Source organism: Alistipes sp. UBA6068, assembly GCF_949428155.1.
GTDB lineage: Bacteria > Bacteroidota > Bacteroidia > Bacteroidales > Rikenellaceae > Alistipes > Alistipes muris.
The window spans coordinates 1-57671 of sequence record NZ_CASQFS010000006.1 but is presented as its reverse complement, the minus strand read 5'-3'; the positions used below and the strand labels follow the sequence as shown (position 1 = coordinate 57671).

Below are 57671 nucleotides of genomic sequence, written 5' to 3'. Positions count from 1 at the left end.
GCGAGAGGGCCTGTTCGATGGTTTCCAGCTCGGGGTGCGCCATCGAAAGTTCGCTGCGATAGAACGAGGGACGGCCGAAGACGAGGTATTCGCGCCCGACCTCGATTCGTTTTTCGATCCACTTGATGCCCTGGAACCACACCAGCTCGGCCGCTCCCGAGGGGTCTTTGACGTAGACCGTGAAGCGGCGTTTGCGCCCCTCGCCCGCGTAGGCCACCCCCGTCACACGGGCCCGGAACTGGACCAGCGCCGGGGCGCCCTCGGTGATTTCGGCGATGCGGTAGATTTTGGTGCGGTCGATGTAGCGCGTCGGAAAATGACGCAGCATGTCGCCCACGGTGCGCACATGCAGCTCCTGGTCGAGCAGCTTCGCCCGCGCTTCGCCCACGCCCGGCACAAATTGGATATTGCTCTCCAGCATGTTCACAGGGCAAAGATAATTAAAAAATCACGGCTTCCGCATTGCGGAGAAGCGGAAAAACCGTTTCCTCCGGTTTGCGCTCCGGCAGCGATGTCCGGCGGCGGATTTCGGGTGTTTCCGTTGTTCGTTTCCTTTTTGTATCTTCGCAGTAGTTTTTCCGACACGAAAAAAATGGAGCTGACAAAATTTTCCCGGCGGCCGTCGTGCGAAGTCGCGTTCGGTCCCGTGACCATCGGCGGGTCGCATCCTGTTGCCGTGCAGTCGATGACCAATACCGACACCAACGACACCGAAGCGTGCGTGGCCCAGATAGGGCGGATTGCTGCGGCGGGCGGGCGCATCGTCCGGCTCACGGCACAGGGACGGCGCGAAGCCGAAAACCTGCAAAACATAGCCCGCCGTGTGCGCGAGGAGGGGTTGGACGTGGCGCTGGTCGCCGACATCCATTTTCTGCCCGAAGCCGCCGCCGTGGCGGCGCAGTATGTCGACAAGGTGCGGATCAACCCCGGAAACTATCGCACGGAACACGGTGAGCTGGAAGCGCTTATCGAACAATGCCGCGAGCGGGGCGTCGCTCTGCGCATCGGCGTCAACCACGGTTCGCTGGCCAAGCGCGTGTTCGACGAGTGGGGCGACACGCCGCAGGGGATGGTCGTTTCGGCCATGGAGTTTCTGCGGGTTTGCCAACGCGTCGGATTCGACAGGGCGGTCGTTTCGATGAAGTCGAGCAATACGCGGGTCATGGTGGCCGCTTACCGGCTGCTGGCCGAGGCGATGGAGGCCGAGGGGATGCGCTATCCCATCCATCTGGGAGTGACCGAAGCCGGAAACGGGCTGGAGGGGCGCATCAAGAGCGCCGTGGGCATCGGGGCCCTGCTGGCCGACGGCATCGGCGACACCATCCGGGTTTCGCTGACCGAAGCGCCCGAACACGAAATTCCCGTAGCGCAGCTGCTGGCCGACTATTTCGCCGAACGGCCGGGCGAATTCGCGGTGCGCCACCCCGAACGCTATTCGCCTACGGAGTTCCGGCGGCGCAGCCGGGTGGCGGTGCCCGTTGTCCACGACGAACCGCTGGACGGATTCCGTATCCTCGAAGCCGTTTCGGGCAATCCGACGGCCGAACTGCGGGCCGCCATCCTCGGTTTGGAGCAGCCCGACGAACCTGTGGTCGTGAAACGCCGCTACGACGATGCGTCGCTCGAAACGGTGGCGGTCAAGGCCGCGGCCGACCTGGGCGTGCTGCTGCTCGACGGGCTGGCCGACGGCATCTGGGTCGACGCTCCGCAGCATGCCGCATCCGCCATCCGGGAGGTGGAACTGATGATTTTGCAGGCCGCCCGCGCCCGCTTCTCCCACACGGAATACATCGCCTGCCCCTCTTGCGGGCGAACCCTCTACGACATCGAAAAGACCCTTGCCGAAATCAAGTCCCGCACGTCGCACCTCAAAAATCTGAAAATCGGCGTCATGGGCTGCATCGTCAACGGCCCGGGCGAGATGGCCGACGCCGACTACGGCTATGTGGGTGCCGGGCCGGGGCGGATAACCTTGTACAAGGGCCGCGATGTCATCGCCCGCAATATTCCGCAGGAGGAGGCCCTCGACCGCCTGATAGCACTTATCAAGGAGCACGGCGAGTGGGAAGAAACCGAAAATTCAGAATTCAGAATTCAGAATTCATAATTGTTTTTTCCGGTTTTGTTCGCAGCGTTTTTCGGTATTCGGCCGGAGCCTGCGATGCACGCAAGCATTGCGGGCCTTCGCCGGGCGAGGCTCCGGCCCGCTATGGAAAGCCAGTCCGGATTTCGTTTTTTCTACTTCTGAATTGTGAATTGTAAATTATGAATTGACCATGCTTCTCCTCCCTCTTGCCTATCTGCCTTCGGTCCGCTACTTCGCCTGCCTGATGCAGGGCGGGTGCGTCGTCGACCTGGGCGAGCATTTCATCAAGCGCTCGGAGCGCAACCGGGCCCGGATTCTTGCGGCCGACGGGACGATGGAACTGACGGTCCACGTGGCGCATGCCAACCGTCCCCGGCAGCCCGTGCGCGATGTGCGGCTCGATTATTCCAAACGCTGGCAGCACCAGCATTGGGGGGCGCTGGTCGCTTCCTACAAAGGGTCGCCCTATTTCGATTTCTATGCCGACAGGCTGGCCCCCTTTTACGAGCGGCGTTTCGATTTTCTCGCCGATTTCAACCTTGGGCTGCTCGAATGCCTTTGCGGCGCGGCGCGGATTCCCATGCCCGCGGTGAGCGAAACCTATGTCGAGGCCCGGCCCGGCGACTGCGATCTGCGGCCCAAAAACGCCGAAGGCCCGGCCTTTGCGGCCGAGCCTTACGTGCAGGTCTTCGCCGACCGTCAGCCGTTCGTCCCTAATTTGTCTTTTGCGGATTTGCTGTTTGCGGAAGGACCGGAGAGCTCTTCGGTGCTGGGGCGCTGTCTATCAGCACGGTAGTGCTGTCGCGCAGCTTTCCGGCCCGGACTTTCACCTCGGCCCGGCCCGTCAGCGTCACCGTGTCCGAACGATATTGGCAGTCGGCGTATCGGGTCAGTCTTACGGTGTCGCCGCCGATGGTCATCAGCGGTTCGCCTGCCGAGCTGTAGACGCGGAACGTCTGTTGCGGCGAGGTGCGGTGACTGCTGTGTTTCCCGGCGATGTGCAGTGTCGGTTCCTCCTTGTTCCACATGGCTTTGTAGAGGTAGTAGGCGTCCTTGCGGCGCCGGCGGTCGATGGTCATCAGCCCCATGGCGTTGGTGCCGTTGTGTCCCCGCACCGAACCGAAGTCGAACATGTTCTCGACCCAGACGCCCCACAGCAGCGAGTCGTTTTGCAGGCAGCGGGCGTATTCTTCGTGGAAAAGGGTCTGGCGTTCTTCGGGCATCCGGTGCGTCGTGGGCTTGTTGTGCAGTGGCGCCGACGCATGGCCTATGACGCCCGGGGCGCCGTACTGGATGGCCGAGCGGAGGTGCGACCAGCTTTTGCCTAATTGTTCGAGCCAGATGTGCAGGTCGTGCGGATGGCCCTTGGCCCAGCCTACGGCCTGCCGCCAGACGATCATTTCGGTGATGAAGTTGATGTCGCCGTTCTTGTCGCTCACGGCCACCGTCGGGCGCGAGGGGTCGAGCGTGCGGGCCGCGTCGTGGAGCTTGCGGATGTAGGGGCGCACGTCGTCGCCCGTGTTGCGCAGGCGCGAGAAGATGCCCCACATCACCACCGAGGGGTGGTTGAGATTCTGGGCGACGATTTCTTGGAGCTGCTGCAGCCCGTTCTGCTCGAAAGCGGCCGTGGCGTAGTAGGCCGCATCGCTCAGAAACTGGGCCCGCTGCAGGGGCGTGTCGATCCACACCAGCATGCCCGTTTCGTCGCAGCGGTCGTAGAGGTGCTGGGCGTGGGGCATCACTGCTGAACGCAGGGCGTTGGCTCCCAAGGTGCGGATTTCTTCAAGGTCGAGGTCATAGTCGGCGGCGGTCAGCGTTCCGGCCGACAGGGCGTTGTCGTGGTAGAGCACTACGCCGCGCACGGGGATGTTCCTGCCGTTGAGCAGCAGCGCGCCCGGCGTGGCCTTTATCTGACGGAAGCCCGTGCGGACCGACACCCGGTCGGAACGGCCGTTTTTGCTCACTTCGACGTTGACTTTGTAGAGGTCCGGGTGTTCGGGCGACCATAGTTGGGGGTTCGGCACCGTGTAGGCGATTTTCAGCGGCCGTCCGTCGAGCTTGGCGTGCATGATGCGGTCGGCGAAGACCTTGCGGCCGTCGGGCGCCGTGATGTCGATCGCCACCGTGCAGGCGGTCTCGTTCTTGGAGGTGAGGTGGATTTCCAGTTCGCCCTCGGCCTTTTCGCGGGTCGCGGTCCGCTGGTGGACCAGCACGCCGTCGGTCCCTAAGTAGAGGGGCGACACGGCCGTGCGTTCGGTGACGATGAGCTCGGCCTCGCGGTAGAGACCGCCGTAGAAATTCATCTCGGCCGAGGTGGGCAGCACGTTGGTCCGTGCGGCGTTGCTCACGATGACCAGCAGCGAATTGTCCATGCCGAAGCGCAGCCTGTCGGTAATCTCGAACGTGAAGGCGGTCGCACCGCCGCGGTGTTCGCCCGCATGGCGGCCGTTGACGAAGAGGTCGGTCACGTTCTGCGCGCCGTAGAAGCGGATGAAGACCCGTTTCGAGGCCCATTCGGCCGGGATGCGCAGGTCGTTCTGGTAGAGCCCCGTGGTTTCGCGCAGCGAGCCTTCGGCCGTCGGGTTGTTGTTCCAGCTATGGGGCAGCGTCACGAACCGGGCGTTGTCGCTGTTGGGTTCCGAGGCGTAGAAGAAGCGCCAGCCCTCGTTGAGCGGATAGATTTCGCGGGCCCCCAGCGGCAGGGCCCAAAGCAGCAGCAGAGCGAGCAGGATATCTCTTTTCATGATGATTCGGGTTTTCCACAAAGGTAGTGCAAACCGGGGGGAATGCCAAATTTGTCGGGGCGTTCTGCGGAAAACAGGGTGGAATTCGCAATAAAATGCCTATCTTTACCCGCAATTTGCCGCTTTGCCGTGAATACGATCGACCTTATCGTTTGTCTGGTGCTGGCGCTGGCCGTGTGGAACGGGTGGCGCAAGGGATTCATCGTGCAGGCCGGGTCGCTCGTGGCGCTCGTCGTCGGGCTGTGGCTCGCCGTGCGCTTCGGCAAGCCGGTGGGCGAGTGGCTGCATTTCGATCCCCTGGTGCGCTCTGCGGGCGGATTCATCGTGCTGCTGCTGGGGTGCATCCTGCTGGTCGCCATCGTCGGGCGGATGTTGAAGCGACTTTCCCGTTTCGCCGGATTCGGGTGGCTGGACACCCTCCTGGGCGTGGGCCTTTCCATTTTGAAATACATGCTGGTCGTCAGCGTATTGTTCGCCGCGTTCGAGAAACTCAACGTCGGCTATTGGCTGGTGGACAGCCGGACCATCGAGACATCGAGAAGCTACCGCCCCGTGCTGCGGCTTTCGGGGCTGATTTTTCCCTATGCGGAACGGCTCGGCGAGCAGCTGCCGCAGGCGGACGAAAAGCAGGACGCATAGCCTATGGAACGGAGTTTTTCGGGAGTGGTGGTCCGCGCGACGGGCAGTTGGTTCGAGGTGCTGGCCGGGCAGGAGACGGTGCGCTGCCGTATCCGGGGACGGATGCGGCTCAAGGGGGTGCGGTCGACCAGCCCCGTGGTGGTCGGCGACCGCGTGGCGTGCGAGCGCGACGCTGCCGGGGACCACGTCATTACGGCCGTCGAGCCGCGCCGCAACTATGTCATCCGCCGCGCGTCGAACCTCTCCAAGGAATCGCATATCATTGCCGCCAACGTCGACCAGGCGCTGCTCATGGCGACGCTCCGCCAGCCCGAGACGGCGCCGGAGTTCATCGACCGTTTCCTGGTCACCTGCGAGGCCTACAAGGTTCCGGCCACCCTCGTGCTCTCGAAAGCCGATTTGCAGGAGCCGCAGGCGCTGGCCGAATTCCGGGCCGTCTATGAATCGGTCGGCTACCGGGTGCTGACGGTTTCGACCGCCACCGGCGAGGGGGTCGGCGAGGTTCGCGAATTGCTGCAGGGGCGGACGACGCTCGTTTCGGGCAATTCGGGCGTGGGCAAATCGACCCTCGTGCGGGCCATCGACCCTGCGCTCGACATCCGCACGGGCGAAATATCCGAAAGCCACGGCAAGGGACGCCACACGACCACTTTTTCGACCATGTATCCGCTTGCCGGAGGAGGGGCGGTCATCGACACCCCGGGCATCAAGGGGTTCGGGCTCATCGACATCGACGAGGGCGAGCTGTGGCACTATTTCCCCGAGATGATGCGCACGGGCCGCGACTGCCGTTTCTACAACTGCACCCATACCCACGAGCCGGGCTGCGCCGTGACTGCGGCGGTGATGCGGGGCGAAATCGCGCCGATGCGCTACGAAAGCTACCTCAAAATGCTGGACGACGATGACAAATACCGCAAATAAGGACACGGCGTGGTACGAGGAGCGGATCGCTTGCCTGGAGGAGTTCATGACCCCCGAGCGTGCCGGTCTGTTCCGCCGGACCCTGGCACAGCGGACGCACTACATGACCGTGCTGGCCGAGAATACGTTCCATCCGCAGAATGCCGCGGCGCTGATACGCCATTGCGAGGCGTTCGGCATCCAGCGGATGCACACCGTCGAGAGCTTCTGCGAGTTCCGCCCGGCCGCGGCCGTGGTGCGCGGCACCGACCGCTGGGTCGACGTCTGCCGCCACGCGTCGAGCGCCGAAGCGCTCCGCGCGCTCAAGGCCGAGGGCTACCGCATCGTGGCCACCACGCCCCATCGCGAAGATACGACCCCTGAGACGTTCGACGTCGCACGCGGACCTTTCGCCTTGGTTTTCGGCACCGAGCACGCCGGGATTTCCGACGAGGCGATCGCCGCGGCCGACGAATTTCTGCGCATCCCCATGTGCGGCATGGTCGAGAGCCTCAACGTGTCGGCTTCGGCCGCCATCCTCATCTATCAGCTTTCGCAGCGCGTGCGGCGGCAGGTCGGGGCGTGGGCCATGACCCCGCAGCAGCAGACCGAAACGCTCTACCGCTGGATGCTGCGCAGCGTTGCCGATGCCCCGCGCATTCTCGAACGGCGGTTCGGCGACGGGCCGGAAGATGGGGTTTCGGAAACGTCGGGTTCCTTGGAGCAATCGTAAAGTGCCAAGGTCTCAGACCTTGCGCCCGGGGCCGGCTCGCGCTTTTGGCGCGACCCCCGCAGCCGGCCCGGGCGAATGCAGCGGGGCTGTCCGGTTCCGCAGTCCATAACACGAAATTTTTCACTTGTATGAATATTCTTCGCAAACGGTTTCTTGCCCACGTGGCGCAGACGTCGCCTTCGCCGATGCTGGTAGAGGTTGCGCGGGCCGAGGGCACGTTTTTCTATACGCCCGAGGGCAAACCCTATTACGACTTGGTGGCCGGAGTGTCGGTCAGCAACGTAGGGCATGCCAATCCTGCCGTCGTCAAGGCCGTGCAGGAGCAGGCCGCGCGCTATATGCACGTCATGGTCTATGGCGAGCTGGTCGAAACGCCGCAGGTGGAGTATGCCGCCAGAATCGCGTCGCTGCTGCCCGGCGGGCTCGAAAGCGTCTACTTCGTCAACTCGGGGGCCGAGGCAGTCGAGGGGGCGCTGAAGCTGGCCAAGCGTTTCACCGGGCGCACGGAGCTGATTTCGATGCGCCGGGCCTATCATGGCTCGACCCACGGAGCTATGAGCATGATGGGGGCGCCCGAGGGCGAGGAGTGGAAGAATGCGTTCCGCCCGCTGCTGCCCGACGTGCAGGCTATCGAATTCAACGATTTCGGCGAGCTGGAGCGGATTACGGCCCGCACGGCCTGCGTGCTGGCCGAACCCGTGCAGGGCGAAGCCGGGGTGCGGCCGCCTGCGCCCGGTTACCTCGAAGCCCTGCGCAGGCGCTGCGACGAGGTGGGGGCGCTGCTCGTGTTCGACGAAATCCAGACGGGAATGGGGCGCACGGGCGCCATGTTCGCCATGCAGAAATACGGCGTCGTGCCCGACATCGTTTGCCTGGCCAAGGCATTCGGCGGCGGGATGCCCTTGGGGGCGTTCATCGCGCGGCACGAAATCATGGATACGTTGCAGACCGACCCTGTGCTGGGCCATATCACCACGTTCGGCGGCCACCCGGTCTGCTGTGCGGCGGGTCTGGCGGCACTCGATTATTTGCTGGAACACCGCGTTGTGGAGGAGGTCGAGCACAAGGGAGCGCTCTACGAAGAGCTGCTGGCCGACCATCCGGCCGTGCGCGGCATCCGTCGTTCGGGGCTGTTGCTGGCCGTCGAGCTGGGGGCTTCCGAACCGCTTTACCGCCTGATGGAGCTCTTCAAGGAGGCGGGCATCATGAGCGACTGGTTCCTCTATTGCGACACGGCGTTCCGCATTTCGCCGCCGCTGACCATTTCCGAGAGCGAGGTCCGCGACAGCGCTGCGCTGATACGGCAGTGCCTGGATGAATTAAAAATGAAAAATTAAGAATTAAAAATCAGGAAGTTACGCCCGGTTTTACGCTCCCTGTGCCTTTTGTTGCTCCGAGGAGCAAGGCGGATTCGTATTGCTTTTATGAAATTCGCCTTTCAGGCGGGCGGGCCGCAGCCTCTCCCGGCGGAGGCCCGCAAGCATCCGGCTGCCGCCGGGCGTGCTCCGCAGGCTCCGGCCCGAATTCCCGGCATCCCGTCATTGCGAGGGACGCTGCGACGACGGTGCTATTTCTCCGCAAAGGCCTTGAGGGCGGCGATTTCGGCGGCCCAGCGGCTTTCGTCGGGCGTTTCGAGAATCAGCGGAATGCCGTCGAAACGGCTGTCGCGGGCGATGTAGCGGAAGCACTCCCAGCCTATTTCGCCGTCGCCCAGCGGGGCATGGCGGTCGACCCGGCTGCCCAGGGGTTTCATCGCATCGTTGAGGTGCATGCCCCGCAGGTATTGCAGGCCCACTACGCGGTCGAGTTCGGCGAACGTGGCGTCGCACGCCGCGGCCGTGCGCAGGTCGTAACCCGCCGCAAAGGCGTGGCACGTGTCGATGCAGTAGCCCACGCGCGTCTTGTCCTCCACCCGCTCGATCAGATAGGCCAGGTGCTCGAACCGGAATCCTAAGTTGGAACCTTGCCCCGCCGTGTTCTCGATGACGGCCGTCACGCCGTGCGTGCGGTCGAGGGCCCGGTTGATGGATTCGGCGATGCGGTCCAGACTTTCCTGCTCGGAGATTTGTTTGAGGTGGCTCCCCGGGTGGAAGTTGAGCCGGTCGAGCCCCAGCTCCTGGCAGCGGAGCATCTCGTCGTCGAACGCCGCGCGCGACTTTTCGAGCCCCTCGGCTTCGGGATGCCCGAGGTTGATGAGGTAGGAATCGTGCGGCAGTATCTGCGCCGGGGCGTAGCCGTATTCTTCGCAGGCACGGCGGAATGCGGCGGTCTCCGCGTCGGTGAGCGGTTTGGCCATCCACTGGCGCTGGTTCTTGGTGAAAAGGGCCAGCGCCGTGGCTCCGATGGCGCGGGCGTTGGCCGGGGCGTTCCATACGCCGCCCGAGGCGCTTACGTGGGCTCCGAAGAATTTCATTCTTGCGAGGTGAAAGGTTGAACGGTTGAAGGTGCGCAGGTTAGGTCGGGGACCTAACCTTGTTGCAAAAATAAGATTTCTGCAAATATTTTCATAAATTTGCGGTTGAAATTCCATCATCCCCTGTTCTATGAAATTCCATTCGCTGCTTTTGCTTCTGCCGGCGCTCGCCGCGGCGCCCTCCGCTTCGGCCCAGTTTTCCATCGACGAGGTGGATGCCCGCCAGGAGAACGTGACTTTCCGCGACCCGGTCAAGTCCACGCCGGTCGACGTGGCCTATTTCAACCGGGCCCGCTACCGGGCTGAGCGGGCCGCCATCCGCAAGGAGCGCAACAAGCTCGAATTCGGCGGCGGGCTGCAGGGCGCGCTCACCTCTTACAACGACCCTTGGATCAAGGTCTCGGGCGGTGACAACTCCATCGCGCTGATGGCCAATCTGTTTCTGAACCATACATATACCAAGAACCTCTTTTCCGTCGAAACCAAGTTCATCGCCAAGTTCGGCTACAACCGCATGAAGGTCGAGACCGAGGTCAAGAACGAGGACGGTTCGACTTCGACTTCGAGCAACGGTGTGTGGTTCAAGAACCAGGACGAATTCGACCTCTCGGTGGCACCCTCGTTCAAGATGACGAAAAACTGGTCTTACGGAGCCATCTTCAAGTTCCGCAGCCAGTTCGCCAACGGCTACATTTCGCGTACCCAGCAGGAGGATTTCGAGCGCAAGAGCGCTTTCATGGCGCCGGGCTACCTCGACATCTCGCTCGGTATCACCTACAAGTGTCCCAAGCCCAAGTTCCCTATCGTGGTCAACATCTCGCCCATCGCCTTGAGCGCCGTTTTCGTGGAGAGCGCTCAGATTCGCGAGAACAAGTGGGACAAGAAGGAGGGTTGGCAGACCTACGGTCTGGCCGGACCCGACAAGTCGTCGAAGTACGAGGGCGGTTCTTCGGTGCAGATTGACTTCGACCGCACGTTCGGCCGCAAGGGCATCTTCCGTTACCGCACGTCGGTCTTCTCGTTCTACGGTTGGATCACCGACATCGGGCAGCGCAACAAGATTTCGGACTATTCCGACTACATGCACGCGCTCGACGAGTGGAACAACACCGAGAATGCGCCGATTTCGGCCAAGCCCAACCTGCCCATCCACCCGACCGTGCGCTGGACCAACACCATCGACATCAAGGCGACGAAGTACCTTTCCACGACGCTCAACTTCGAGCTTTACTACAACCGGGCACAAAATGTGGACGTGCAGACCAAGACGTTGCTGAGCGTCGGATTGGCCTACACTTTCAAGAATAAATAATGTACAACAATTCCATACGGACCGTTGTTTTCCCGCTGCTGCTGGCGGCCGGGGTGGTCGCCGGCGCGGCGCTGGGGCTCTATGCCGGGCGCCATTCGGGCGTGCCGCAGGCGTTTCTGCCCCAGGAGCGTGCCGACAGCAAACTCTTGCAGACCCTTTCGCTCATCGAGAACAAGTACGTCGACCCGGTGCCGATGGATTCGCTCGCCGAGCATGTCATCCCGCTTCTGGTCGGCGAGCTCGACCCCCATTCGGTCTATATTCCCGCGGCCGAAATGGCGGCCATGAACGAGTCGCTCGAAGGCGAGTTCGACGGCATCGGCGTGGTTTTCAACATGGCGACCGACACGGTTATCGTGCTGAATGTCATTGCGCAGGGGCCCAGCGACAAGGTCGGGGTCCGGGCGGGCGACCGCATCATCGAAATCGACGATTCGCTGGTCGCCGGGCGCAAGATTCCGCAGAACGACATCGTCAGGCGTCTGCGCGGGCCGCGCGGCACGACCGTGCGTCTCGGGTTGGAGCGGCAGCGGATTCCCGAGCTGGTGGAGGTGGAGGTCGTGCGCGGCGCCATCCCCATCAAGAGCATCGAATCGGCGTTCCGCATCGAGGGCAGCATCGGTTACATCAAGCTGGGTCAGTTCGCCCGGACCACCGCGGTGGAGATGCGCCGGGCGCTCGCCCTTTTGCGCGCCGAGGGGGTCGACCGGCTGATTTTCGACCTGCGCGGCAATGCCGGAGGGTTCCTCGACCAGGCGATTGCCGTGGCCAACGAATTTCTCCACAAGGGGCAGCTGATTGTCTACACCGAGGACCGCAACAAGGAGCAGCTGCGCGAGTATGCCGACGGAACGGGCACCGCCCAGGAGATGGAGGTCGCGGTGCTTATCGACGAGGGGAGCGCTTCGTCGAGCGAGATTCTGGCCGGGGCGTTGCAGGACAACGACCGCGGCACCATCGTAGGCCGCCGTTCGTTCGGCAAGGGGCTTGTGCAGCAGCAGGTTCCCTATCCCGACGGTTCGGCCCTGCGTCTGACCACGGCGCGCTACTACACCCCTACGGGCCGTTCGATTCAGAAGCCCTATACCATCGGCCGCGATGCCGATTACGAGGAGGAGCTCTGGAACCGTTACCGCAACAACGAGTTTTTCTCGGCCGACAGCATCCGTTTCGCCGATTCGCTGCGCTTCGTCACTCCGGGCGGCAAGGTGGTCTACGGCGGCGGGGGCATCATGCCCGACTTCTTCGTCCCGGCCGACACGACCGACGTGACGGATTATTTCGTGGAGGTCGCGGGCCGCAACATTCTCTATCGCTATACCATCGAGTATGCCGACCGTCACCGCGACGCGCTTAACGCCGTGGAGACCGTCGCCCAGCTCAAGGAACTGCTTGACAGCGACAAAACGCTGGTCAACAGCTTCATCCGCTATGCGGCCCTCAAGGGCGTCGAACCGCAGTACGCCGAAATCGCCCGGTCGCGGCGGCTTATCGAAGCGCAGCTGAGGGCCTACATCGGGCGCAACACCAAGTTGGAAGATACGGGTTTCTACGCCAACATCTACCCCGTGGACAAGGTGATAGGGCGGGCCATCGAAATCTTAAACGACAAACAGACAGATGATTAAGAAACTTATCGGAATGCTCTTTTCGGCGGCCGTCATCGCCGTCTTGGTCTTCACGGTCCTCGGGCGCGACCGCTACCGTTCGATGATCGGGAACGTGGATTTTTCGCTGCCGTCGTTCATGCGTTCGCAGCCGGAAGCGGAAACGGAGCCGAAAGCCAAGGCCGCACGGAACGCCGTGGCCGCTCCGACCAAGGCTGCGGAGGAGTCCGACGCCGAGGCCGAACCCGATTATCTGGAGGAGGACGAGCTGCTTACACCCGACCTCTTTTCGTCGGACGATTATTGATTCCCGTTTCGTTCGCGGCCGCATATTTTTTTGCCTATTTATTTGATTGCTCGCATGTATTTTTTATTTTTGCGGCTATAATCATTTATCCAGCGGAAAGACGAATGCCCCTGCGGGGAGGGGTTGGTGAATATCAAAGCGATAGAGGGCATGAAACGTATACTCTTGTTGTTGGCGATTGCCGTGACAGGTGTTCCGCAGGAACTCTGTGCGCAAAAGGCCGCGATAAAGACGAACCTGGTTTCCGATGCTTTTCTGAACGTCAATCTTGGGGTCGAGACGGGTCTCGCTCCCAGATGGACTTTTGATCTTAGGGGAGACGTCAATGTCTGGACGCTGTCGAACGACAGGCGCTGGCGGCATTGGGCCGTGCAGCCCGAATTCCGTTATTGGTTCTGCGACCGTTTTTCCGGTCATTTCTTCGGCCTGCACACCCATGGAGGACAATACAGTATCGGAGGATTCGACGGCCGGTTCAACCTGCTGGGCACCGATGCGCGCAAGCTCAAGGACGCCCGGTTCCAGGGTTGGTTCGTGGGCGGCGGGGTAGCGTACGGCTACACGTGGATACTGGGTCTCCATTGGAACCTGGAAATGGAGGTGGGCTTCGGCTATTCTTATACCCGCTACGACAGGTTCCGGTGTTCGGGATGCGGGAAAAAGGTCGAAACGAACCGGCCGCATCATTACGTGGGGCCTACCAAGGCGGCCATTAACTTGGTTTACGTGTTTTAGGGCGCAATGAGCTGGAAAAGTACGATATTCATCCTTGCGGTTCTTCTGGGATCGGGAGCGGACGGCCTGGCGCAGGAGACGACCGCCATCGTCCCCGGTGTCGCCGTCGAGCATTTCAAGGTGAACCGGAACGGCAAGTATCTCACCGTGGAGTTAGGCGTGGATTTGGCCGGGCTCGACGTGGCCTCCAACCGGGCCGTGCTGCTCACGCCGCGTCTGGTCAGCGGAGCGGATTCGCTCGACCTGCCGTCGATAGGCGTATATGGACGCAGACGCTATTACTATTACATGCGCAACGGCATAAGCGACATCCTGGGCGAGCAGGAAGCTGTTTACAAGGCGTCGCGGAAGCCGGACAACATGGATTATCATCGGCTCGTCCTTTACGAAGAGTGGATGGACGGGGCCGCCCTCAAGTTCCACCGCCGCGACTTGGGGTGCTGCCATGAAACATTGGCGCAATACGAGGGCGAGCTCGGACATTACAACGAGGTCTTCTTCCCGGAGCTGGTGTTCGTGCGTCCCGAAGCCGAAATCACGAAAACCCGTTCGCTGTCGGGAGCGGCCTTCATCGACTTCCCGGTAGACCAGACCGTGATTTATAGGGGGTATCGGCGCAATGCGGCCGAGCTCGGCAAAATCAAGGCCACCATTGATTCCGTGCGCTACGACAAGGACATATCCATCGTCTCGGTGTGGCTCAAGGGCTACGCCTCGCCCGAAAGCCCCTATTGGCACAACCGGGATTTGGCGATAGGGCGCGCCCGGGCGCTCAAAAGGTACATCCGGAACCTGTACCATTTCTCCGACAACCTCATTCGCACGGAATACGAGCCGGAGGACTGGAAAGGGCTGCGGCGATACGTGGAGCAGTCCGACATCGGTCATCGCCGGGAAATCCTCAGAATCATAGACAGCCGGATGAACCCGGATGCCAAGGAGGCGAAAATCAAGCGGACCTATCCCCGGCAGTACGATTTTCTGCTGCGGCATTGCTATCCGGCCTTGCGGCGTACGGAATATCGCATTGATTACAAGGTGCGCAGCTACACCGATTTGGAGGAAATCAAGCGTATCTTCGTGGAGCAGCCGTATAAGCTGAGCCTGAACGAGTTCTACCTCGTGGCCCGGACCTACGAGCCCGGCACCGCCGAATTTACCGAGGTGTTTGAAAAGGCGGTGCGTCTCTTCCCCCGCGACAAAACCGCCAACTTGAACGCCGCGAATGCCGCCATGCGCCGGGGCAACCACGACGCGGCGCGCAGGTACCTGGCCAGGGCGGGCGATTCGGCCGAGGCGGTCTATGCCCGCGGTGCGCTCGCCATCCGCGAGAAAGATTACGGGACGGCGGTCCTTTATCTGGAGAAAGCCGCCGGCATGGGGTTCGAGAAAGCCGCGGCGACGCTGGAGGAGCTGCGGGAAAGAAAAGGATACAAACAATATATCGAATAGTTTTTTTTCAAAAACAAGTGTAGTAATGAAACTCTCGGGTTTATTGGGGTGCCTGGCCGCCGTGGCGGCGTTCTGCGCCTGTTCTGAAAAAGAAGCGCCGGGCGGTGCGAACGGTTCGGAGGACAGCGGCCGTTTCCTGGCTGTCGAAATGGCGAATCCGGTAACGAAAAAAGCGTTGGCCGACGATTACGAAACCGGTTCGGACGCCGAGGACAAGGTCTATTCTCTGAGGCTTTATTTCTTCGACAGCGCCGGTCAGGCGGCTGCGGTAAGTCCCGGTGCGACCGTCAATTATGTGGATTGTCCGGAGGTCGGAGACCCGAAGGGCGCGGACGCCGCGGAGAAGAAGCTGCAGGCCGTTGTTATGGTCAGTACGGGTACGGCCAGCATCAGCAGCCTGGTCGCCGTCGCCAATTACGAAATCGCCGGGCTCGGAACCGAGGCTCTCTCCCTCGCGGAGCTGTGTCGGAAAATCGGCGCCTACGATTCGCCGCAGAAAGAGAACGGGGCCGACCCGCATTTTCTGATGACAAGTTCTTCGTATGCCGGGGCGGAGGGGTCGGTCGTCGTGACCGAAATAAAGCCGTCGCATCTTTGCGAGACGGAGGAGCTGGCCAAGGAAAATCCCATAGTCGTTCATATAGAGCGCGTTGTGGCCAAAACAAGGTTGAGGACCGCATGGACCGGCGGCGTCGTTACGAAAGGCGGGGTGATCTACAACGGCCAAACCTATGTGGCGGTGGCGCTGAAAGACCACAGCGGCCAGGAAATCAAGTCCGGCGGCAATCAGGTCTACGCCCTCTTTACCGCGTGGGACGTTACCGGCACGGTCGACAACTCCTACCTTTTCAAGAAAGTCAATACCCCGGCCGCCTGGAACTTAGGCTGGATTTGGAACAATTCCGACTTCTTCCGCTCCTATTGGGCCATGAACCCCGACCGGGTGACGCTCGGATATGTCAGGTATAGCGACATCGCGCAGGAGGTCGGGCCCAAGGGTGCCGCCTATTGTCTCGAAAACGCCGCCGACAATTTCAGCGACGGAACCAAGAGCAGCTACGACCCTGCCGCGCAGACCAGCAACCGCACGCAGGCAATCATTGCGGCCGTGTTGGTGACCGTCGACGGCAACAACCAGGCAACTCCGGTCGACCTGGCCAGATGGGCGGGTATGGATTACACGGAAGCGGGTGCGAAGACCGCCATGCTGAACACTGTGTCGACGGATATTTATGTAAAGGAAGGAAGCGGTTTCGTTTCCATCAAGCCGGAGCACGTGCGGTTCGTCACCGCTACGGCCGCGGGGATGGCCGACGACAGTTCGGAGGAGAGCCCCCGATACTTGAGCTGCCTGCAGCTGACCGACGCGGCCAGGAGCCTGCAGTTTTATGCAAGCGCTTCGGATGCCGCCACGCTGACAGGCAGCCAGGTCGACGGCATGCTCAAAGAGATACCCGGGGCCAAAGTCTGGAAGTCCGGCCTGACCTATTATTATACGGACATCCGGCATCTGGGTGCGGCCGAGACCAAGGGCCTTTACGGCGTGGTGCGCAACCACATCTACGACGTCAATATCAACAGCGTGGTCGGTCTGGGCACTCCGGTCTATGACCCCGACGAGGTGATTGTCCCGCAAAAGCCGGACAAGGACGAAACGTACATCGCCGCAGAAGTCAAAATCCTCGCATGGAGGGTGGTCGACAACGACACCGATTTGGAGTGGTAATTACAGGAGAGGGCGGTGGAGCGCGTGTGGCGGCCGCGGTTTCCTTGAAAATTTCAGTATCAGGATGAATACATGGTATCATATTCGGCGGCTTTCGGTGGCGTTGACTGCGTTTGCCGCGCTTGTATCCTGCAATGGCTTTGTCTATGAGCAGGAGGAGGATTGCACGGTCTATTATCGGGTCAAGTTCCGCTATGACATGAATCTGAAGTTCGCCGACGCCTTTGCCCACGAGGTGAAGTCCATCAGGCTCTGCGCGTTCGACATGGAGGACGAGCTGGTGTGGGAGAGTTCCGAGCAGGGCGAGGCGCTTGCGGCCAGGGATTACGTCATGACGCTGCCCCTCGACCCCGGCAAGTACCGGCTGGTCGCATGGTGCGGACTGGGCGACGGAGCGTCTTTCTGCTTGCCGGACGCGGAGCCCGCGCGCGATCCCCGGGACCTGCATTGCCGGATGAACTGCGTTTCGGTGATCTCGCCCGAGAGTTCGGACGGTGTGAAGCAGCCCGCTTATTCCGACCGGGATTTGCAGCCGTTGTTCCATGGCATGATGGAGGTGGAGCTGCCCGACAATCACGACGGGGGAGAGTACATTTATGAAATGTCGCTCACCAAGGATACGAACGTCTTCCGTGTGGTGTTGCAGCATCTTTCCGGCGAGGACATCCACCCGGCCGACTTCGAGTTCAGCATCGAGGACGACAACGGCTGGCTGGCGTTCGACAATTCGATACTTCGCGAGGAGCCTGTCGTGTATCGGCCGTGGAAGGTCTATTCCGGAGCGGCGGGTGTGGAGAAGGGTCGCGCCATCACTTCTGTGCAGGTCGCTGTGGCGGAGCTGACCGTGAACCGCCTGGTCATGAGGGACTGGACGAAGTACAGACAGCCCATGCTGACCATCCGCTCTGCGTCGGACGGCAAGCTGATCGCTTCCTTGCCCGTCATTGATTACGCCTTGCTGGTAAAGGGCGCGCACCATCAGCAGATGGACGACCAGGAGTATCTCGACCGCGCGGACGAGTACAACATGACTTTCTTCCTCGACCGGAACGACAACTGGGTAAGTACCGTGATCCAGGTCAATTCGTGGCAGGTAGTGCTCAACGATTCGGGTCTGGATTGAGCAGGCGTTTTTTCAGTAGGATAAAATGAAACTTATGTCGCGACATATCCTTTGGATGGCTCCGGTGTTCTGTCTCGTCTTGACGCTGGGGGCCTGTCAGCGGAAAGCGGGTGCCGATACGCCCTCCGGTGCCGACGGTACGGTGACGCTCGTGCTCAATACGGAAGTTCTCGGGGCGCCGCGCTCCGGGGCGGACGACGGTTTCCCGGACGAGGAAAAGATGGAGACGCTGCGTATCGTCATCCTGCATGCCGACGGTACAGTGGAGTACAACCGTTTGCTGGATTTCGGCGCCGGTTTGCAGACCGCATGCACGCAGCTCGTCAAGGTGAGGGAGGCCGAGACGAAGGCGGTTTATCTGATAGCCAACGAAGCGAGCGTTTCCGGCTTGGACAATATGGAGCTGGACGGTTTCGCGGCAGGCGACGCCGGGTTCGGGGAGAAGGTCGGCAATCTCTCTTTCGTCCCCGACTACGCAGGCCCTTCTATCCCGATGAGCGCCATGTACGAAGTGGAGGTCGGGCAGGCGTCGAAAGAGTGCCGGTTCTACTTGGTGCGTGCCGCCACGAAATTCACGTTCCGTTTCAAGAACATGCGCAGCGGCCCGGTTACGGTAAACAGCATTGCGGTTTCGGACATTGCAGGCCATACCTATCTGATGCCCCGCAAGAAGAGCCCGACGATGCGGTTTCGGGAAGCGGACGGGAGCGAAAGCGAACTTTTCTGGATAACCTGGCTGAAAAGGGTCTCGGACGAATCGCAGCGAAATCCCGACGACAGGGAGCTGGCGGACAAAAGAGGGTGGATCATGGACTACGACATCCCTGCCGGGACGCTTTCCGATAGGGTCACGGTTCCGGCGCCGGACAATTTCCGGGTGGCCGGATTCGCATACGACATGGGGGTGCCGAAACCCGGCACGGCCGTCTATCCGGCGTTCTACCTCCCGGAAAGCAAGAGCCTGAAAGCGCCCGGCGGCAATCCGGACGGCGAGCAGGCCTACACCATGACGTTCCGCTTGACGGACGACAACAACATGGAGCAGGTGTTCAGCCGTCCTTTCGGTAACCTCAAAGCCCTTTTCCGCAATACGCATGTCGTGGTGGATGCCACCTTTCAGGAAAAGGAGGTACAGGTCGATGTGATTCCTTACAGCGAAGTGATTCTCGAACCCGAGTTCGGATTGTAGCTCATAGCAAGCGTAGAAAGATGAAGCGTTTTATATTGTGTCTCCTCGTTTGTTCGGCGGTCTTTGCAGCCATGGGCTGCCGGGACGATTTCATGGCCGACGGCCTCGCCGAAAAAGGCATGGCCCGGGTGTGCGCCACGGTGGATTTCAAGCCCATGTCTGTCGGACTTGTGCAGACACGGGCCGCCGGCGATGCCATCAAGGAGATTTCCAGCCTTCATGTGCTGTTGTATGATTATCAGAGCGGCAAGCTCGTGAAAAGTTATTCGGTCGCGGATTACAAGGCTTCGGAGATGGACCGTGCCGACGCGGATGCCGAGAACGGGGTGAGCGCCGAGTCCCGGACCAAGCGCGTCACGTTCGAGCTGCCGGAAAAGATCGCTTTCGGCAGATATCGCATGTACGCGGTGGCCAATATCCCCGATTTGCTCGAAGTCCATGCCGGTGCTGTCGGCACCGTGGCGGGGCTCAAGAGCCTGCCGCTCACTTGGAACGCCACCGACATGGCCGCCAACGGTCAGATGATCGGGTATTTCACGAAGACTTCTTCGGTGCAGCCGGAGGACCAGCCGCTCGAATTGCATGAAAATACCCTCAACCTGCATGCGTGGCTGCGCCGCGCAGCTTCCAAAGTGACCGTCGCCTACGACGGCAGCGGGTTGAAAGAGGGCGTTTTCATCTATATTCAGTCGGTGCAAATCAAGGACATACCGCAGCAGTGCTATCTCGGAAAGGACAATAACGTCGGTGCCGCAGGCTATGCGCTGGATTTTCCCGCGAACGGACCCGACATGCCCGACGGCGAGACGATCTATTATCACGACGGCGGCCATTCCGACGATTTCGATTGCGACGACGGCTGCAAGGGCCATTGCATCATGGTGGGTGCTCCCTACTTGGGTTCTCACGGCGAGACCGATCCGGCGCTGTTCTTTTATGAGAACATGCAGGGCACGGGCAAGGACAAAAGGCAGGACGCCGACGGCGACGGTGTGCTGGATGCGCCCGGGCTGCCGAACGACCCGGACAAATATCCGGATTACAAGCTCAAGGACGACAAGACCTACGGTACATACATAGAGGTCAAGGCCCGCTACATCTCCAACAACTCCGAGAAGCTGGGCAACGGTCCCATCACCTATCGTTTCATGTTGGGACAGGACGTGATGAAAGACTATGACGCTCGCCGCAACTGCCACTACAAGGTGACGCTGAAGTTCAAGAATTTCGCCAACGAGGCCGACTGGCACATCGAGTACGAGGAGCCCGAGCCGGGCGTGATGGCCCCCGAGCCTTATTATATTTCCTATCTCTACAACCACTCCATGATGTATCCCATCAAGGTGGCGACGGGCGGCAGGAAAATCGAGTACATGAAGGCGGAAATCATCGACAACCGCTGGGCGCCCCACAACGCCGAGCCGGAGGTTTATTATGATAAGATGGACCTGCCCGAGCAGAACCAGTGGAACGGTTTTCTGTCGCTCCACCAGACGATGCAGACGGTCATCTTCGGAACTACCAACGAGTTCTATTACAACCAGATTCCCAAGCGGGGCGAGCGCGAGTACCGGGATTTCGACGAGGGGGAATTCGCCACGGCCGGTTCCGAAAGCACCGACACCTACCGCGTGGTGAAGCATCCGACGGAGGCCGACACGTACAACATCTACATCCCCATGTACACGCGGGCCAAGCAGCTCATAACGACGACGGGCTACACCGGCAACAATCCCTACGTGGCGCACCAGCGGAAAGCAATCGTGAAGATTACCACCAAGCTGGAGGGGCTGAATCCGCCTTTCGAGAACATCGTGCATATCTACCAGGTCCGCCGAATCGTGAACCCCAAGGGGATTTACCGCAGCAGCGGCAACAACAAGTCGTTCCATGTGGTCCTGAAGCGGCTGCCGGAGGAAAACGCGGAGCGTTTCGAGGCGTTCCAGTCGGACGGTCCGTGGCGGGCTTATGTCGTGAGCAGGCACAACGGCGACGGAATTACGCTCTCGGGCCGTTCCGGCAAGTCGGAGCTGGTCAGGAACGAAGACCCGGTCTACGGCGACATCGTGCACGGCAAGACAGGCAGTACGATAGATTTCAACGTGGATTTCAAGGCCGGAAGTCCCGGTGCGAACCGTTATGCCATCATCCGGGTCGAGTACCACAACTATACTTGCCAGCATCTGATTTTCGTCAGACAGGGGAACGAGCCCGACAATCTGCTCGACGGCGATGTGCTGTGGTATGCCGAGAACATGAAGACCCGCACGGAGCGGGCGCATACCCCCTTGGAGGAGGGTTCTCTGTTCAAGTTCGGCAACTGGGACGATCCCATCGACGCGCTGAACAACAGGAATTCCAAGTCCCCCTGGATTCATGTGGAGCCCGAAGACTTCAAATTGTCTCCGGCCGACGGTTTGGTCATCGCTGGTACGGGCGAGACTAAGCAATGGGACGAAATCCCGTTTGCATCCGTATCGGAGACCTTTGCGGACCCCACGTCCGACATGCGGGTGGCCCAGGATGCCGATTATCGGGTGCTGTTCGAGAGCGAAGAGATAGAGCAGGGCTACGGCGTTCTCTACGGCGACGATGCGGTGGCGACCGCCGACCATATCGACGAGGTCTACGGCTATGACTACACCCATAACAGCGAGGGCCGTGGCATGCGCGGCTGCTTCGTCTATAACAAGGTGACGGGCAAGAACCTCTTTTTCCCGATCGGCGCTTCCGGTTACGGGCACCGAAGAAACGCGGAGCATGGAATCCTGAGATATTCTTCCGGCCGGCAGAGTTACTACCCGTTGCCCGGAGTGAAGGATTGCCCGCTGTTTTACGACATTTTCAGACGACCTGGCGGAGTGTATTGGTATAATAGCCTGGTAAATAGTTGCTTGGGCTGGGACATCAATTACTTCACCTTCGATTTCAACAGCATCGGTTATGCCAACGTTGCGAGTGGCAAGGACGCTTGTTTCGTGCGCTGCATCAAGAAAGAACCATAGCCGCGTCTTGCTGCGTTTCGTAAAAAGGCGGTCCCCAGTATCTGGGGACCGCCTTTGAGCTTGCAGGGGCGGGGGACTATTAATAATATTTGATTTCCTTGCCCTCGATGGCCGACAGCAGGTTGTTCGCGGCCGACGAAGCGCCGATGCGGAACAATTCGGTCGTGAGCCACTCCTTGCCCAGGATTTCCTCGACGATGGTGTAGTAGAGCGCCGCATCTTCGGCCGTGCGGACGCCGCCCGCGGCCTTGAAGCCGACCTTGCGTCCGGTCTTGTTGTAGAAATCGCGGATGGCTTCGCACATCACGACCGCGGCTTCGGGCGTCGCGGCCACGTCGATTTTTCCGGTCGAGGTCTTGATGAAGTCGGCGCCCGCCAGCATCGAGAGAACCGACGCCTTGCGGATGAGTTCGGGGGTTTTGAGCGCGCCCGATTCGATGATGACTTTCAGCACCACGTCGCGGTCCATCTCCGAGCGGATGACCTCCACTTCGTTGGCCGCTTCGTTGTATTCGCCCGTGAGCATCCGGCCCACGTTGAGCACGATGTCGATTTCGTCGGCTCCGTTCTCGATGGCCATGGCGACTTCAAGCGCCTTGACTTCGAGGAACGTCTGTGCCGCGGGGAACCCTCCGGCGACCGACGTGATGCGCATCGGCGTGCCGTCGATGGCCAGCCCCACGGTCTCTACGAACGAAGGGTAGATGCAGATCGACGCCACGTTGGGGATATGGGGATATTTGCCGTAGAACTCGGCGGTCTTGCGGGCGAATTCCGTCACGGAGGTCACCGAATCGTTGCACGACAGGGTCGTGATGTCGATGGCCGAGTAGCAGAATTTGTAGACTTCGGCGTTGTGGTTGCGTTCGGCGAGCTTGCGTATCTGCGCCACGCGTTCGTCGACTTCCGCCGCGCTCTGCGCGGGGGCGTATTCGCTGAGCTGGTTTGCGTATTCCATAGGTATGCGGTTCGTTGGTTTGTTCTTGAAAACGGCTGCCGGCATGGTCCGGATAGTGCAAATGTAGGAAAAAATAATTGATTTTCCGCATGCGGCATGCCTGCAAAAAAAGCGCCCGGGTCGCATGTCCGGGCGCTTTTTTCATGGTCGGCAGGGAAATTATTTCCGCAGCGCTTTCAGATTGATGTCCTTGGCGGCCTTGTCGGCGAGTGCCGGGTTCTTCGACACGGCGCTCTTGAGCTGTGCGTCGGCAGTGTTCAGGTCGCCCTCTTTCACTGCGATGACGGCGCGCAGGTAGTCGGCGTCGGCCGAGTTGTCCTTGGCAATGGCTTTCTTGGCGGCGGCCAGGTCGTTGTTCATCACCGAAGCAACGGCAGCGTTGTAGCCCTCAAGCGAGTTGGCGGCCGTCTTGTAGTCGCCCTGTGCGGCAGCCAGAGCTGCCTTGCTCTCGGCGTCGGCCGACTGAGCGTACTTCTTGGCTTCTGCGGTGCGGCCGTTGGCCAGGTTCGACAGCAGGAGGTTCTTGTTGAGCTCCTTCGACGAATCCAGCGAAGCGGCTTTCTCGAACGACTTCAGCGCCGAGGCTTTCTGACCGGCCTTGGTCTGAGCGACGCCGAGGTTGTTGTAAACGCGTGCGTCGTTGTACTTCTTGGCGGCGGTTGCGAGAATCGAAACCTGCTCGTTGGCACCGTTGGCCAGCGTTTCGGCAGCGTAGAGGTATTCCTCGACGGTCAGGTCGTCACCGTTGCGGTAGGCGGCCATGATTTCGGCGTCGGTCTTGCCCTGGATGTCGGTGCTGTTGACGATCTGCGAGCGGCGCAGTTCGGGAAGAATGTCGCTCTTCAGTTCGTTGAACACCGAGGTCATGTTCTTGATTTCGCTCTCGCGCTGTGCGGGCGAGTTGTAGAGGCTCAGTACCTGGAGAATCAGGTTCTTGTCCTTGATGTCCGACTTCTCGACCAGCTCCTTGAAGCCTGCCCAGTCCTCACCGTAGGCTGCGGCGTCGATTTCCAGACCCGAGTTCTTCAGCAGTTTGGCAACCACTTTCTTACCCGATTCGCTGCGGGCTTTCGAGAGCTTGTCGTTGAACTTCTCCGGACCGTCGGGCGAAGCGTAGCCTTTGATGGCGATGTTCTGCGTAGCGCGGTCGTTGTGCAGGTTCTTGTCGACATTGTCCTTGAAGTTGCCGAGGTCGGCCTTGCGCTCGTTCTTCTTCGTCACAACCGACGAGTTGATGGCGTAGAGCAGGTCGGTCTTGTCCACTACGGTGGTCACACGCTTGTAGTTGTTGGCCATCGGCTCCATGATGTCGCCGTACTTGATGTCCTTCTGCAGGGTGTTCAGACCATAGGCTACGGTCAGACCGAATTCCTTGGCCAGCGCGGCCTTGGCAGCCTCGTCGCTGCCGGCGAGCACTTCCATCTGTTCCTTGGTGGCGATCGAGCCGTCGTTCAGGTTGACCAGCGTGAATTCCTTGCAGCCGCCGCTCGCGCACTTGATTTCGGCGCGGAGCTGGAGGGCGCACTGGTCCATGCGGGGATCGTAGGGGAATTCTACGTGCTGCGTGAAGCTGCCGCCGTTGTTGGCTACGACCGTGTAGTTTTCGTCTACGCTCGAGCCCTGGTAGAACTTGGGCGTGCCGGCCACTTCGCCGCCCTCGAATACGATGACGGGCGTAACTTTGACAACGGCTTTCTTATTGAAATAGCTTTCGGGGAACGTCACGTTGATGTCGGCGGCTACGAAGCCGTTGTTCAGCGTCAGCACCTCCGGATTGACGGTCAGGTTCACCTCGTCGCGGTTCTTGGCCATCTTCTTGAAGCAGTTGCAGCTCGAGAAAGCCAGCGCGCCGGCTACGAGCACGACGCTCAATTTCATGAAGTTTTTCATCTCGATAGAAATTTAATGTGTTTATTTTGTTGTTTGCCTCGTTCGGTTCCGTCGCCGGGTTTCCTTTTCGCAGGCGTCATGCCTGCTTTTTCCTCTTCGCCTCTCCCTCAAACAGGATGCCGCAGGGGAGCAGACAGGGCAAATATAGGAAACTCTCGGCGATTGTGCAATATTTCGGGTCGTTTTTGCGAAAAATTTTCGGCCCGAAATATCATCCTCTCACCGGATTACTCCTCTTTGTGGCCCCGGCGTTCCGGACGGGGGCGGCGTTCGCGTTCCACATAGCCCTCCGGTTTGGGGAGAAGCGCTTTGCGCGAAAGTTTCAGTTTTCCGGTCTTGGCGTCCACGCCGATGAGTTTCACGTCGATTTCGTCGCCTTCTTTCAGGCCCGTTTCGTCCATCGTCTCGAAGCGTTTGTAGTCGATTTCCGAGATGTGGAGCAGGGCGTCCTTGCCCGGCATGATTTCGACGAATGCGCCGAACGCTACGATGGAGCGGATTTTGCCGTGGTAGGTTTCGCCTACTTCCGGCACCGCTACGATGGCTTTGATGCGGGCCAGAGCGCCGTCCAGCGCGGCTTTGTCGATGCCGAAGATGTCCACGATGCCTTTCTGGTCCACTTCGGTGATGGTGATGGTCGTGCCGGTGGTCTTCTGAATGTCCTGGATCACCTTGCCGCCCGGGCCGATGACGGCGCCGATCATATCCTGCGGGATGGTAATCTGTACGATGCGCGGTACGAACGGGCGGTAGTCGGCGCGCGGTTCGGCTATGCACTCCGTAATCTTGTCAAGGATGTGCATACGGCCCTTGCGTGCCTGCTCCAGCGCCGCGGCCAGTACTTCGTACGACAGACCGTCGACCTTGATGTCCATCTGCGTGGCGGTGATACCGTCGCGGGTACCCGTCACCTTGAAGTCCATGTCGCCCAGGTGGTCTTCGTCGCCCAGGATGTCCGACAGCACGGCCCATTTGCCGCTCGCCGAATCCGAAATCAGACCCATGGCGATACCCGACACGGGTTTCTTGATTTTCACGCCCGCATCCATCAGCGCCAGCGTGCCGGCGCAGACGGTCGCCATCGACGACGAGCCGTTCGATTCCAGGATGTCCGATACCACGCGCACGGCGTAGGGGTTCTCCTCGCCCAGCGGAATCATCGGCTTCAGCGCGCGCCATGCCAAGTGTCCGTGGCCGATTTCGCGGCGGCTCAGACCGCGTGCGGCCTTGGCTTCGCCCGTCGAGAAAGGCGGGAAATTGTAGTGCAGTACGAATTGTTCGGTCCCCTGTACCAGTACTTCGTCCTTGACTTTCTCATCAAGTTTCGTACCGAGCGTCACGGTCGTCAGCGACTGCGTTTCGCCGCGGGTGAAAATCGCCGAGCCGTGGGCGGCGGGCAGGTAGCCCACTTCGCACCAGATGGGGCGGATTTCGTCCGTGCGGCGGCCGTCCAGGCGCTTGCCCTCGTCGAGAATCATGTTGCGCATGGCTTTCTTCTGCACGTCGTCGTGGAAGTACTTGTGAATCAGCGGGGCTTTCTCCACCAGTTCCTCCTCGGTGTAGCGCGAGGCGAATTCGGCTTCCAGCGCATCGAACATGTCGCTGCGCTCGTGTTTCATCGTGCCGCTCGTGGCGATGGCGTAGGCCTTGTCGTAGAGTTCGCGGATGATAGTCTGGCGCAGTTCTTCGTCGTTGACTTCGTGGCAGTAGGTGCGTTTCACATCCTTGCCCAGTTCCTTGGCCAGTTCGATTTGGACGGCGCAGTGTTTCTTGATCTCTTCGTGGGCGAACTTGATGGCTCCGAGCATCACTTCCTCCGAAACCTCCTTCATCTCGCCCTCGACCATCAGAATGTTGTCGATCGTACCGCCGACCATGATGTCCAGGTCGCATTCGGCCATCTCCGAGAATCCGGGGTTGATGGCGTACTGGCCGTTCTTGCGTACGACGCGCACTTCCGAAATCGGGCCGCCGAACGGAATGTCCGACACGGCCAGCGCGGCCGATGCGGCCAGTCCGGCCAGCGCATCGGGTTGAATATCCTTGTCCGCCGAAATCAGGTTCACCGTGACGTAAACTTCGGCGTGGTAGTCCGAGGGGAACAGCGGGCGCAGGGCACGGTCGATCAGACGTGCCGTGAGCACCTCCGCGTCGTTGGCCTTGCCTTCGCGTTTCATGAAGCCGCCCGGATAGCGGCCGCACGAGGCGTATTTCTCCTTGTATTCGACTTGCAGGGGCATGAAGTCGGTGTCGGGTTTGGCGTCTTTGGCCGCTACGACAGTACCCAGCAGCATCGTGTCGCCCATCTTGACGACTACCGAGCCGTCGGCCTGCTTGGCCAGCTTGCCCGTTTCGATCTCGATCTGGCGTCCGTCGGCCAGCGTGATGATCTTGCGGACTGCATTGTACAGCTTCTTTTCTTCCATAAATTTTTTTGACCTATAGTACTTGTTGTTGTTCGTTTTTACGAAAATGAAGGCAATCCCTTTGTGGGAGATTGCCCTCATTTCTTCCTCGCGGATTACTTGCGGAGGTTGAGCGTCTTGACGATGGCGCGGTAGCGCTCGATGTCGACCTCCTTGAGGTATTCCAGCAACTGGCGGCGCTTACCTACCAGGCGCAGCAGTGCGCGCTGGGTGCCGAAGTCGTGCTTGTTGCTCTTGAGGTGGTTCGTAAGGTGGCTGATACGGTACGAGAACAGCGCGATCTGGCTCTCGGGAGAACCCGTGTCGGTGTTGGACTTGCCGTACTGGCCGAAAAGCTCCTGCTTTTTTTCTGCGGTTAAATAAGCCATTTGTGTGTTGAGTTATTTAAGTTCCACTCTACGACGCATTCCCCTTACCGGAATCACGCCAGAGCGTTCGGCAAAGGTACGAATAAATTGATAATTAAAAATTAAAAATGAAGAATTATTGCTTATTTGCAATAAAAAGGGCGTATCTCCCGGGAAAATCGTATTTTTGCGGTATAAAAGTACGAATTTTATGCTGAAAGGGTATATGGCGTGTGCCGTCGCCGCGGTCTGTCTGGCGGCCGCGGGGTGTTCGCTCCGCAAGGATTACACGGTCGTCGAGGGGGTCATGTTGGGGACTTCGCTGCGGGTCGTGGCCGACGTCGGGGGAGTCGGTAAGCAGGAGTTGTATGCCGCCGTCATGGAGCTCGACCGCGAGGCCAAGGCGTCGATGTCGATTTTCGACGAGGGTTCGCTGCTCAGCCGGCTGAACCGCAACGAGACCGACAGCGTCGACCGCCATATAGCTTATTGTCTCCGGCTCGCCGACAGCATCGGCGCTTTAAGTAGCGGCCGTTACGACGTCACCGTCAAGCCGTTGGTCGAGGCATGGGGTTTCGCCGGCAAGGAGCCTGCGCGCGAGCCGAACCTCGATTCGCTGTTGGAGTTCGTCGGGCGTGAAAAGGTGGCTGTTCGCGACGGCCGGCTGTTCAAGTCCGACCCGCGCGTGCAGCTGGATTTCAATTCGGTGGCCAAAGGGTATACGGTCGATTTGCTGGCCGGGCTGGTCGAGCGGTTCGGGGCGCAGAATTACCTGGTCGACATCGGCGGCGAGGTGCGCTGCAAGGGGTCCAACCGGCAGGGCAGGCCGTGGCGAATCGGGGTCGAAACTCCGTTCGACGGCAACATGACCGACGGCGAATATGTCCAGAAGCGCGTGCGGATGACCGACGGCGGACTGGCTACGTCGGGCAATTATCGGCGGTTCTATATCGACGGGCAGGGCCGCAAGGTGGCCCATACCATCGACCCGCAGACGGGCCGCAGCGCCGTGTCGCGGCTGCTGTCGGTCACGGCGGCCGCTCCGACCTGCGCCGAAGCCGATGCGCTCGGGACCATGTTCCTGGCAATGGGGGCCGACGATGCGCTCGCCGTTGCGCAGTCGATGCCCGGGGTCCGGGTTTATTTCATCCTGGCGGGCGACGACGGTTACGAAGAGTATGTTTCTCCTGCCATGCAGGAACTGATAATGAATTGAGCAAGCCATGAAAAGTGCCGTGTTCCTTTACAACGCCCAGTCCGGCAGAGGCCGTATCCGGCGCAACGTCGAGCGGGTTTGCGATGTTTTCCGCGAGGGCGGCTACGACATTCTGCCCGTGCCCATCGACTTCGGTGCCAATCCGTTCGACGGCCATGAGCAGATCGACCTGATGGTGGTCGCGGGTGGCGACGGGACGGTCAATTTCGTGGTCAACGCCATGAAACAGAAAGGGTTGGACATTCCCGTCGGCATCATCCCGGCCGGTACGGCCAACGACTTCGCCAAGGCGCTCGGCATGTCCGACAGGCCGCTCGAAGCGGCGCGGCAGATTGCGTTCGGGCGCGTCGACCGGGTCGACTGCGGACGCGTCAACAACCAGTATTTTGTCAACGTGCTTTCGTTCGGCATCTTCACCACCACCTCGCAGCACACCTCCAACACCAGCAAGCACCTCATCGGCAAGCTGGCCTATCTGATCGAGGGGGTCAAGGAGTTCCGGTCGATGCACGCCGTGCCGCTCGAAGTGGTGGCCGACGGCGAGGCTTTCGACCTCGATTCGCTTATCGTGCTGGTTTTCAACGGAGAGACTGCCGGAGGGTTCCGCCTGGCGCGCAATTCGTCGGTGCGCGACGGGCTGTTCGATTGCCTGATGCTCGAAAAGAAGAACGTCATCCGTTCGACCGAGGCGATGATTCGCTATCTGTTGGGCGGCAGGCCCCGCATCATCCGTCAGCTGCAGGCCCGGCAGCTCGACATCCGGTCTGCTCTCAACGAGCCTACCGACGTCGACGGGCAGAAAGGGGCCGGGTTCCCGCTCCATATCGAGTGCCTGCCCGGCGGGCTGCAGGTCATGTGTGCCAACGATAACTAACCGTCATTCCGACCATGCCACAGAGTGTCAAATACAAGTCCGCGGCCGCGCGCGAGAATCTGAAGAAGGTCTCGATTTCGCGCATCAAGAAGGAGATGGCCGACGTTTCCTATCTTTCAGACGACCTGGTGATTACTTCGCTGGATGCCCAGCACAACACCACGGCCCAGTATCCCGTGACCATCGACGGTTTTTCGGTCGTCGTCATGATGGCGGGCGAAGCGACCGTCTCCATCGACATGAAGAACCACGTCGTGCGGCCCAATTCGATTGTCTTCTTCAACCCCGGCAGCATCATCCGCACGGTCAAGTGTTCGGCCAACGCCGCGGCGTTCGTGCTCGCTTTTTCCAAGTCGTTCGTCAACGAAATCCAAATCGACCTCTCGGCGTCGCTGCCCGTCTACATGCGTTTCGGCAAGAACCCCGTGCTGCAGGTTTCGCAGCAGGACGTCGCCGAAATCCGGCAGGTGTTCCGGCTCGTCAAGTCCATGCTGCTCAGCGACAAGGAGCGTTACCGCCACGAAATCATCCGGTCGCTGTTCACCACGGCGTTCTATCTGATTATCGACATCAACCAGCGCGAGGAGCACGGCGGGCAGAAGCAGGGGCGCTGCGAGGTGCTTTTCAGCGAGTTCATGAAGCTGTTGGAGGCGCACCACAAAAGCCAGCGCAACGTCAGTTTCTACGCCCGGCAGCTCAACATCACGCCCAAATACCTCTCGGCCGCGGTCAAGGAGGTCAGCGGCAAGACCGCCGCAAGGTGGATCGACGAATCGGTCATCCTCGAAGCCAAGACCTTGCTGAAATATTCCGGCATGAGCATCCAGGAAATCGCCTACCACCTCAATTTCTCGACCCAGTCCTTCTTCGGCAAGTATTTCAAGCAACATACCGGTACTTCGCCTTCGCGTTACAAGAGGCGGGGTTAAGCAAGGCAGTTCTGGCCCGGAATGGCATGGGCTACGGTTCATTTCAAGCCCCTTTTCCTGCCCCGGCAGGTCCGAACGGCTTCGGTCTGCCGGCGGCTCGCCGAAAAGGTGCGCGCCAGCGTGGTCCGGCAGATTCAGCAATCCGCTGACGGCATACGGCCGAAGAGGCTAAAACGTTTTAACAAACCGCTGAAACGATTCAGCACGCCGTTAGCTATACATCCCAGTCTGGCAGAAAACATTGAGCATTTTTCTGTCATTCATCCGAGCGATTGCTTCAGCGCCTGCTGCGGGCTTCCGCGCTGCTGCGTCGGGAGCCTTGACGGAAGTCGGGGAGAGCGGCTGGTACTTGTCGGCTTCGCCTCGTGTTGCGGGCGAAGGTCGCGTGGGTGCTTTTGCATTCCGTGCGAACAATGTGTCGCCGCTTGCAGTCACAGATCGAGCATTCGGCGACTCCGTGCGCTGCGTCCAGCATCTGCCGGGCTGCCTTGCTCCCCCCCCCTAAAAAAAGAAACGCACCCCGAACGGCGGGGTGCGTTGTCCTGGCGAACGATGCCGGGAAGACTTACGCTTCCTTGGCGGCAAGCGCCTTGTCGACCTCGATGATGAAGTCCGAGAGCACGTTCATGTAGTTGATGAACGCGTCGTAGGCCGAATCGTAGGGGTTGAAATAGGAGTGTACGTCGCCGTCCGAGAGCCATTTGGTGGCCATGTAGTAGAAGTGGTCCGAGGTCTGGAGGAAGTTCCACACGTAGTCGAAGTCGGGGTTGCCGAGCCGTGCGATTTTATCCTTGAGGGCGTAGAGCTTGGAGAACGCTTCGTTTTGCAGTTCGTTGCCCAGCCAGGCCGTTACGTCGCGCTCTTCGTCGGCCCACGACATGGTGTGCGGGCAGTGGAGCACCGATACGGGCTGGTACTTCGCGGCGGCTTCGCTCACCGTGGCGAATTCCAGTTCGTTGGTAGCCAGCAGGGCTGCGGGCAGCGACCGCATGAACTCGAAGATCCCCGTGTCGGCGGTCTGGTGTTCGCCGAACGTTTCGTAGTCCATGAACAGGTTGATCACTTCGCCCGGCGTGTCTTCCGAGGCGAGCCACCCGGCGAACTTGGCGGCCGTCAGCGGCCACTGGTCCCAACCCTGGTTGGAGAAACGGAACGCGATGTCGTCCGAGAGCTTGTAGTTGCGCAGCAGCAGACGCATCCGCTGGTCGATGGCGTTGGCATAGACGAAGTTGGGCGACTTCCAGCCCAGCACGTGCTTGGCGCCTTCGGCCAGCATCGTGTGGAAGCCCATTTCGGCCACGGCGGCGCCGATGTCGTCCGAGTAGATCAGCTCGGTGTTGCGGAACGCCGTGGGTGTTTTGCCGAACTCCTTTTGGACGGTTTCGACATGGAGCTGCACCTGCCGGGCGAAATCCTCCTTCGATGCCAGCGCCGCCAGCGAATGGGAGTAGGTTTCGGCCAGGAACTCCACGCAGCCCGTGTCGGCCAGCTCCTTGAACGAGGCCAGCACCTCGGGCGCGAACTTGCGGAACTGCTCGATGGCGCTGCCCGTGACCGAGAACGAACAGCGGAATTTCCCCCCGTTTTCGCGGATAAGTTTGAGCAGCAGGGCATTCATCGGCAGGTAGCACTGCCGGGCGACTTTCTGCATGATCGAACGGTTCAGCAGATCGTCCAGGTAGTTGTGGTCCTTGCCCATGTTGAAGAAACGGTATTTCTTCAGTCGCCAGGGCTGGTGGACCTGAAAATACAGACAGACGGTTTTCATGCGGGGCTGTTATTTTATTGATTCTTAGTTTCTTCGATGACCTCTTCGTAGACGGTCCTGATTTTGGCGGCCACGTTGTTCCACTTGAGGTTCGTCACCTCCTCCAGTCCTTTGGCAGCGAACATGCCTGCCAGCGCGGGGTACTTGACCAGTCCGTACATGGCGTCGGCCATGGCGTCGACGTCCCAGTAGTCGACCTTGACGGCATAGTCGAGCACTTCGGCCACGCCGCTCTGCTTGGAGATGATGACCGGCACGTTCGAGCGCATGGCTTCGAGCGGCGAGATGCCGAACGGTTCCGAGACCGAGGGCATGACGTAGACGTCCGAGAGCTGGAACATCTTGTGCACGTCTTCGCCGCGGAGGAATCCCGTGAAGTGGAAACGGTCAGCGATGCCGAGACGGGCCACACGGCGGATGACGTGGTTCATCATGTCGCCCGAGCCGGCCATCACGAAGCGCACGTTGGGCATGCGCTTGAGCACTTTGGCGGCGGCTTCCACGAAGTAGTCGGGGCCTTTCTGGTAGGTGATGCGGCCGAGGAACGTGATGATTTTGTCGTCGACGCCGCGTTCGGGAGCCTCGCCCGAATTCTCGGCGAAGCGCACAGCGTTGTGCATCGTCACGACGCGTTCGGCCGGGATGCCGTAGCGGTTGATGACGATGTTGCGCGTGAGGTTCGACACGGCCATGACCCGGTCGGCGGCCTGCATGCCGGCGCGCTCGATGGCGTAGACCTGCGTGTTGATGTTCTCGCCGCTGCGGTCGAACTCCGTGGCGTGCATGTGGACGACCAGCGGCTTGCCCGAAACGCGCTTGGCCGCGATTCCGGCGTAGTAGGTGAGCCAGTCGTGGGCGTGGATGATGTCGAACTGCCCTTCGAGGTCGCGGGCCACCTGCGCGGCGACGATGGCATAGCGGGCCACCTCCTCCATGAGGTTGGCGCCGTACTTGCCGGAGAAGGTGTAGCGCTGTTTCCACGCGTCGGTCGTCGACCACGTTTTCTGCCCCGTCTTGACGAACTGCTCGTAGTAGTCGGCATACTCTTCGGGCGAAATGTAGGGCACCATGTTCGAGTCGATGCGGATGAACGACATGCTGCCGAGGATGTCGTCGGCCCCGCTACCGGTCGGGCCGTAGAGCGCCTCCACCTCGCTGGCGTTCAGCACGTGGGTGAAACGCTGGTCCTCGTCGCCGTAGGCGTGGGGCACCACGAACGTCACATCGACGCCGTTGCGCGCCAGACCGCGGGTCATGCCGTAGCAGGCCGTACCCAGGCCGCCCGCGATATGGGGCGGAAACTCCCAGCCGAACATCAAAACTCTCATAACTGTATCCTTTCTTTGTAACTTTTATTGCCTCTGTTTACCCGATTGCCGCGGCCGGCCGCACCGGGTTCATGCTCCTTTGCGGTCGCGTATCATGCGGTAGAGTGCGAGCACGGCCCCGACGCTCCATGCCTGCGAAATGGCTCCGCGGGGGGCGTAGGGCGGGTCGGCATCGTAGAGGTCGTTGATCGACCCGATGCCGTAAACCTGGATTTCTTCCTCGAACGAAGCCAGCATTTCCTCGGCCTGCGGCAGAAAAGCGTCGCCGTCGATGTCGAACGACGCCTGCGCATAGAACGGCAGCAGCCACGGCCACACCGAGCCGTTTTTCGCCGCGAAGTCGCGTTCGGCAAGCGAGCCGTCGCATGTGCCCTTGTAGAGCGGGTTGCGGGGCGTCAGCGAGCGCAGGCCCTTGGGGGTCAGCAGGTGCTGGCGCACGGTGCGGATGACGTCGATTTGCGTCTCGATGTCGGGCATCTTGTAGGGAAGTCCGCACGCGATAATCATGTTGGGACGGATGGTGTCGTCGGCTCCTCCGTCGCCCACGACGTCGGCCAGATAGCCCTGCGGCAGTCGGAACAGCTTGTTGAACGAAGCCGCGGTGCGGGCCGGAAGCTCCTCCCATGCCCGGACGAACTCCGTGTCGCCGTTCTCCGACGCCAATTTGAGCGTATAGCATACGGCATTGTACCACAATGCGTTGGTTTCGACCTGATAGCCGTTGCGCGGGGTGACGGCTTGCCCGGTCACCACCGAATCCATCCAGGTAATCGGGTGTGCGTCGGACGAAGCCCACACCAGTCCGTTGTCGTTGAGGATGACGCGCCCGGCGATGCCGCGGCGGTAGCTTTCGAGCAACTGCTTCATGGCACTGCCGTAGCGGTCCCATATCTGCCGGCTGTCGAGCGCCTTTTCCAGCTGCTGAAGGGTCCAGAAGAACCAAAGCGGGGCGTCGGCCGCCACGGCTGCCGATGCGGTTCCGGTGAACATGCCGTCGTGCATGTCGCGGACCTGTGTGTCGAGAGCGTCGATGCAATCTTCCTTGTGGTCCTGCGCCAGCGTCAGTCCGGGCAGTGCGATGAACATCTGCCGGGCCGAAAAACCGTGCCACGGGTACCCGGCCACGACCTCGGTGCGGTCGCCCGGACGGCGGACGACGAACTGCCGGGCCGAGTGCTCCATGCAGCTGATGAAGTCGATTTTGTGGGTGCGCCGGGCGATGGAAGCCTCGAAGACCTCCTCGATGGTGCGGGTCGAACCCATCTCGTCGAGCGACGCCGAGAAGATGATGCTTTCGCCCTTCTTGAGCTCGGTCTCGAAATAACCTGTGGTCATCAAGTCCTCGTGTCCCTCGTAACCGCGGGCGATGTCCTGGAGGTACTCGAAATTGTAGTACCAGTCGGGAGCGGGCACGAATTCCGTGCCGGGCTTGCTGGTCTGGAGGTAGAGCCACGGGAAACTCTCGTACAAACGGCATCTGACGCCGTTGACAGCCGGGTAAGAGTGGCCGTTGGCCGCCATGTTGGCCTTGGTCAGCGCGTGCTTGTCGCGGAAAGCGAGGAACGGGCGCAGCCGCAGCCTGGTTTCCGAATGGGCGTCGACGAGCGTGTAGCGAATCATCAGCTGGGTGCGCTTGTGGATCCACAGCATCTCCTTTTTGAGGATGACCCCTCCGACGCGGTAAGTGATCGTGGGGGTGGGCGTGTACTGGAAGTCGGTGATGTACTTGTGGCCGCGCGGCTCGTAGACGCCCTTGAAACGGTGCAGCGCCAGGTTGAAGCTCTGGTCGTGCTGCACGATCGTCTCGTCGAGCGACGAGAGCAGCAGGTAGGTGCGCTCGCTCTGGTCGATGGGCGCCACGATAAGCCCGTGGTAGCGCCGGGTGTTGCAGCAGACGATGGTCGTGCTCATGTAACCGCCGCGGCGGTCGGTGGCGAGCATTTCCCGCTGGAGCGAGTACTCCAGATTGCCCAGTTCGCTCTTGTCGAAGGTTAGTGCTGACATATCGCTGTGAATGACTTTGTTTCGTGTGTATGAAGATACGGATTTTTTCGCCAAGTTGTTCGCCCGGAGCGAAAAAAATCGCTTTTTCACGCTACTTTATATAAATACCGACGGCCGGAACGACAGGTTTCGCCCGGCCGTCGGTATGCACTGCTGCGCAGCTACGCCCACTTCACCAGCGCGAAGTCCATGCGGTGGGGCAGATGTTCGTTCTGCGGGAAGACACGCAGCGCCACGTCGTAGGTGCCGGTCTCGGAGGGGGTGTAGTCGAGCGTGTAGGTTACCAGGCTGCCCTCGGCCTTGGAGCGTTCGAGCCCCACGGTGCGGGTGACGTTGACGCTCTGGCCGCCGACGATCTGCTTGGCGATGACCATCTCCACGCCGATGTCTTCGGGCCGCAGGTTGGCGATGTCGAGCTTCACCTCGAAGCGGTAGGTCTCGCCCACGAAGACAGCCTCCTTGTCGATTTTCACGCGCTGCACGTCGACCACGCGCACCTGGTCCCATGCGGCCGAAACCTTGCGCTTCCACGCGGCGATTTCGCGGGCCAGCTTGTACCCGCCCTCGGTGATGGCCTGCTTGCGGGCTGCGAGCTTGTTGTAGAAGCGGTCTTCGTAGTCGATGAGCATGCGGTTGGTGGTGAAGTTCGACGCGATGTCGGCCACACAGCGCTTGACGGACGAAACCCAAGCGTGGGGAATGCCGTCCTGCTCGCGCTGGTAGTAGAGCGGGGCTATATGCTCCTCGATGGTGTTGTAGATCATCTCGGCGTCGAGCTCGTCCTGGTAGTGCTGGTCGGCGAAGGTGCGTTCCATGGGAAGCATCCAGCCGGCGCCCTCCTTGTAGCCCTCGACCCACCAGCCGTCGAGCACCGAGAACTGCATGACGCCGTTCATGACGCATTTCTCGCCCGACGTACCCGAAGCCTCCAGCGGACGGGTCGGGGTGTTGAGCCATACGTCGACGCCCTGCACCATGCGGCGTGCCAGCTCCATGTCGTAGTTTTGCAGGAACAGAATCTTGCCCACGAACTGCGGCATGGCCGCCACCTCGACGATGCGCTTGATGAGGTCCTGCCCCGGCTTGTCGTTGGGGTGGGCCTTGCCCGCGAAGATGAACTGCACGGGACGCTCCTTGTTGTTGACGATGGCCGACAGGCGGTCGAGGTTCGTAAAGAGCAGGTAGGCACGCTTGTAGGTGGCGAAGCGGCGCGCGAACCCGATGGTCAGCACGTCGGGCTTGATGCCCTCGATGATCTGAATCATCTGGCGCGGCGAATCGAGACGCACCTGCGCCGGGTCGCTGAAGCGGCGGCGGATATGCTTGATAAGACGGTTTTTCAGATACATGCGCTCGTTCCACAGCTCCTCGTCGGGGATGTTGTGGACTTTCTGCCAGGCCGGTATATTATAGGTGTGGCCCTCGAAGCCGTCGCCGAAGTAACGGGCATAGAGACGGCGCAGCGAGGTGGCGATCCACGTCGGGAAGTGCACGCCGTTGGTCACGTAGCCGATGTGGAGTTCGTTCTTGAAGTAGCCCGGCCACATGTTGCCCAGAATGTCTTTCGACACCTCGCCGTGGAGCCACGACACGCCGTTGACTTCCTGCGAAAGGTTGCAGGCCAGAACGGACATCGAGAACTTCTCGTTGGGGTCGTTGGGATTGGTCTTGCCGAGGTTGATGTACTGCTCCCACGTGATGCCCAGCACATCGGGGTAGTGCGACATGTACTGGCGGATCATCTGCTCGGGGAATGCGTCGTGACCTGCGGGCACGGGGGTGTGCGTCGTGAAGAGCGACGACGAGCGGACGACTTCGAGCGCTTCGGAGAACGACAGCTTCTTGTGGTTCACCATCTCGCGGATGCGTTCGATGCCGATGAACGCGGCGTGACCCTCGTTGCAGTGGAACACCTGGTGCTTGACGCCCAGCTTGCGCAGGGCCCGGATGCCGCCGATGCCCAGCAGAATCTCCTGCTTGAGGCGGTTCTCCCAGTCGCCGCCGTAGAGGTAGTGGGTGATCTGACGGTCTTCTTCGAGGTTGTCCTCGAAATCGGTGTCCAGCAGGAACAGGTCGGTGCGTCCTACCTGGCATTTCCAGACGCGCGCCGAGAGCGTGCGGCCCGGGAACGCGATGGTGATGGTGAGCCAGTTGCCCTCCTCGTCGCGCACGGGCGAAATGGGCAGCTTGTAGAAGTTCTGCGCTTCGTAGGTCGCTTCCTGTGCGCCCTGCGCCGAGAGACGCTGGGTGAAGTAGCCGTAGCGGTACAGCAGACCCACGGCGGCCATCGGCACGTTCTTGTCCGAAGCCTCCTTGAGGTAGTCGCCCGCTAGGATGCCCAGGCCGCCCGAGTAGATTTTGAGCGACGAGTGCAGGCCGTACTCCATCGAGAAGTAGGAAACGGTCGTCGTCGAGGGGTCGGGCTTCTCGTTCATGTAGTTGGTGAACTGGGCATATACGGCGTCGAGCCGGGCGAGGAACTCGGGGTCCTTCTCCAGCTCCTTGAGCCGTTCGATGCTCAGTTTGTCGAGGAACGCGATGGGGTTGCGCTCGCATTCGGTCCACAGCGCCGGGTCGATGTTCTCGAACAGGTCGCGGGCGCCGGGGTTCCAGCACCACCAAAGGTTGCGCGAGAGTTCTTCCAACGCGTGCAGGCGGGCCGGCAGGGTCTTGTCGACCATCATGCGGTTCCAGTTGGGCTTTTCGGCGAAAAGCTGCTGGCGTACGAAGTTGATTTGCTCGGTCTTCGAGCCGCCGTCGTCGAGTACGGCCCGGTTGGTGCGGACCACCGAGGCCTCGATGGCTTCGGAATAGGCTTTTTCGTAGGCCGTGTAGAGGTGTTCCCACAGGGCCGACTTCGAGGTTTCATAGGCCGAGCGGCGGATTTTCGCGACCTGCGTTTCGTCGAGTTTGCTGAAACGCAGCAGCGCGTCGGCAATGGCGCCCACCACGTCGCGGTCGTTGTAGTCGTCGCGGCGAACGACTACGACACCGTCGTGTTCGGGCTGTTTGTTGACCCACAGACCGAAGCCCGCCAGCGTGGTGGTGACGGTCGGCACCGAGAAGGCCACCGATTCGAGCGGCGTATAGCCCCACGGTTCGTAGTACGACGGGAACACCGTCATGTCCATGCCTACGAGCAGTTCGTAGTAGTCCTTGCCGAAGATGCCGTCGTTGCGGTTCAAGTAGGTCGGCACGAAGAGCACCTTGACCTTCGAGTTGTCGGTCGTCAGCACCGAGCCGTTGAGCGCGTGGACGATGGGGTCGCTGTCGGGGTATTCGAGCACATGGGTCGAATATTTGTAGCGGCTGCCGTCGATGGGCTGCGATGCGTCGGCCAGATGGGCCTGGAGGTCGGGCCGCGGGCCGCGGTTGGCTGCCGGCACCGTGATGTAGACCAGTATTTCGCGGTCGAGGTTCCCGGATTCGGCCAGCGTCTTGAGCGAATCGAGGAAGACATCGAGCCCCTTGTTGCGGAATTCGTAGCGGCCGCTGGTTCCCACGATCAGCGGGTCGGTCGAGAACTTCGTGCCTAAGCAGGCTTCGGCCACTTCGATCATCGTCTTGCGGGCTTCGGCGCGCTTGGCGTCGTATTCGGCGCCCGTCCACACGAAATCGTTCTCGAAACCGTTGGGGGTCACGCAGTCGGGCTCGCGGCTGAGCAGGTATTTGCATTCGTTGGCCGTGATGTCGCTGACGGTGAGGAACGCATCGTGGTAGGTGGCGGCCATCTTCTCGATGGAGTGCTTGGCCGTCACGTTGAACTGGCGGGCCAGTTCGTCGGCGTTGAATTTCGTCAGGTCGTTGTAGAGCGGCAGTCCGTTGCCGGCGATGCAGCGTCCCATGACCGTGGCGTGGGTGGTGAAGAGCGTGGCCACATAGGGGGCATGGCGGCGCAGGTAGAGGCCTCCGGCGGCGGTCATCCATTCGTGGAAATGGGCGGCCACTTTCTCCGTGGCGGTGCAGAACGTGTCGACGTAGGAGGCGATTACACGGCCTGCGGCGTAGCCGAACAGCACGGGTTCGATGTAGTCCCACTGGCCCGAAATCGAATCGACGTGGTAGTCCTCCCACAGTTTTTTGAGTATCTCGTCCTTGCGCGGAAAAAGCGACGTGAAGTCGATCAGAACGGCCGTCGGCTCGCCCTTGATTTTCCAGCGCCCTATGCGGATGCGGATGCCGTCGTTGTAGACGCTCTGGCGCCAGTTCTTCAGCAGGCTGAGGTCTTCCTCGAATTCGGGGTTGACCCCCTCGTGCGAGAGGTCGGGACCGAGGAGCAGGTAGCGGTCGCCGAATTTGCGGACGGCGGTCTGCGCCTTGGTCGAGACTACGGTGTGGATGCCTCCCACCTTGTTGCATACTTCCCAGCTCACTTCAAACAGATAGTCCGGGGTCAGTTTCGCGTTGCTCATAGTCTATTTTTCGATTTGTAATTTACTCGGTTTGAGGGATAAGGTCGGGCGCAAAGGTAACACATATATTATTATAAAGCAAAGGCTTCCGCCGCAGGGTCCTCTTGCGGGCGGGGCTGCGGGGCCATTGCAGACGCTTCGGACCTCAATTTCTTAAAAATATTTAATAATAATTTAACATTGCAGGGCCGGGGCTTCTCGGCCGGGGTTTCGCAGGGGTGCCGGGTGTCCATGGGCGTCTGCTGCTAACGGGTCTCGAACAGCGCGCCGATGACCGCGTCCGACACTAAGAAGCGTTCGGGCGGAATGCTGAGCCGTTCGTCCGTCAGCCGGACCATGCCCGAGGGGGCCATCCGGCGGGCTTCCTGTTCCAGCTTTGCAAGCCGCTGCGTCCCGAACAGACGCCCGGCTTCGGCCAGTTCGATTCCCTCGGCCGTGCGCAGGCGTGTCAGCAGGTATTCATTGAAGCGGTCGCAGTCGGTCAGCACCTCGCGTCCGGCCGCTTCTCCGGCTGCGTAGCGGTCGACCGACGCGGCGTTCCAATGGCGCTCGCAGCCGTCGTAGGAGTGGGCCGCAGGGCCGATGCCCAAGTATTTCTCGCCGTGCCAGTAAGCCGAATTGTGGCGCGCCCGCCGTCCCGGCAGGGCGTAGTTCGAGACTTCGTAGTGTTCGTATCCGGCTCGGGTCAGCGTTTCGTGTACGAGCCGGAATTCTGTTTCGCTCACCTGTTCCCCGACGGGTGCGAATGCTCCCCGTGCGGCCCGGCGGCCGAACGCCGTATCGGGTTCGACGGTCAAATGGTATGCCGAAACATGTTCGGGTTCCAGTGCCAGCACGCCGTCGAGCGAGCGGCGCAGCGAATCGCCGCCGAATCCCGGCACGCCGAAAATCAGGTCGACGGTCAGGTTGCCGAATCCGGCCCGGCGGGCCGCCGCAACCGCTTCGCGTGCCTGGGCGGCGGTGTGGCGGCGGTTCATCAGCCGCAGGCAGGCATCGTCGAGCGACTGGATGCCGATGGAAAGGCGGTCGATGCCCGCCTGGCGCAGCGCTTCCAGATAGGGCCCGTCGAGGTCGTCCGGATTGGCTTCGAGGGTCGTTTCCTCCACAGCCGTGCAGTCGTAAAGGTCGGCCGCGCGGGCCAGCAAGTCCCTGATTTGCTGTGGCGTGAGCAGCGACGGGGTGCCGCCGCCGAAATAGCGGGTGCGGACCGGTTCGCCGCCCAGGTAGCCGCGCCGCGTTTCCAGCTCGCGGTGCATCGCCGCCAGCACGTCGTCCATGCGCCGCAGGTCGGCGCTCTTGTAGAAGTCGCAGTAGGCGCAGATGCGTTTGCAGAACGGTATGTGGAAATAGAGGCCTGCCATAGATTATCAAATTTACGAAAAAATTCCGTACTTGGTGCGCTCTTCGGCCGAAAAAGCGAGCCGGGCCGCAAAAAGCGCATCCGTTTTCGGCGGATTATTTGCTGTACGGGAAGCGGGCGGCCATGCCGGGAACCTTTTCGACAGGCCCGGCGCTGTGCCGAATGCGGCCGGAGCGGGAAAGCCGTGCGATTGCCGGACCGCCCGGAGAAGCCCCCGAATGCGTTATGAATGAACCGGATAACCGGTGCCGGAAAAATAATGGGTATTTTTCGGAATTTTCATTGTTATTTTTTTCACAAGTATGAAAGTTTTTCTACCTTTGCGTCGGAAAAACGCAGGCGCCCCTGCCGGGCGCCGTCATGCAGGAAATAGGTTTAATTCTAAAAATAAGTTAGTTATGGACAAACTGGATTTGACAAAGTACGGGATTTCCGGCGTCAAGGAAGTCGTGTACAATCCCTCCTACGACGAGCTCTTCCGCGAAGAGACCAAGAAAGGCCTGAAAGGTTTCGAGAAGGGTCAGCTGACCGACATGGGTGCCGTCAACGTGATGACAGGCGTCTACACCGGCCGTTCGCCCAAGGACAAGTTCTTCGTCATGGACGAGACCACCAAGGACACGATCTGGTGGACTTCCGACGAGTATAAGAACGACAACAAGCCCGTGAGCAAGGAGGCTTGGCAGGAGCTCAAGAAGATCGCTTCCAAGGAGCTGTCGGGCAAGAAGCTCTACGTGGTCGACACGTTCTGCGGCGCCAACAAGAACACGCGTCTGAAAATCCGCTTCATCATGGAGGTGGCATGGCAGGCTCACTTCGTGAAGAACATGTTCATCCGTCCGACCGACGCCGAACTGGAGGAGTACGGCGAGCCCGATTTCGTGGTGCTCAACGCCTCGAAAGCCAAGGTCAAGAACTACAAGAAGCTGGGTCTCAACTCGGAGACGGCCGTGGTCTTCAACCTCACCGAGAAGATGCAGGTCATCATCAACACCTGGTACGGCGGCGAGATGAAGAAGGGCATGTTCTCCTACATGAACTACCTGCTGCCGCTCAAGGGCATGGCTTCGATGCACTGCTCGGCCAACACCAACGAGAAGGGCGAGACGGCCATCTTCTTCGGTCTGTCGGGCACGGGCAAGACCACCCTTTCGACCGACCCCAAGCGCCAGCTCATCGGCGACGACGAGCACGGCTGGGACGACGACGGCGTCTTCAACTTCGAGGGCGGCTGCTACGCCAAGGTCATCAACCTCTCGAAAGAGAACGAGCCCGACATCTGGAACGCTATCCGCCGCAATGCGCTGCTGGAGAACGTCACGGTCGACAAGAAGGGCGCTATCGACTTCGCCGACAAGTCCGTGACGGAGAATACGCGCGTGTCGTACCCGATTTTCCACATCAACAACATCGTGAAGCCCGTATCGAAGGCTCCCGCCGCCAAGAAGGTCATCTTCCTCTCGGCCGACGCTTTCGGCGTGCTGCCTCCGGTGTCGATTCTGACCCCCGAGCAGACGAAGTACTACTTCCTCTCGGGCTTCACCGCCAAGCTGGCAGGTACCGAGCGCGGCATCACCGAGCCCACGCCGACTTTCTCGGCATGCTTCGGCGCCGCTTTCCTCTCGCTGCACCCCACCAAGTACGGCGAAGAACTCGTTAAGCGCATGCAGCAGTCGGGCGCCACGGCCTACCTGGTCAACACGGGCTGGAACGGTACGGGCAAGCGTATCTCCATCAAGGATACGCGCGGCATCATCGACGCCATTCTCGACGGTTCGATCGACAAGGCTCCGACCAAGATGATTCCGACCTTCGACTTCAAGGTGCCGACCGAGCTGCCGGGCGTGGACCCCAAGATTCTCGACCCGCGCGACACCTACGCGAACCCCGCGGAGTGGGAGACCAAGGCCGAAGACCTGGCCAACCGTTTCGTGAAGAACTTCGTGAAGTTCACGGGCAACGACGAGGGCAAGAGCCTCGTGGCCGCCGGTCCGAAACTGAAGTAAGACTTTTCGTAACACATAATTTTTGGATGCTTCCGGTCGCTCTTTCGGGCGGCCGGAAGTGCTTTTTGGGAAATAGCCTTGCAGATGCTGGACGCAGCGCACGGCGAAGCCGTAGGCCCGGTTGGTTCCGTTCAGCGGCCGCACGTCGCCCGCGCGGAAGAACAGGTAGCCCGCATTGTGGTTGCCGGCGTAGTAGGACGACGAGCACCAGACATTGCCCTCCGTGCCGACGTACGTCAAGGATCCCGTCGAGTTGTGGCGGTAGCCCGTAGCAGGGCTTAAGCAATCGCTGGGATGAATGACGGAAAAATGCTCAATGTTTTCCGCCAGACTGGGATGTATAGCTAACGGCGTGCTGAATCGTTTCAGCGGCTTGTTAAAACGTTTTAGCCTCTTCGGCCGTATGCCGTCAGCGGATTGCTGAATCTGCACAACCGCGCTGGCGGAAGCCGTGACCTCCGCCACTCCGGGTTGCGGCTATTTTTTGGGCTTGAAAATCCGGCAGCCGATGGAGACGCCGATTTTGTTGGGGTACCACTCGGACGAACCGTTGAACGGGTCGGGGTGCTTGGGCTGGACGGGGCGGTGGGGGTACATGTCGATTTCGCCGTCGAAACTATATCCGTTGTAGTGGCTGTCCATCCATGCCCAGCCCAAAAAGGCGTCGACGAGCCAGCGCTCGCAGAATTGGTACTCGTAGCCCACGCACAAACCGATCATCATGCCGTAGCCCTTGCAATAGCGGTTCTCGAACTTGATGCTTCCGTGTGCCAGGTAGGGTTTCGACATGTCGAACGCCATCATGCCGAGGTTGGCGCCCAAGTACCAGCCGCGGCTGTGTTCCTTGAAATAGCGGCGGTATTCGCCCATGAGGATGCCGAACTTCATGTGCTTGCCGTTGATGGATTTCCACGGCGAGACCACGATTTCGGTTTGCAGGGTCGATTTGGGCGAGATGGCGAACTCCACGGCGGGGTTGATGACTCCAGCCAGTGCATAGAGCCCGTTGAGTTTGACGTATCCTTGTGCGGCGGCACTCCCGGAGCCCAGCAGGGCGGGCAGAAGCAGGAGCAGCAGAGCGGCGTATTTTTTCATGCGGCAGGCGTATCGGTGTGAAAACGGGCGGAACGCGAAGATTCCGCCCGCAGACTGGTGACCGGAGAGACTATACGGTCATGATTTCCTTTTCTTTCTTGTTGAGCGTGTCGTCGAGCAGCTTGGTGAACTTTTCCAGCAGCTTCTGCGTCTGGGTTTCGCCGTCTTTCGATTCGTCCTCGGGCATGCCCTCCTTCTGCGCTTTCTTGAACGCTTCTACCGCGTCGCGGCGGGCGTTGCGGAAACTGATGCGGGCCGTTTCGGCTTCGGAGCGCACCTGCTTGACCAGCTCCTTGCGGCGGTCTTCGGTCAGCGGCGGAATCGACAGCCGGATTTGCTCGCCGTTGTTCGAGGGGGTCAGACCGATGTTCGAGTCGACGATGGCTTTCTCGATGGTGCGGATCATGTTCTTGTCCCACGGCTGAATCAGGATGGTCTTGGCGTCGGGCACGGTGACGCTGGCCGCCCCCGAAACAGGCACCTGCGAACCGAAGTAATCGACCATCACGCCGTTGAGCACGTTGGGCGACGCTTTGCCTGCGCGCACGTTGAGCAGTTCTTCTTCGAGGTGGTCGAGGGCTTTCTGCATCCGGACGGAGGCGTCGTTGAGAATGGTTTTGGTATCCATGATTGTGTGTGTTATTGATTCAGTGTCTGTTCGATGGCTTCGACAAGCCGCCCGAATTCGTCCGCTTCGTAGCCCACCGACGAAAGCACGATTCTGCCGTCGCGGCCGATGAGGATGTTGCGCGGGATGTGGTTCGAGGCGTAGCGGTCGTAGACGCTTCGCTGCGGGTCGAGCCCCATGGGGAAGTTGTAGCCCTGCTGCTGACGGAAAGCCGCCACGGCTTCGCGGCCCTCGCCGCGGGCGATGGGCAGGAAGATGAAGTCTTCGCCTACGAAACGGTCGATGACGTCGGCTTGCACGCGTGCAAGCTCCTGCCGGCAGGGCGGGCACCACGTTGCCCAGAAGTTGAGCAGAACCACCTTGCCGCGCAGGTCGGAGAGGGTGACATGGGAGCCGTCGAACATTTCGACCGTGAAGTCGGGGGCCGTGTCGCCCGGCTTGACCAATGCGGCGGGGTCGGTCGGGGCGCTGTCGGGGCGGCTGCCGTCGGGCAGCAGCAGGATGGCCGCGGCGCTGGCGGCTATCAGCGCCAGCATGATCCAGAGTTGCTTGTTGCTCTTTTTGGTTGCCATTTCGTTAGGTGAAAAGTGAAAAGTGAAAAGTGAAAGGTGCGGCGGGGAACCGGAGTTCTTTGGCAAGCCGGGCTATGCCGCGCCCGGGCGGGCCCTATGGTTTTACGAGCGTGCCGACCTTTTCTCCGGCAAGGACCCTGCCCAGGTTGCCGGGAGTGTCCATGTCGAAGACCACGATTTCCAGCCCGTTCTCGCGGCAGAGGGTGAACGCCGTGAGGTCCATGACCTTGAGCCGTCGGTCGAGCACTTCCTCGAACGTGATTTCGTCGAACTTCGTTGCGGCGGGGTCCTTCTCCGGGTCGGCCGTGTAGACACCGTCGACGCGCGTGCCTTTCAGCAGAACGTCGGCTTCGATTTCGATGCCGCGCAAGGCCGACGCCGAATCGGTGGTGAAATAGGGGTTGGAGGTGCCGCCCCCGATGATGACCACGCAGCCCGCTTCCAAGTACTCGATAGCCCGCGCCTTGGAGAAGTATTCGCCGATGGGCTCCATGCGGATGGAGGTCAGCACCTTGGCGCGCACGCCGTTGTCCTCCAGCGCCGACTGGAGCGCCAGCGAATTGATGACCGTGGCCAGCATGCCCATCTGGTCGCCCTTGACACGGTCGAAGCCTTTCTTGGCCCCCGTCATGCCGCGGAAGATGTTGCCGCCGCCGATGACGATGCCTATCTGCACGCCGCTTGCGGCCGCTGCCTTGATTTGCTCCGCGTAGGATTGCAGCACCTCGGGCGAAAGCCCGTATTTCTGCTGGCCTTGCAGCGATTCGCCGCTCAGTTTCAGAAGTATGCGCTTGTATTTCATCTTTCTGTGCCGTTTGTCGGACGAAGATACGAATTTTTATTCGATTTTTGCAGGGTTCGCGGTTTTTCGTTGGCTGCGGTCAGGGAAGCCGGAACGTGAAGACTACGGGATAATGGTCCGAAAGATAGGCCGCACCGTAGCCGTCGCGCAGCGTTTCGAGGGCGGGGCCGGAGACGTTGCGGCAGAAGATGTGGTCGATGACGATGTTGCCCGGAGCCGAACCGAACCCGTTGAAAGTCCCCCGGCGGTCGGTCGGGTCGGCGATGTCGCGGGCGATTCGGAGCTGTTCTTTCAGCGGCGCCAGGTCGGGGTGGGCGGCGTCGGTGTTGAGGTCGCCGCCGACGATGACCGTCGCGCCGTCCGGAATCCGCTCCCGGACGAAGTCGGCGACCATCCGTGCCGATTCGCGGCGGGCGGTTTCGCCCATGTGGTCGAAATGGGTGTTCAGATAGTAGAATTCCTTGCCTGTGGCCTTTTCGCGCAGCTGTGCCCATGTCACGGTGCGGTTGCAGGCCGCATCCCACCCGCGCGATACCTGCCCGGGGGTCTCGCTCAGCCAGAAAGTGCCCGACGCCGGAACGTCGAAACAGTCGCTGCGGTAGAAGATGGCCATGATTTCGCCGCCCTCGGCTCCGTCGTCGCGGCCGACGCCGATGCGGGCGAACTGCGGGCAGTGGAGTTCGAGGTAGCGCACCTGGTCGATTTCGCCCTCCTGGATGCCGATGACCGAGGGACTTTGATGCTCGATCATGTCGAGCACGGCTTCGCGGCGCTTGGTCCAGCGGCAGGGCCCGTCCTGTTCGGCGGCGCTGCCCTGGCGGATGTTGAAACTGATAAGTTTGATTTCGCCGGCCGGGAGCGTGTAGGCGATTGTGCGGGGCCGGGGCGCGCACGAACCTAAAAGGGCGATTCCTCCGAGCAGAAGAAGCCGGAAAGCCTGTTTCATGGGTACAAGGTTTTGAATGATGTACAAATATAGCGATTTTTCGGCTATCGGAAAAGGGTCCGCGGCCGATTTTGCCGAAGTCGGGCGTCTGAGAATATTTATTCTAACGACTTGCGCACTTTGGCTTCGCCGAAGATACTTCGTCTCGGAAATGCTCAAATAAATTTGGCATTCCGCTCGGCTTATTCGTATCTTTACAGAAGATAGGCTGCGTCTCGGCAATGGCCAAATAAATTTGGCATTGCTCTCGACTTGCGTACTTTGGCTGCGCCGAAGATACTCCGCCTCAACAAAATCCAAACAAGTTTGGTTTTGTATTCGGCTTATTCGTATCTTTGCAACAGCTCCGGTGCGGCCGGGCCCCAAACTACACCACTATGGCAGTATTCAAAGTCGAAGGCGGACACCGCCTGAGCGGAAGCATCACCCCCCAGGGCGCCAAGAACGAGGCGCTGCAAATCATCTGCGCCACGCTGCTCACCGCCGAGCGGGTGACGGTCTACAACGTACCCCAGATTCTCGACGTCATGCAGCTGATCGAACTGCTGCGGCACATGGGCGTGGAAGTCGACCGGCTTGCCGACGACACCTATGCGTTCCGGGCGCGGGAAATCGACTTCGACTACCTCCGCAGCGACGACTACCGCCAGCGCTGTGCGCGTCTGCGCGGCTCGGTGATGCTGATAGGCCCGATGCTGGCGCGCTTCGGTGTGGGCTACATACCCAAACCCGGCGGCGACAAAATCGGCCGCCGCAGGCTCGACACCCACTTCCTCGGGTTTCAGAAACTGGGCGCCAAGTTCGATTTCGATGCGTCGGAAGAATTCTTCACGGTCGAAGGACGCCATCTGAAAGGCACCTACATGCTGCTGGACGAGGCGTCGGTGACGGGAACGGCCAACATCATCATGGCGGCTGTCATGGCACGGGGCACGACGACGATCTACAACGCCGCGTGCGAACCCTATATCCAACAGCTCTGCCGGATGCTCAACCGCATGGGAGCCCGCATTTCGGGCATCGCCTCGAACCTGCTGACCATCGAAGGCGTCGACCTGCTGGGCGGCACGAAGCACACGCTGCTGCCCGACATGATCGAAGTGGGCAGCTTCATCGGCATGGCGGCCATGAACCGTTCGGAACTGACCATCAAGAACGTATCGTACGACAACTTGGGCATCATCCCGGCGCAGTTCAAACGCCTGGGCATCCAGCTCGAACAACGCGACGACGACATCTACATACCCCAGCAAGACCATTACAGCATCGAGAGTTTTCTGGATGGCTCGATTATGAACATCGCCGATGCGCCGTGGCCGGGACTGACACCCGACCTGCTGTCGATATTCCTGGTGGTTGCGACGCAGGCCAAAGGCTCGGTGCTGATCCACCAGAAGATGTTCGAGAGCCGCCTGTTCTTCGTCGACAAACTGATAGACATGGGTGCGCAAATCATCCTCTGCGACCCGCACCGTGCGACGGTCATCGGCCACGACCACCGCATCCGCCTGCGGGCCACGCGCATGACCTCGCCCGACATACGCGCGGGCGTGGCGCTGCTCATCGCTGCCATGTCGGCCGAAGGGACGTCAACGATTCAGAACATCGACCAGATAGACCGTGGCTACAAGGAAATCGACACGCGGCTCAACGCCTTGGGCGCCAAGATTACACGAATCGAAGAATAACGGGCCGAGGCCCGCGCGACACCGCCTTGCACCTGTAACTTTTCACCCTTCACCTTACCGAAATGTTTTTGGAAAACGCCAGCCGCAAGGGCTGGATCGAAGTGGTCTGCGGCTCGATGTTTTCGGGCAAGACCGAAGAACTGATCCGCCGTCTGAAACGGGCCCAGTTCGCCCACCAGCGGGTCGAGATATTCAAACCGCGCGTCGACGTGCGCTACTCGGAGGAAGAGGTCGTTTCGCACGACGCCAACGCCATCCGCTCGACCCCGGTCGATTCGCCGCAGAACATCCTGCTCATGTCGGCGGGCGTCGACGTGGTGGGCATCGACGAAGCGCAGTTCTTCGACGAAAGCATCGTCGAAGTATGCCGCCGGCTGGCCGACAACGGCGTGCGGGTCATCGTCGCGGGGCTCGACATGGACTACACGGGCAAGCCGTTCGGCCCGATGCCCGCGCTCATGGCTACGGCCGAATATGTCACCAAGGTGCACGCCATTTGTGTCCGCTGCGGCAACCTGGCCCACCACTCCCACCGTCTGACGAGCGACGACAAGCAGGTGATGCTGGGTGCGCAGGACACCTACGAACCCATCTGCCGCCACTGCTTCAAGGAACTGGTGCGCGAAAAGAGAGAATAACCCCGCCGGGGAGAGACTTCCGGCGACCAAATCCGTCTGCCTATGGACACTTTCGACTACATACTGCTTTACGTTGTTGCTGGGCTGTGCATCCTTATCCTCAACAAACTGGGCTCCCTGGAAACCAGAGTATCCCGACTGCACCAACTTCTCGAACGCGACAGGCAGGCGTCTCCGCAGCCGACCGAAGACCCCTGTCCGGAAGAACCGCAGTCCCCGACCGCAAGTGCCGAAGCCTGCACGGCGGAGAACCCGGCCCTCAATCGGGAAGCCGAAAAGACCGCCGCCTTGGCGGAATCCCCGCAGCCGTCGCCCGAGCTGCTGCCTGCCCCGGAATCTTCGCCCGGCCCGGAATTTTCGCACGCTCCGGAGCGGAAGGGCGCACAGACCCCGTCCCGCCGCCGGAAAAACTACGAAAAGTTCATCGGCACCCAACTTTTCGCCGCCATCGGCATCTTCGTGCTGATTGTCGGCATCGGCTTCTTCATCAAATACGCCATCAACAACGACTGGCTCGACGAGAGGATGCGCACCGGGCTGGGCTTCGCCAGCGGCTCCGCCCTGCTGGCTCTGGCCGCCCTGCTGCAAAAGCGCTACCGCTGGTTCGGCTCGCTGCTGGCGGGCGGAGCATTTGCGGTGTACTATGTGACGGTCGCCGTAGCCTACCACTATTATGAACTCTTTTCGCAGGGCTGGGCATTCGGGCTGCTGACAATCACCACCCTGCTGATGACGGCCATCGCCCTGGGCTACGACCGTCGCGAATTGGCCGTAGTCGCCTTGGCCGGCGGGTTGGTGGCGCCGTTCATCACGGCGAGCAGCAACGGCAACCACCTGATGCTGTTCGGCTATCTGACGATTCTGCACAGCGGCATGTTCGTGCTCTCGCTACGCAAAAAGTGGTGGGAACTGCCCGTCATCTCGTTCGCAGCGACCTATGCGATTCTGGCCGTCTTCGTAGCATACACCGCCCATTCGTTCGACGAACCGGCTTTCGCCCGCAACATGCTGGGATTCGCGGCGCTTTTCTATCTACTTTTTGCCGCGGCCATACTCTCGGTCATTCAAGCCCGCGACAACCGCCGCTTCTATTGGATATTGGCGGGGCTGGTGAGCCTCAACAATTTTCTGTTCCTGCACTTCGGACTGCTGTTCCTGGGCCACATGAAATCCGCTGCAAGCTACGCAGGCATCATACCGCTGGCCATCGCGGCTGCGAACGTCGCCATCCTGCGGCTGACCCGCCGGCACTCCGGGCAACTCCCGCATCTGCAAAACCTGCTGCTGGGACTGACCGCCCTGTTCCTTACGCTGGCCGCCCCAATTCAGTTCCGGGCCGAGACCACAACCTTATGCTGGGCCGCCGAAACGGTCGTGGCGCTCGGGCTTTACGTCCATACGCGCCGCCGCATTTACGAAGCAAGCGCCGTCGCACTCTACTTAGCTACAGCGCTGAATGTTATGGCGCAACTTCTCACAGGCGACAGCGACGCCGGAATTTTCCGCAGCAGCGAATTTCTGACCGCCCTGTCCGCTGTGGCGATGTTCGCCTGCGGAGCCGGGGTCATGCGCTGCAAACGGGAGGTATTCGGGCAGGCAAAGCTCCTGGTCTATCCGGCCGTCTACATTGTATGGGTCGTCCTCACGGCAGGGCTGCTGTATTTCATGCTGAACGTCGAATTCTTCCGCCATCTTTCGGGCGGCATACGGCTGCAAGCATGGCTGTTCACGAGCGTAGCGACGATTTCCGGGCTTCTGCGGCTGCTGGGCGAACATTTCCCGGCCGCGAAAAACACCCGGCTTCATCTGACAGCCAACGGGATTGCCGTACTGCTGTTGATTATGTTCTCTACGCCCGGCCAAAGCAGCGCAGCATGCGCCGTATTCTCGTGGCTCTCAGTAGCAACAGTCATCTATTCGCTGACGAACATGGCATGCCGATTCTACCGCGGCGCAACGGAAGAGGCGCAGCGCAGAACTTTCACCATCGTGCTCAACATCATGGCCACGCTGGTCTGGATTAGCGTCTTCTGCCGCCTGCTGACGCTGCTGGGCATCGACCGCAATTTCAGTACGGGACTCTCGCTGGGACTGATAACGGCGGGAAGCGTACAGATGGGGCTGGGCATGCTCCGCCGCCAGAAAATCCTGCGCATCTTTTCGCTATTCGTCTTCGGACTGGTGCTGCTCAAACTGGTGCTGCACGACCTGTGGCAATGGCCCACGCTCGGCCGGATTGTTGTTTTTATCCTGCTGGGCGTCACGCTCCTGCTGCTGTCGTTCCTCTATCAAAGGCTCAAAACGACCCTTTTCAAGGACGACGACGAATTGCATATCCCCGGGAAATAACTACTTTTGTACTCCGATTTCAACACAAGAAACACGTTATGAAAAATTCGTTTGCAAAATGGGCGGCCGCACTTCTGTGCCTGGCCGCCGCGATGCCTGCACAGGCGCAGTTCAATCTGAAAAAAGCAATCAGCGGCGCCGCCAAGGTAACGCAGGCCGCCACGCTGACCGACGAACAGATGGCCGCCTACGTCAAGGAGTATATCGACTGGATGGACGAACACAACCCGGTCTGCGCCGATGACGACCCCTACACGCTCCGGCTCAACCGGCTGACCGAAGGACTGACCGACGCCGACGGCATCGCGCTGAACTTCAAGGTCTACTATGTCATCGACGTCAACGCGTTCGCCTGCGCCGACGGCAGTATCCGCGTCTTCTCGTCGCTGATGGACATCATGACCGACGAAGAACTCCTGGGCGTCATCGGCCATGAAGTGGGCCACATCGCCCACCGCGATTCCAAGAAAGGATTCCGTACGGCGCTGCTGGCTTCGGCCCTGCGCGACGGCATTTCGTCCAACGGCGGCAAGGCGGCGCAGCTCTCCGAATCGCAGCTGGGCGACTTAGGCGAAGCGCTTGCCAATGCGACCTACTCGCAGAAGCAGGAACGCGACGCCGACGACTACGGCTATGAATTCCTTCAGAAAGGCGGCAAAAACCCGTGGGCCATGGCCTACTCGTTCCGGCGTCTGAAAGCGATGCAGGAAGAAGCCGGCGCACAGAAAAACAGCAAAATCAACCAGCTGTTCTCGACCCACCCCGACCTGGATGTTCGCATCAAACGCATGGAAGAACGCGCCACGGCAGAGGGAATCGCAGAACCGACCACGACCTGCGCAGAATAGAAACGCGGCCGGCTCCCAAACAAAAAAGCACCCTGACAGCAGGGTGCTTTTTTATGGTTGGCAGGTCCTTATTTCGCGGCCGACTGCAACGCTTCGATAAACCGCGGCCACAGCACCCACAAATTTTCGGTCCGAAGCCAAAGCTCGCGGGCCTGCGCCTGCAACGAGGGGCGCTCGCTCTCGATGTCGCGCAGGTAGGCGGCATCGGCCGGATGCTCCGCCGCCGTGAACTCGGCGAAAAAGGGAGCGAAACGGGTCTTGAAACGTTTCAGCTCACCCTCCGGAAGCCGCCCGTCGCGCCGGAACGCCGCCCACAGCAACAGCAGCTCCCGGCTGGCGCTCTTGTCCGAAAGGTCGTTGATGACCTCGTCGAACAATTCGGTTTCGTCCATCGCCAGATAATCGAACGCGAGCAGCTCGCTCCCCTCCAGATGGTCCTCGGGGTCGAGGTCGAGCAACATTTCGAGCAGCGCCGCCGACAGCTCGAAATCGTTGATAAGGAAATGATCGACCGCCGAAGCGTGGACCAGTTCGAGCGCCGCCCGCGAATTGCGGTGGTTCCACTCCAGAATCACCTCCTCGTCGTCGGGAATCAGCCCGGCCAGCCGCTGGAACGCCTGGAACCGCTCGTCGCAAGCCTGCTCCACAGCGCCCGAAGCCTGCAATTCGCGGCTGTGCGCCAAGACTTTGACGAAATTATATGCCCCCTCGCCGACGACCTCGAACGTCTGGTCGGGAGTGGGATTGAGATATGCTTTCTGCATCGTAGCGAATATTGAAAATCATGTTGCGCAACGGTCTGCGGCTATACTCGCCAGGTGGACGCCCGGCCGTTTCAGCGCGAATATAGCAACAAAAGCGATATTTTCGGTCAAATTGTTGCGAGAAATATTTTTTTTTCGGATATTTGCAATCCCAACCGAAGACCTCGTGTCTTCCAAGGCCGAAATAGCTCAGCGGTAGAGCACTTCACTCGTAATGAAGGGGTCCCGAGTTCAAATCTCGGTTTCGGCTCTGAAAGTCAGCAATTTACAGAAATGTAACTGCTGGCTTTTTTCGTTTCTGTACGGTGGAAAAAGGGGTTGAAACGGGCTTTTCGCAGCCCTGACTTCCCATAAACTTCCCATTGAACTTCCCATAGGAAAGTCTGCCAACCCCCTGCATCAAATCGATGCAACACGATGACATTCAAAGCAATAATACGCAAAGACGTAATCTATAAAAACAACAATTCTCCCCTATGCATTCAATTTCTTCATGACGGACGTAAGAAAACCATTGGTTTAGGCATCTCCATAGCCCATGAATATTGGAATGCAGAGGCTCAAAAAGTAACGGATGACTGCCCCGACAGGGACAATATTCAGTTTCAGATAACAGCCAAAATCAAGGAATACAACAAGAAAATCCAGCGGTTGGAAGCGTTGGATATTCCCATAACATTCGACACGCTTTTCGAGACCAACAAGAGCCGCCATGCAGGGATTACCATAGAGGACGGTTTCAAAGCAGAAATTGAGCGTTTGGAATCGCTCGGCAAAATCAACTCGGCCACCAAACACAAATATGCCCTACAAGTGTTGGATGGCTACAAATCGGTCAAAACTGCATTAGAGGCTATCGACCTCGACTATCTGAAAGGGTTGGAATTGTACCTGCGTCAGCGAGGAAACAAGGACAACAGCATCGCTACACGGTTCGCCATCTTCAAGGCCATCTACAACAAGGCGGTTAAAGAGGGTAAGGTCGCTGTAAAACAGAATCCGTTCACGTTATTCCAAGTAGGCAGTTTGTGGGCCAAAACACGCAAGCGAGCAATCGACAAGGACGACATCCAACGGCTAATCGACCTCGAAATTACAGAGGGTCATAAGACAGAATATCGACGCCTTGCAAGGAATTTATTCTTGTTCTCTTATTTCACAGCAGGCATGAACTTTGGCGATATTGCACGGTTGCGTTATAAAGACATCGTGAAAGGCCGTGTGAACTACTCCCGCCACAAGACACAGAAACTATTGTCCTTTCAACTTGTACCGAACGCCATGCAGATTCTCGAAAAGTACGGTACAGTAGGACACGGAGAAGATTATATCTTCCCTATCCTCAATCGCCATGAACACACCACCCCGCAGCAGATTTTCAATCGGCTGCATAAGGTGCTGCGGAAAATCAATCGGGAATTGAAAGTGTTGGGAGAAATGATTGGACTGGAAATGCCCTTGACAACATACGTAGCAAGGCATACCTATGCAACAGTCTTGAAGCGGTCTGGTGTAAGCGTGGCACTCATATCCGAATCGTTAGGACACTCCGATTTATCCACGACACAAATTTACTTGGATAGTTTCGAGAACTCCCAAATCGACGCGGCGATGGCTCATTTGTTATAGACTGGAAAGAGGACAGACATCGACAAGGGGTATGGATTAAGCCCCTATGTCAATGTTTGTCCCCTTACTCTCATCAAGATTTATATATATTATCGGACTAACAGAACAAAATGCAGGTGCGCTCCAATTATATGTGGCTTGGAACGAGGGCTGTCTATGTGTTCTTGTCGGTCGATTCAATGGTATTCTGCCGAGTAAATTATTTCAAAATATTCATTAAATAATTTGACTTTCGGTTGAATATTTTATATCTTTGCAAAGCAATTCAGCAAAGACATCTCCACTATAAATGGTATTCATTCTTTCAAGGCAGATTTCCTCTGCCTTTTCTTTGCGTTGCATTACCACATTTTTTGAGTGTGAAATGAAGATTTCCTTTATAAGTATAGATTCAGAATCTAAAATTATGGAAGATAGTAGAAACAGAAGATTTCAAATCAAGAGATATTATTAATAATTCAATACTTACAGTTATGATTAACAACTGAGCTATCAACGCTCCCGAGGGAGCAACTTACTTGTCAGACTTTCTGACCGAGATTCCCATTAATTGTTTATTCAACAAGAAGCAGACAGGATGCGGTGCTACCGAGCTGGCCATCCGCAACTCCATTCCAACCATTATCGCTATGCCTTACGTGGCATTGGTAAAGAACAAGACCATCTACCGCAAGGATGATATTTCCGTGCTGGGCGTTTACGAGGGCATCCAAGAGCAGGACATCATCAACTATGCACAGAACCATTCTCCATTAAAGATAGCTGTTACATACGATTCCCTGCCACGAACCATTAAGGCATTGCAGAGTATCGGCATAGACCCTTATAAAGATACTTTCCTGCTGGTGGACGAATGACACGTATTGTTCAACTCCTATTCGTTCCGCCATACCGCTATTAAGAATTTACTTGCAGAAGCCGCTAAATTCGACAGGGCAACTTATATGACGGCTACTCCGATAGAGCAGGAGTATGTTTTAGAGGAACTAAAACCCCTGCCTGTTTGCGAAATCAACTGACCGCATTTGCAAGAGGTCAAGATACGTTCCCGCCAGACATCCAAACCAGCCCAATATATCGTTAAGGAGTGCCGCAGGGTATTGGATAACGATATGCCCCACAACTTGCATATTTTCGTAAACAGCGTGGAGTTCATCGCAAAGGCAATCGACCTTGCAAAACTCACTCCCGAGCAGGTCAAAGTCGTTTGCTCGGTCAGCGGGGACAATGGCGAGAGCAACCAACGCAAATTAGGCAAGGATTATCCCATCGGCCAGCCGTCAGCCCCCGCAAGGAAGATAAACTTTTACACCTCGACCTGCTTTGAGGGGTGCGATATTTACGACGAGAACGGCGTTACATTCATCGTCAGCGACGGTAACAAATCCCACACGCTGTTGGATATTTCGACCCTGTTCACACAGATTTGCGGGCGGCTCAGGGATTCCAAATACAAGGGCGAGATTATCCATGTTTACTCCACAACCAAGTACAGCCGAGAAGTAACCTTGGATGAATTTGTGGCATCGACAAAGAAAGTGCTTGCAGAAGCGACAAGCTATGCCGACGAGATAAATTCATTGAGCGATACGGCACGGGGAAAGACCTTATCGAAAATCAAATACATCAACGAACAATATGTCCGCGTAGAAGACAATCGGCTGGTGGTCGATAAGAACCTCGCCAACATGGATATAGTCAACCCATCTATATACTTTGATGTACCAACAGGCTTAAGTATTATTTCATATAACAAGGTACCCCCTGCCTATCGGCAAATAGGCAGGGTTACGGACTACATTCGATTTGTTCAAAATAAAATGGCAATCGCACGTTCGATGAGTTTCTGCACAATAACTTGGAGAAGCCATTTTAGCATTGGTCTGTCATTGACAAATTGACGAATCCAATGGACTGACTTTGATAATCTGCCGATTATCCGAGAAACGAATGATTTCATAGTACAATGTTTTGAAAATTCGCCTCGTATGTATCAATCGTATTTTCGGTAAATCAAGATTCTTCAAAGATTAGTTTTTGGATTGATAAATTGATTGTATTCCAACTTGTTAATCAGAAACAGGTGCCCATTTTCGAGCACCTGTTTCATTGTGTATAAAACACGATTATTCGACTGCGAAATACAATCAAAAGAAATGATAATCAATCCCTCGTTTACACATACCCACACATAAGTTCCGCCAGCCTTACTCTTTCCGT

General features: G+C 59.4%; 46 protein-coding genes and 1 tRNA gene (1 of these 47 running past the window's edge). 27 read left to right on the top strand and 20 right to left on the bottom strand.

Features of this window, described 5'->3' with window-relative positions; all coding sequences use genetic code 11:
* Positions 1 to 421 carry the start of an ATP-dependent DNA helicase RecG gene (recG, locus tag QVG21_RS04755; RefSeq protein ID WP_369808770.1) on the bottom strand. Its footprint begins 1682 nt before the window's first position, so only the first 421 of its 2103 coding nucleotides appear in the window; its start codon is at positions 419 to 421; its stop codon lies beyond the left edge, outside the window.
* A gap of 171 nt (positions 422 to 592) precedes the next feature.
* On the opposite strand from recG, the gene ispG reads away from it, so the two are divergent.
* Entirely contained in the window at positions 593 to 2107 is a 1515-nt protein-coding gene (gene ispG, locus QVG21_RS04750; RefSeq protein WP_287922690.1) for a (E)-4-hydroxy-3-methylbut-2-enyl-diphosphate synthase, read from the top strand.
* A 169-nt stretch (positions 2108 to 2276) separates the two neighbouring features.
* Complete coding sequence (locus QVG21_RS04745; RefSeq protein ID WP_287922688.1) at positions 2277 to 2882, top strand: WbqC family protein; 606 nt, start codon at positions 2277 to 2279, stop codon at positions 2880 to 2882.
* On the opposite strand, the gene QVG21_RS04740 is transcribed toward QVG21_RS04745, so the two are convergent.
* Entirely contained in the window at positions 2800 to 4830 is a 2031-nt protein-coding gene (locus QVG21_RS04740; protein WP_287922686.1) for a glycoside hydrolase family 2 protein, read from the bottom strand. The genes QVG21_RS04745 and QVG21_RS04740 overlap by 83 nt on opposite strands.
* 129 nt (positions 4831 to 4959) lie before the next feature.
* Here QVG21_RS04740 and QVG21_RS04735 point away from each other — a divergent pair, with 129 nt between their 5' ends.
* The 4 genes from QVG21_RS04735 (at position 4960) to QVG21_RS04720 (ending at position 8442) form a co-directional block, all read left to right on the top strand.
* On the top strand, positions 4960 to 5469 hold the full coding sequence (locus QVG21_RS04735) for a CvpA family protein (RefSeq protein WP_287922684.1): 510 nt from the start codon (positions 4960 to 4962) through the stop codon (positions 5467 to 5469).
* Positions 5470 to 5472: 3 nt separating this feature from the next.
* Entirely contained in the window at positions 5473 to 6393 is a 921-nt protein-coding gene (gene rsgA / locus QVG21_RS04730) for a ribosome small subunit-dependent GTPase A (protein ID WP_287922682.1), read from the top strand.
* A complete protein-coding gene (locus QVG21_RS04725; RefSeq protein ID WP_287922680.1) occupies positions 6374 to 7105 on the top strand; it encodes a TrmH family RNA methyltransferase in 732 nt (243 codons plus the stop codon). The genes rsgA and QVG21_RS04725 overlap by 20 nt, the downstream gene beginning before the upstream one ends.
* Positions 7106 to 7233: 128 nt before the next feature.
* Positions 7234 to 8442, top strand: a complete 1209-nt coding sequence (locus QVG21_RS04720) for an aspartate aminotransferase family protein (RefSeq protein WP_287922678.1) — start codon at positions 7234 to 7236, stop codon at positions 8440 to 8442.
* Between the two features lie 230 nt (positions 8443 to 8672).
* Here QVG21_RS04720 and nfo read toward each other — a convergent pair whose 3' ends face one another.
* A complete protein-coding gene (nfo, locus tag QVG21_RS04715; protein ID WP_287922676.1) occupies positions 8673 to 9518 on the bottom strand; it encodes a deoxyribonuclease IV in 846 nt (281 codons plus the stop codon).
* A gap of 130 nt (positions 9519 to 9648) precedes the next feature.
* Here nfo and QVG21_RS04710 point away from each other — a divergent pair, with 130 nt between their 5' ends.
* The 9 genes from QVG21_RS04710 (at position 9649) to QVG21_RS04670 (ending at position 21974) form a co-directional block, all read left to right on the top strand.
* Positions 9649 to 10830: a DUF3078 domain-containing protein gene (locus tag QVG21_RS04710; protein WP_287922674.1), complete on the top strand. Its 1182-nt coding sequence runs from the start codon at positions 9649 to 9651 to the stop codon at positions 10828 to 10830.
* Positions 10830 to 12458, top strand: coding sequence for a S41 family peptidase (locus QVG21_RS04705; protein ID WP_287922672.1), 1629 nt, complete (start codon positions 10830 to 10832; stop codon positions 12456 to 12458). Before QVG21_RS04710 ends, QVG21_RS04705 begins: the two co-directional genes overlap by 1 nt.
* Complete coding sequence (locus tag QVG21_RS04700; RefSeq protein WP_251214953.1) at positions 12451 to 12744, top strand: hypothetical protein; 294 nt, start codon at positions 12451 to 12453, stop codon at positions 12742 to 12744. The genes QVG21_RS04705 and QVG21_RS04700 overlap by 8 nt, the downstream gene beginning before the upstream one ends.
* 150 nt (positions 12745 to 12894) lie before the next feature.
* Positions 12895 to 13479: a DUF3575 domain-containing protein gene (locus QVG21_RS04695; protein WP_251214954.1), complete on the top strand. Its 585-nt coding sequence runs from the start codon at positions 12895 to 12897 to the stop codon at positions 13477 to 13479.
* A 6-nt stretch (positions 13480 to 13485) separates the two neighbouring features.
* Entirely contained in the window at positions 13486 to 14931 is a 1446-nt protein-coding gene (locus tag QVG21_RS04690) for a DUF3868 domain-containing protein (RefSeq protein WP_287922670.1), read from the top strand.
* A gap of 25 nt (positions 14932 to 14956) precedes the next feature.
* The gene (locus tag QVG21_RS04685) at positions 14957 to 16657 is read left to right on the top strand and encodes an Mfa1 family fimbria major subunit (RefSeq protein ID WP_287922668.1); all 1701 of its coding nucleotides are present in this window, start codon (positions 14957 to 14959) and stop codon (positions 16655 to 16657) included.
* 64 nt (positions 16658 to 16721) lie between these two features.
* The gene (locus tag QVG21_RS04680; protein WP_251214957.1) at positions 16722 to 17780 is read left to right on the top strand and encodes a FimB/Mfa2 family fimbrial subunit; all 1059 of its coding nucleotides are present in this window, start codon (positions 16722 to 16724) and stop codon (positions 17778 to 17780) included.
* Between the two features lie 34 nt (positions 17781 to 17814).
* Positions 17815 to 18969, top strand: a complete 1155-nt coding sequence (locus tag QVG21_RS04675) for a hypothetical protein (RefSeq protein WP_287922666.1) — start codon at positions 17815 to 17817, stop codon at positions 18967 to 18969.
* Positions 18970 to 18989: 20 nt separating this feature from the next.
* Complete coding sequence (locus tag QVG21_RS04670; RefSeq protein ID WP_287922664.1) at positions 18990 to 21974, top strand: DUF4906 domain-containing protein; 2985 nt, start codon at positions 18990 to 18992, stop codon at positions 21972 to 21974.
* Between the two features lie 79 nt (positions 21975 to 22053).
* On the opposite strand, the gene deoC is transcribed toward QVG21_RS04670, so the two are convergent.
* The 4 genes from deoC to rpsO form a co-directional block, all read right to left on the bottom strand.
* The gene (gene deoC, locus QVG21_RS04665; RefSeq protein WP_287922662.1) at positions 22054 to 22932 is read right to left on the bottom strand and encodes a deoxyribose-phosphate aldolase; all 879 of its coding nucleotides are present in this window, start codon (positions 22930 to 22932) and stop codon (positions 22054 to 22056) included.
* A gap of 159 nt (positions 22933 to 23091) precedes the next feature.
* Positions 23092 to 24810 carry a hypothetical protein gene (locus QVG21_RS04660; RefSeq protein WP_287922820.1) on the bottom strand — a complete coding sequence of 573 codons (1719 nt, stop codon included), beginning with the start codon at positions 24808 to 24810 and terminating at the stop codon, positions 23092 to 23094.
* Positions 24811 to 25049: 239 nt separating this feature from the next.
* A complete protein-coding gene (gene pnp, locus QVG21_RS04655) occupies positions 25050 to 27248 on the bottom strand; it encodes a polyribonucleotide nucleotidyltransferase (RefSeq protein ID WP_251214961.1) in 2199 nt (732 codons plus the stop codon).
* Positions 27249 to 27343: 95 nt separating this feature from the next.
* Positions 27344 to 27616, bottom strand: a complete 273-nt coding sequence (rpsO, locus tag QVG21_RS04650; RefSeq protein ID WP_019151684.1) for a 30S ribosomal protein S15 — start codon at positions 27614 to 27616, stop codon at positions 27344 to 27346.
* 190 nt (positions 27617 to 27806) lie between these two features.
* On the opposite strand from rpsO, the gene QVG21_RS04645 reads away from it, so the two are divergent.
* From QVG21_RS04645 to QVG21_RS04635, 3 genes are read left to right on the top strand one after another with little or no spacing between them, the layout of a single operon-like run.
* A complete protein-coding gene (locus tag QVG21_RS04645) occupies positions 27807 to 28811 on the top strand; it encodes an FAD:protein FMN transferase (protein WP_287922656.1) in 1005 nt (334 codons plus the stop codon).
* Positions 28812 to 28818: 7 nt separating this feature from the next.
* Complete coding sequence (locus QVG21_RS04640) at positions 28819 to 29685, top strand: YegS/Rv2252/BmrU family lipid kinase (protein WP_287922654.1); 867 nt, start codon at positions 28819 to 28821, stop codon at positions 29683 to 29685.
* A gap of 14 nt (positions 29686 to 29699) precedes the next feature.
* Positions 29700 to 30614 carry an AraC family transcriptional regulator gene (locus tag QVG21_RS04635; protein ID WP_251214964.1) on the top strand — a complete coding sequence of 305 codons (915 nt, stop codon included), beginning with the start codon at positions 29700 to 29702 and terminating at the stop codon, positions 30612 to 30614.
* A 565-nt stretch (positions 30615 to 31179) separates the two neighbouring features.
* Here QVG21_RS04635 and QVG21_RS04630 read toward each other — a convergent pair.
* The 5 genes from QVG21_RS04630 to hemW all read right to left on the bottom strand — a co-directional run bounded on the left by QVG21_RS04630 (position 31180) and on the right by hemW (position 41487).
* Positions 31180 to 32382 (bottom strand): glycoside hydrolase family 57 protein, encoded by a 1203-nt coding sequence (locus QVG21_RS04630; RefSeq protein WP_251214396.1) that lies wholly within the window; start codon positions 32380 to 32382, stop codon positions 31180 to 31182.
* 14 nt (positions 32383 to 32396) lie between these two features.
* Positions 32397 to 33710 (bottom strand): glycosyltransferase family 4 protein, encoded by a 1314-nt coding sequence (locus QVG21_RS04625; RefSeq protein WP_321571064.1) that lies wholly within the window; start codon positions 33708 to 33710, stop codon positions 32397 to 32399.
* 69 nt (positions 33711 to 33779) lie between these two features.
* The gene (locus tag QVG21_RS04620) at positions 33780 to 35714 is read right to left on the bottom strand and encodes a glycogen debranching enzyme N-terminal domain-containing protein (RefSeq protein WP_287922651.1); all 1935 of its coding nucleotides are present in this window, start codon (positions 35712 to 35714) and stop codon (positions 33780 to 33782) included.
* A gap of 161 nt (positions 35715 to 35875) precedes the next feature.
* Positions 35876 to 40126 carry an alpha-glucan family phosphorylase gene (gene glgP, locus QVG21_RS04615; protein ID WP_287922650.1) on the bottom strand — a complete coding sequence of 1417 codons (4251 nt, stop codon included), beginning with the start codon at positions 40124 to 40126 and terminating at the stop codon, positions 35876 to 35878.
* A gap of 245 nt (positions 40127 to 40371) precedes the next feature.
* Positions 40372 to 41487: a radical SAM family heme chaperone HemW gene (hemW, locus tag QVG21_RS04610; protein WP_287922649.1), complete on the bottom strand. Its 1116-nt coding sequence runs from the start codon at positions 41485 to 41487 to the stop codon at positions 40372 to 40374.
* Positions 41488 to 41884: 397 nt separating this feature from the next.
* Here hemW and pckA point away from each other — a divergent pair, with 397 nt between their 5' ends.
* Entirely contained in the window at positions 41885 to 43492 is a 1608-nt protein-coding gene (gene pckA / locus QVG21_RS04605) for a phosphoenolpyruvate carboxykinase (ATP) (RefSeq protein WP_287922648.1), read from the top strand.
* A 477-nt stretch (positions 43493 to 43969) separates the two neighbouring features.
* Here the strand turns inward: pckA and QVG21_RS04600 are convergent, their stop codons facing one another.
* The 5 genes from QVG21_RS04600 to QVG21_RS04580 form a co-directional block, all read right to left on the bottom strand.
* A complete protein-coding gene (locus tag QVG21_RS04600) occupies positions 43970 to 44587 on the bottom strand; it encodes a DUF3575 domain-containing protein (protein ID WP_287922647.1) in 618 nt (205 codons plus the stop codon).
* Between the two features lie 70 nt (positions 44588 to 44657).
* Positions 44658 to 45218, bottom strand: a complete 561-nt coding sequence (gene frr / locus QVG21_RS04595; protein ID WP_251214497.1) for a ribosome recycling factor — start codon at positions 45216 to 45218, stop codon at positions 44658 to 44660.
* Between the two features lie 8 nt (positions 45219 to 45226).
* Positions 45227 to 45787 (bottom strand): TlpA family protein disulfide reductase, encoded by a 561-nt coding sequence (locus QVG21_RS04590; protein ID WP_287922645.1) that lies wholly within the window; start codon positions 45785 to 45787, stop codon positions 45227 to 45229.
* A 94-nt stretch (positions 45788 to 45881) separates the two neighbouring features.
* Positions 45882 to 46589, bottom strand: coding sequence for a UMP kinase (gene pyrH / locus QVG21_RS04585; protein WP_251214403.1), 708 nt, complete (start codon positions 46587 to 46589; stop codon positions 45882 to 45884).
* 79 nt (positions 46590 to 46668) lie between these two features.
* Positions 46669 to 47535, bottom strand: coding sequence for an endonuclease/exonuclease/phosphatase family protein (locus QVG21_RS04580; protein WP_287922643.1), 867 nt, complete (start codon positions 47533 to 47535; stop codon positions 46669 to 46671).
* Positions 47536 to 47912: 377 nt separating this feature from the next.
* Here QVG21_RS04580 and murA point away from each other — a divergent pair, with 377 nt between their 5' ends.
* The 4 genes from murA (at position 47913) to QVG21_RS04560 (ending at position 53058) form a co-directional block, all read left to right on the top strand.
* Entirely contained in the window at positions 47913 to 49223 is a 1311-nt protein-coding gene (gene murA, locus QVG21_RS04575) for a UDP-N-acetylglucosamine 1-carboxyvinyltransferase (RefSeq protein ID WP_251214441.1), read from the top strand.
* A gap of 62 nt (positions 49224 to 49285) precedes the next feature.
* Positions 49286 to 49861 (top strand): thymidine kinase, encoded by a 576-nt coding sequence (locus QVG21_RS04570; RefSeq protein WP_251214440.1) that lies wholly within the window; start codon positions 49286 to 49288, stop codon positions 49859 to 49861.
* Between the two features lie 42 nt (positions 49862 to 49903).
* On the top strand, positions 49904 to 52210 hold the full coding sequence (locus QVG21_RS04565) for a DUF2339 domain-containing protein (RefSeq protein WP_287922641.1): 2307 nt from the start codon (positions 49904 to 49906) through the stop codon (positions 52208 to 52210).
* A 38-nt stretch (positions 52211 to 52248) separates the two neighbouring features.
* Positions 52249 to 53058: a M48 family metallopeptidase gene (locus QVG21_RS04560; protein ID WP_287922639.1), complete on the top strand. Its 810-nt coding sequence runs from the start codon at positions 52249 to 52251 to the stop codon at positions 53056 to 53058.
* A gap of 68 nt (positions 53059 to 53126) precedes the next feature.
* On the opposite strand, the gene QVG21_RS04555 is transcribed toward QVG21_RS04560, so the two are convergent.
* Positions 53127 to 53822, bottom strand: coding sequence for a tetratricopeptide repeat protein (locus QVG21_RS04555; RefSeq protein ID WP_287922637.1), 696 nt, complete (start codon positions 53820 to 53822; stop codon positions 53127 to 53129).
* Positions 53823 to 54000: 178 nt separating this feature from the next.
* Here QVG21_RS04555 and QVG21_RS04550 point away from each other — a divergent pair.
* A tRNA-Thr gene (locus tag QVG21_RS04550) sits at positions 54001 to 54072 on the top strand.
* A 167-nt stretch (positions 54073 to 54239) separates the two neighbouring features.
* The gene (locus tag QVG21_RS04545) at positions 54240 to 55451 is read left to right on the top strand and encodes a site-specific integrase (RefSeq protein ID WP_287922635.1); all 1212 of its coding nucleotides are present in this window, start codon (positions 54240 to 54242) and stop codon (positions 55449 to 55451) included.
* Between the two features lie 216 nt (positions 55452 to 55667).
* Here the strand turns inward: QVG21_RS04545 and QVG21_RS04540 are convergent, their stop codons facing one another.
* Complete coding sequence (locus QVG21_RS04540; RefSeq protein ID WP_275556999.1) at positions 55668 to 55793, bottom strand: hypothetical protein; 126 nt, start codon at positions 55791 to 55793, stop codon at positions 55668 to 55670.
* A 176-nt stretch (positions 55794 to 55969) separates the two neighbouring features.
* Between QVG21_RS04540 and QVG21_RS04535 the strand changes: the two genes are divergently transcribed.
* Both QVG21_RS04535 and QVG21_RS04530 read left to right on the top strand, forming a co-directional pair.
* Positions 55970 to 56308: a hypothetical protein gene (locus QVG21_RS04535; protein WP_287922633.1), complete on the top strand. Its 339-nt coding sequence runs from the start codon at positions 55970 to 55972 to the stop codon at positions 56306 to 56308.
* Between the two features lie 288 nt (positions 56309 to 56596).
* Positions 56597 to 57352, top strand: coding sequence for a hypothetical protein (locus QVG21_RS04530; protein ID WP_287922631.1), 756 nt, complete (start codon positions 56597 to 56599; stop codon positions 57350 to 57352).
* A 122-nt stretch (positions 57353 to 57474) separates the two neighbouring features.
* Here the strand turns inward: QVG21_RS04530 and QVG21_RS04525 are convergent.
* A partial coding sequence (locus QVG21_RS04525) for a hypothetical protein (protein ID WP_287922629.1) occupies positions 57475 to 57671 on the bottom strand: 197 nt, incomplete at its 5' end.

Excerpts from the sequence above, each read along its gene's own strand:
- ispG (WP_287922690.1), top strand. The coding sequence starts at position 593 with ATGGAGCTGACAAAATTTTCCCGGCGGCCGTCGTGCGAAGTCGCGTTC.
- QVG21_RS04745 (WP_287922688.1), top strand. The coding sequence starts at position 2,277 with ATGCTTCTCCTCCCTCTTGCCTATCTGCCTTCGGTCCGCTACTTCGCC.
- QVG21_RS04740 (WP_287922686.1), bottom strand. The coding sequence starts at position 4,830 with ATGAAAAGAGATATCCTGCTCGCTCTGCTGCTGCTTTGGGCCCTGCCG.
- rsgA (WP_287922682.1), top strand. The coding sequence starts at position 5,473 with ATGGAACGGAGTTTTTCGGGAGTGGTGGTCCGCGCGACGGGCAGTTGG.
- QVG21_RS04725 (WP_287922680.1), top strand. The coding sequence starts at position 6,374 with ATGACAAATACCGCAAATAAGGACACGGCGTGGTACGAGGAGCGGATC.
- QVG21_RS04720 (WP_287922678.1), top strand. The coding sequence starts at position 7,234 with ATGAATATTCTTCGCAAACGGTTTCTTGCCCACGTGGCGCAGACGTCG.
- nfo (WP_287922676.1), bottom strand. The coding sequence starts at position 9,518 with ATGAAATTCTTCGGAGCCCACGTAAGCGCCTCGGGCGGCGTATGGAAC.
- QVG21_RS04710 (WP_287922674.1), top strand. The coding sequence starts at position 9,649 with ATGAAATTCCATTCGCTGCTTTTGCTTCTGCCGGCGCTCGCCGCGGCG.
- QVG21_RS04705 (WP_287922672.1), top strand. The coding sequence starts at position 10,830 with ATGTACAACAATTCCATACGGACCGTTGTTTTCCCGCTGCTGCTGGCG.
- QVG21_RS04700 (WP_251214953.1), top strand. The coding sequence starts at position 12,451 with ATGATTAAGAAACTTATCGGAATGCTCTTTTCGGCGGCCGTCATCGCC.
- QVG21_RS04695 (WP_251214954.1), top strand. The coding sequence starts at position 12,895 with ATGAAACGTATACTCTTGTTGTTGGCGATTGCCGTGACAGGTGTTCCG.
- QVG21_RS04690 (WP_287922670.1), top strand. The coding sequence starts at position 13,486 with ATGAGCTGGAAAAGTACGATATTCATCCTTGCGGTTCTTCTGGGATCG.
- QVG21_RS04685 (WP_287922668.1), top strand. The coding sequence starts at position 14,957 with ATGAAACTCTCGGGTTTATTGGGGTGCCTGGCCGCCGTGGCGGCGTTC.
- QVG21_RS04680 (WP_251214957.1), top strand. The coding sequence starts at position 16,722 with ATGAATACATGGTATCATATTCGGCGGCTTTCGGTGGCGTTGACTGCG.
- QVG21_RS04675 (WP_287922666.1), top strand. The coding sequence starts at position 17,815 with ATGTCGCGACATATCCTTTGGATGGCTCCGGTGTTCTGTCTCGTCTTG.
- QVG21_RS04670 (WP_287922664.1), top strand. The coding sequence starts at position 18,990 with ATGAAGCGTTTTATATTGTGTCTCCTCGTTTGTTCGGCGGTCTTTGCA.
- deoC (WP_287922662.1), bottom strand. The coding sequence starts at position 22,932 with ATGGAATACGCAAACCAGCTCAGCGAATACGCCCCCGCGCAGAGCGCG.
- QVG21_RS04660 (WP_287922820.1), bottom strand. The coding sequence starts at position 24,810 with ATGAAATTGAGCGTCGTGCTCGTAGCCGGCGCGCTGGCTTTCTCGAGC.
- pnp (WP_251214961.1), bottom strand. The coding sequence starts at position 27,248 with ATGGAAGAAAAGAAGCTGTACAATGCAGTCCGCAAGATCATCACGCTG.
- rpsO (WP_019151684.1), bottom strand. The coding sequence starts at position 27,616 with ATGGCTTATTTAACCGCAGAAAAAAAGCAGGAGCTTTTCGGCCAGTAC.
- QVG21_RS04645 (WP_287922656.1), top strand. The coding sequence starts at position 27,807 with ATGCTGAAAGGGTATATGGCGTGTGCCGTCGCCGCGGTCTGTCTGGCG.
- QVG21_RS04640 (WP_287922654.1), top strand. The coding sequence starts at position 28,819 with ATGAAAAGTGCCGTGTTCCTTTACAACGCCCAGTCCGGCAGAGGCCGT.
- QVG21_RS04635 (WP_251214964.1), top strand. The coding sequence starts at position 29,700 with ATGCCACAGAGTGTCAAATACAAGTCCGCGGCCGCGCGCGAGAATCTG.
- QVG21_RS04630 (WP_251214396.1), bottom strand. The coding sequence starts at position 32,382 with ATGAAAACCGTCTGTCTGTATTTTCAGGTCCACCAGCCCTGGCGACTG.
- QVG21_RS04625 (WP_321571064.1), bottom strand. The coding sequence starts at position 33,710 with ATGAGAGTTTTGATGTTCGGCTGGGAGTTTCCGCCCCATATCGCGGGC.
- QVG21_RS04620 (WP_287922651.1), bottom strand. The coding sequence starts at position 35,714 with ATGTCAGCACTAACCTTCGACAAGAGCGAACTGGGCAATCTGGAGTAC.
- glgP (WP_287922650.1), bottom strand. The coding sequence starts at position 40,126 with ATGAGCAACGCGAAACTGACCCCGGACTATCTGTTTGAAGTGAGCTGG.
- hemW (WP_287922649.1), bottom strand. The coding sequence starts at position 41,487 with ATGGCAGGCCTCTATTTCCACATACCGTTCTGCAAACGCATCTGCGCC.
- pckA (WP_287922648.1), top strand. The coding sequence starts at position 41,885 with ATGGACAAACTGGATTTGACAAAGTACGGGATTTCCGGCGTCAAGGAA.
- QVG21_RS04600 (WP_287922647.1), bottom strand. The coding sequence starts at position 44,587 with ATGAAAAAATACGCCGCTCTGCTGCTCCTGCTTCTGCCCGCCCTGCTG.
- QVG21_RS04590 (WP_287922645.1), bottom strand. The coding sequence starts at position 45,787 with ATGGCAACCAAAAAGAGCAACAAGCAACTCTGGATCATGCTGGCGCTG.
- pyrH (WP_251214403.1), bottom strand. The coding sequence starts at position 46,589 with ATGAAATACAAGCGCATACTTCTGAAACTGAGCGGCGAATCGCTGCAA.
- QVG21_RS04580 (WP_287922643.1), bottom strand. The coding sequence starts at position 47,535 with ATGAAACAGGCTTTCCGGCTTCTTCTGCTCGGAGGAATCGCCCTTTTA.
- murA (WP_251214441.1), top strand. The coding sequence starts at position 47,913 with ATGGCAGTATTCAAAGTCGAAGGCGGACACCGCCTGAGCGGAAGCATC.
- QVG21_RS04570 (WP_251214440.1), top strand. The coding sequence starts at position 49,286 with ATGTTTTTGGAAAACGCCAGCCGCAAGGGCTGGATCGAAGTGGTCTGC.
- QVG21_RS04565 (WP_287922641.1), top strand. The coding sequence starts at position 49,904 with ATGGACACTTTCGACTACATACTGCTTTACGTTGTTGCTGGGCTGTGC.
- QVG21_RS04560 (WP_287922639.1), top strand. The coding sequence starts at position 52,249 with ATGAAAAATTCGTTTGCAAAATGGGCGGCCGCACTTCTGTGCCTGGCC.
- QVG21_RS04555 (WP_287922637.1), bottom strand. The coding sequence starts at position 53,822 with ATGCAGAAAGCATATCTCAATCCCACTCCCGACCAGACGTTCGAGGTC.
- QVG21_RS04545 (WP_287922635.1), top strand. The coding sequence starts at position 54,240 with ATGACATTCAAAGCAATAATACGCAAAGACGTAATCTATAAAAACAAC.
- QVG21_RS04540 (WP_275556999.1), bottom strand. The coding sequence starts at position 55,793 with ATGCAACGCAAAGAAAAGGCAGAGGAAATCTGCCTTGAAAGAATGAAT.